The following is a 55777-nucleotide window of genomic DNA, read 5'->3' as shown; positions in this document are numbered from 1 at the left end:
CGGCTCGCGGCCACGCCCCGCCGCAGTGGGCGGGCCTGAAGTTCTTCAACGTCTATGGCCCCAACGAGGACCACAAGGGCGGCATGAAGTCGGTGGTCTGCCAGATCTGGCCGAAGATCCAGGCGGGCGAGGGCGTGCGCCTGTTCAAGTCGCACCACCCCGACTACGAGGACGGCGGCCAGCTGCGCGACTTCGTCTATGTGCGCGACGTGGCCGACGTGATCGCCTGGCTGGCCAAGAGCCCGCACGTGAACGGCGTCTACAACCTGGGTTCGGGCCATGCGCGCTCGTTCAAGGACCTGGCCGAGGCCACCTTCGCCGCTGTCGCCCGCGAGCCGGACATCACCTATTTCGACATGCCCGAGGTGCTGCAGGGCAAGTACCAGTACTTCACGCAGGCCGACATGAGCCGCCTGCGCGCGGCCGGCTACAACGCGCCGATGACCTCGCTGGAGGACGGCGTGGCCGACTATGTGGCGGGTTTCCTGAACACCGACGATCCCTATCGCTGACGCGCGCTTCGGTTGACCAAGGGGCACGCTTGCGGACCCCTGCCGTGCGCGTAACCTGAACCCTGATAAGTCGCCGAGACAGGCGTCGGTCAGGGAGTGGAACATGGTCGGCATCGCCGCCTGGGGCGCCTATGCGCCGCGTCTTCGCCTCAGCCGCAAGGCCGTCGTCGCCGCCAACGCCTGGGTCGCGCCCGGCCTGGCGGGCAAGGCCAGGGGCGAACGGTCCATGGCCAACTGGGACGAGGACGCCCTGACCATGGCCGTCGAGGCCGCCCGCGACGCCCTGGGCCCCGAAGACGAGGGCAGGGCGGCGATCGAGGCGGCGATCTTCGCCTCGACGACCGCGCCCTTCGCCGATCGCCAGAACGCCGGGATCCTGGCCGCGGCCCTGACGCTGGAGACCTCGATCGCCTCGGCCGACGTCACCGGCTCGCAGCGGTGCGGCCTGACCGCGCTGGGCCAGGCGCTGGACGCCGCCGCTTGCGGCAAGCGGGTGCTGGTGGCCGCGGGCGAGCACCGCCGGGCCCGCGCCGCCTCGCCCCAGGAGCTGGATTTCGGCGACGCGGCGGCCGCCTTCGTCGTCTCGCCGGACGGCGGAGCGGCCACCTTCCTGGGCCGAGGCACGGTCACCGACGACTTCGTCGACCACTTCCGCGGTTCGGACGCCCAGTTCGACTATGCCTGGGAGGAGCGGTGGATCCGCGACGAGGGGATCGTCAAGCTCGTGCCGCCCGCCGTGCGCGCGGCCCTGGACGCGGCGGGGCTGGACGCCGCCGCCGTCGACCATTTCTGCTTTCCGTCGGTGTTCGCCGGCATGGGCGCGACCCTGGCCAAGACGCTTGGGATCAGGCCCGAGGCGGTGCGCGACACCCTGGGTCTGCAACTGGGCGAGGCCGGTTGCGCGCACGGCCCGCTGTTGCTGGCCCACGCGCTGGAAGAGGCCCGGCCCGGCGAGGTGGTGCTGGTCGCCCAGTTCGGCCAGGGCGCCGAGGCGCTCGTCTTCCGCGTCGGGGAGGCGAGCGTGCGCCCCGCGCGCGGCGTGACCGGATCGCTGGCCGACCGCCAGGAGGAGACCAACTACCTGAAGTTCCTGGTCTTCAACGACCTCGTCGAGTGGGACCGGGGCATGCGGGCCGAGAAGGACAACAAGACGGCCCTGACCACGCTCTATCGCAACCGCGACCAGATCCTGGGCCTGGTCGGCGGCCGCTGCCGCGAGACCGGCGTCGTGCAGTTCCCGCGCACCCGCATCTCGGTGGCGCCCAACAACCCCGCCGTCGACACCCAGGAGCCCTACCGTTTCGCCGAACGCGCCGCGCAGGTGCTGACCTATTCGGCCGACTACCTGACCTTCTCGATGAGCCCGCCAAACCACTACGGCATGGTCGTCTTCGAGGGCGGCGGCCGGATCATGCTCGACATCACCGACGTCGCGCTCGGCGAGGTCGAGACCGGCCTGCCGGTGAAGATGGTCTTCCGCATCAAGGACCGCGACGAGAAGCGCGGCTTCGTCCGTTACTTCTGGAAGGCCGCGCCCGACCGTGYGGCGGTGGCGGCGGCTTCGGCCCGGGCGGCGGAGTAGGGCGGTGTCAGAGCGCGCGCTTGACGTCTGTGGCGGCGAAGTCCTCGCCCTTGAACAGCAGCGGCAGGTCGCGCGCCCTGGCCAGGGCGTAGGCGAAGCAGTCGCCGAAATTCAGGCCGTGGCGGCCTTGGCGATATCTGTCGTAGGCGTCTTTGGCTATCGCCAGCTGTTCCTCGTCGAAGGCCTCGGTGATCACGTCGAGTTCCGACAGGAACCGCTCTACTACTTCGACGTCACCCCTGCGGTGCAGGCAGACGGCGTGGAGTTCGAGGCGCGTGCTCGCCGAGATCAGCACGCTGTTCGCCACGGAGACAGCCCGCATGAAGTCTTCGGCTTCAGGCTCATCCCAGATGATGGCCAGAACCGCCGAGGTATCGAGGACGATCATTTTGGCAAGCCGTATTCATCATACAGGATGTCGTCGGGGTCGCGCGGGTCGAGTACGGGAAGCTTCGCGCTCCGCTCCTGCAGCATGCGCATGAAAGCCATCTTCTCTTCGGGCGTGCGTGGCTTGGCGGATGTGCGCTCGAGGCGTTCACGCAGGGCTACGACGACGGCTTCGGTCAGGGTTTCCCCCGTCCGTTCCGTCAGTTGTCGGGCCAGTCGGTCGGCCTCGGCGTTGCGGATATAGAGGCTCATGGCCCTGTATATACACCCGATCAATACGCCCGAGAAGGCGAGCTAGGGAGAGACCCCAATGGCCAGCGGCATTCGCGACAAGGTCGCCATTCTCGGCATGGGCTGCAGCAAGTTCGGCGAGCGCTGGGACGCCGGACCCGACGACCTGATGGTCGAGGCCTATGTCGAGGCCATGGCCGACGCCGGGATCGAGGCCAGCCAGCTGGACGCGGCCTGGTTCTCGACCCACATCGACGAGATCGGCACGGGCAAGGGCGGCACGCCGCTGTCGATCGCCCTGCGCCTGCCCAACATCGCCGTCACCAGGGTCGAGAACTTCTGCGCCTCGGGCTCGGAAGCCTTCCGCGGCGCGGTCTACGCCGTCGCCGCGGGCGCGGCGGACATCGCGCTGGCCGTCGGCGTCGAGAAGCTGAAGGACACCGGCTATGGCGGCCTGCCGTTCGGGGCGCCGGGCACGCTGGCGCCGCAGGTCATGCCCAACGGCTCGGCCCCCGGAAACTTCGCCCAGCTGGCCAGCGCCTATCGCGCCAAGCACGGGGTGTCCAAGGAGGACCTCAAGCGCGCCATCGCCCACGTCTCGGTCAAGAGCCACGCCAACGGCGCCAAGAACCCCAAGGCCCACCTGCGCAAGCCCATCACCGAGGAGCAGGCGCTGAAGGCCCCGATCATCGCCGAGCCCCTGGGCCTGTTCGACTGCTGCGGGGTTTCCGACGGCGCGGCCGCGGCCATCGTCACGACGCCCGAGATCGCCCGGGCGCTGGGCAAGCATGACCTCGTCACGGTCAAGGCGCTGCAGCTGTCGGTCTCCAACGGCTACGAGAGCCAGTACAACGGTTGGGACGGCAGCCATTTCCACACCGCCCGCATCGCCGCCGGCAAGGCCTACAAGGAGGCCGGCATCGAGCGCCCGCGCGAGCAGATCTCGATGATGGAGGTGCACGACTGCTTCTCGGTGACCGAGCTGGTGACCATGGAGGACCTGTTCATCTCGGCCGAAGGGCGCGGCTGGCGCGACGTGCTGGACGGCTTCTACGACGCCGACGGCGCGGTGCCGTGCCAGATCGACGGCGGCCTCAAATGCTTCGGCCACCCGATCGGCGCGTCGGGCCTGCGGATGCTCTACGAAATGTACCTGCAGCTGCAGGGCAGGGCGGGCGAGCGGCAGTTGCGCGACCCCGTTCTGGGCATGACCCACAACCTGGGCGGCGCGCCGGCCAGCAATGTCTGCTCGGTCGCCATCATCGGGCGGGAAGGGGCGTAGTGCGACGCCCCGACCTGGTGTAGTCGAGAGGCATGTCGGGACGCTTCAAGGGCTTCAAGCGCTGGATCTTCGCCGGATGCGTCCTGGTGCTGGGGCTCGTCCTGACGGCGGCGTTCTACTGGCGATACGACATCCTGCGCACGACGCTGGATCCGAAGGTTCCGTTCCAGACCTACGACCCGCCGCCGGCCCCCAACTATGCCGACCCGGCCGCCTGGGCGCTGCTGCCGCGGGGCGCGACGGGCATGGACCGCGCCGCCGACGTGTTCTTCGTCCACCCGACCACCTTCGACGGCGGGCGCGACTGGAACGCGCCCTTCGACCAGCCCAAGGCCAATCGCTATCTCAACCGGGTGGTGCTGCCCAACTACGCCGCGCCGTTCTCGCGGGTCGGGCGGATCTTCGCGCCGCACTACCGCCAGGCCAGCCTCTATACCTTCCTGACGCTGCGCGACGACGCCCGCGAGGCCCGCCGCTTCGCCTATGGCGACGTGCGCGACGCCTTCCGCGCCTGGCGCGACCGCTACGACCAGGGCCGGCCGCTGGTGCTGGTCGGGGTGGAGCAGGGCGGCGGCCTGCTGGCCCGCCTGGTGGCCGAGGAGATCGCGCCCAACCCCGCGCTCAAGGCCCGCCTGGCCGGCGTCTATCTGATCGAGACCGCCGTGCCGGCCGACGAGTACGGCCCTGGCGCGTCGGTTCCGGCCTGCGCGCGTCGCGACGAGGCCGGCTGCGTGGTGGCCTGGGCCTCGCTGACCGACGGCGACTTCCAGAAGGCCCAGGAGTGGCTGGGTCGCTCGTTGACCTGGCGGGGTAGCGACCAGCTGGAAAACCTGAACGGCCGCAAGCCGCTGTGCGTCAATCCGCTGCTGGGCGCCAGGACCGAGGAGAGGGCCCCCGCGCGCCTCAACCTGGGTTCGGTCAACGCCACGGGCCTGGAGTGGGGCGCCCGCCCGGCCTTCCTCAAGCGCCAGGTCTGGGCCCAGTGCGAGAACGGCCTGCTGCACACCGGCCGGCCCAAGTCGGCCTCGCTGCGCGACACCGGCTCGTGGACCGATCGCCGCAAGGTCGACGGCTACAACCTGTTCTGGGCCGACATCGAGGCCGACGCGGCCGCCCGGGTGGCCGCGCTCGAAAAGCGCGAGCCGCCGGTGATCAGGGCCTCGCAGCCCTAGGACGTTGCGGAACCTCTTTTTCGAAGGGGCTCAAGGGCCCGCGCTGCGGTGCGGCAGCGGACGATTTTACCACCAAGCCCACGGCCAAGCCGCCGATCTTGCCTCCGGCGCGCTCCGCTCAGCTTGTTTTTCTGCAGCTCCACCACCACGGCGCGACTTGTCGCCGCTGGAAGGCGAGCGCGCTTGAACCGCGTCGCAAAAGGTCCACATAAATAACGACCATCCGCCCAGTCCCGGGCGGACGGACTGTACGACTCAGGCGCATCGTCTGAAGTGACGGCAGTCCGCATGGCAAGGCGCGGGTTCTCGCGCCGGCCGGGAGTGAAAATATGTCTGAGATCCGTACGCTTCCTGTGTTGCCCCTGCGGGATATCGTTGTGTTCCCGCACATGGTGGTTCCGCTGTTCGTGGGCCGCGACAAGTCGGTTCGCGCCCTCGAGGAAGTGATGCGCGGCGACAAGCAGATCCTGCTCGTCACCCAGAAAAACAGCGCCGACGATGATCCGGCTCCGACCGACATCTATGATGTCGGCGTGCTGGCCACCGTGCTGCAGCTGCTGAAACTGCCCGACGGCACCGTCAAGGTGCTGGTCGAGGGCAAGGGCCGCGCCGCGGTCGTGCGCTTCACCGATCAGGAGGCCTATTACGAGGCCCAGGTCGGCGAGGTCAGCGAGGACCAGGGCGCGGGTCCCGAGGCCGAGGCGCTGTCGCGCGCGGTCGTCGAGCAGTTCGAGAACTACGTCAAACTCAACAAGAAGGTGCCGCCCGAGGCCCTGGCCGCGATCCCGCAGATCGCCGAGCCGGGCAAGCTGGCCGACAGCATCGCCGCCCACCTGTCGGTGAAGATCGGCGACAAGCAGCACCTGCTGGAAATCTTCGACGTCACCAAGCGCCTGGAGAAGGTCTTCGCCCTGATGGAAGGCGAGATCTCGGTGCTGCAGGTCGAGAAGAAGATCCGCTCGCGCGTGAAGCGCCAGATGGAGAAGACCCAGCGCGAGTACTATCTGAACGAGCAGATGAAGGCGATCCAGCGCGAGCTGGGCGACCCCGACGACTCGCGCGACGAGCTGATCGAGCTCGAGAAGCGCATCAAGAAGACCAAGCTTTCGAAGGAAGCCCGGGCCAAGGCCGAGGGCGAGCTGAAGAAGCTGCGCAACATGAGCCCGATGTCGGCCGAGAGCACCGTGGTCCGGAACTATCTGGACTGGCTGCTGTCGATCCCGTGGGGCAAGGCCAAGGGCAAGAAGATCGATCTCGCCGAGAGCGAGGACATCCTCGACGCCGACCACTACGGCCTGGAGAAGGTCAAGGAGCGGATCCTGGAGTACCTGGCCGTGCAGGCCCGGACCAATTCGCTGAAGGGCCCGATCCTGTGCCTCGTCGGCCCTCCAGGCGTCGGCAAGACCTCGCTGGGCAAGTCGATCGCCAAGGCCACGGGCCGCGAGTTCGTGCGCATGAGCCTCGGCGGCGTGCGTGACGAAGCCGAGATCCGCGGTCACCGCCGCACCTACATCGGCTCGATGCCCGGCAAGGTCATCCAGTCGATGAAGAAGGCCAAGACCACGAACGCCTTCGTCCTGCTGGACGAGATCGACAAGATGGGCAGCGACTATCGCGGCGATCCCGCCTCGGCCCTGCTCGAAGTGCTCGATCCGTCGCAGAACTCGACCTTCGGCGACCACTACCTGGAGGTCGACTACGACCTGTCGCAGGTGATGTTCGTCACCACGGCCAACAGCCTGAACATGCCCCAGCCGCTGCTGGACCGCATGGAGATCATCCGCATCCCCGGCTACACCGAGGACGAGAAGCTGGAGATCGCCAAGCGCCACGTCCTGCCCAAGCTGGCCAAGGATCACGGCCTGAAGGACAGCGAGTTCATCGTGCCGGACGCGGCCATCCGCGACCTGATCCGCTACTACACCCGGGAAGCCGGCGTGCGGTCGCTGGAGCGGGAACTGGGCAACCTGGCCCGCAAGACGGTGCGTGACCTGGCCCGCGAGAAGCTGACCAGCATCACGATCGACGATGCGCGCCTGGCCAAGTACGCCGGCGTCAAGAAGTACCGCTACGGCGAGACCGACGAAGTCGACCAGGTCGGCATCGTCACCGGTCTGGCCTGGACGGAATTCGGCGGCGACATCCTGACCATCGAAGCCGTGAAGATGCCGGGCAAGGGCCGCATGACGGTCACCGGCAACCTCAAGGAGGTGATGAAGGAGTCGATCTCGGCGGCCAACAGCTACGTCCGTTCGCGCGCCACCTCGTTCGGCATCAAGCCGCCGATCTTCGAGAAGACCGACGTCCACGTGCACGTGCCGGACGGCGCCACGCCGAAGGATGGTCCGTCGGCCGGTATCGCCATGGCCCTGGCCATGGTCTCGGTGCTGACCGGCATCCCGATCCGCAAGGACATCGCCATGACCGGCGAGATCACCCTGCGCGGCCGGGTCACGGCCATCGGCGGCCTGAAGGAAAAGCTGCTGGCGGCCCTGCGTTCGGGCGTGAAGACCGTGCTGATCCCGCAGGAAAACGAGAAGGATCTCGTCGACGTGCCGGAGAGCGTGAAGTCGGGTCTCGAGATCATTCCGGTCTCGACGGTCGACGAAGTGCTCAAGCACGCCCTGGTCGGACCGCTGACTCCGGTGGAGTGGAGCGAATCGGAGGAGCCCCTTTCGGGCCCCGCCAAGGCCGACGACGCCGGGGACGACGCAGTTCTTACGCACTGACAGTAACTTATTGTTGATAAGTAGGGCGGCGCGGGATCTTTCCGCGCCGCCTTCGTTTGACGGGGCTTGCGAAGCCCGCATACTTCCACGCGAGCGAAGCGGCGTAAGCTGTTGCAGCGCCGCCGCTTATTGGCTGGGAGACAAAAATGACCACGAAAGCCGAACTCGTCACGGCGATCGCCGAAAAGGCGGGCATCAACAAGAACCAGGCGAAGGACGCTCTGGAAGCTTTCATCGACACCGTCACCACTTCGCTGAAGTCGGGCTCGGACGTGCGTCTGGTGGGCTTCGGCACCTTCAAGGCTGTGACCCGGGCCGCCGGCACCGCGCGCAACCCGCGCACCGGTGAGACCGTCGAGCGTCCGGCCTCGAAGACCGCCCGCTTCCAGGTCGGCGAAGGCCTGAAGACCACCCTGAACGGCTGATCCCGTTTCGGATTCTAAGGGGCGGGACGTTGGACGACGGCCCGCCCTTTTCTATGCGCGCTTCCCATCTCGCCCGACTGCGGCTAGAAGGCGCGACCCTGCGAAAGGGCGGTTAGCTCAGCGGTAGAGCGTCTCGTTTACACCGAGAGGGTCGGGGGTTCGATCCCCTCACCGCCCACCAGGATCTCCAGCGGCGCATGCTGACACCAGGCTGTCAGCGGGCCTTGGGCAGTCTCCCAGGCGTTCGACGCCACAAGGGAGATCGTCATGTCCGTCAAGGGAAGCTGCCACTGCGGCGCCATCCAGTTCGAGGTCGAGGCCGGACCGACCGAACTGACCGACTGCAACTGCTCGTTCTGCACCAAGCGCGGCAATCTGGTCGCCTACTACCAGCCTTCCAGCTTCAAGCTGCTGACCGCTCGCGACCGGGTCTCGACCTATCAGTGGGGCGCGTACATGGGCTCGCACCATCACTGCAGCATCTGCGGCTGCGGAACCCACGGCGAGTTCCCCGACTTCAGCAGCGGCGAGGCCGACTACGACAATCCGCGTATCAGCATCAACGTGCGGCTGCTGGAGAATTTCGACCTTTCGCCGCTGCCGGTGGTCCACCTCAACGGGCGGGATGACTGGTAGGGGGCGGTCATTCAAGATCTGTCATCCCGGCCGGAGGGCCGCGTCAGCGGTCCGCAGAGCCGGGATCTCCCAGGTTTGAGGCGTCGCCGCCTTGGGGGATCCCGGCGCTCCGCTTCGCTACGGCCGGGATGACAATGAAAGTAGCGCTCTAGACCAGCGCCTCCAGCGCCTGGGCCGCGCTGCGGCCCTCGGCGTTGCGGGCGATCCTGGCGCCCAGCGTTCTGGCCGCCTCGCCATAGGCCGGATCGTCCAGAAGCTGACCCAGCGCCTGGGCGATCTTCTCCGGCGAGGCGTCCGGCGCCAGCGTGATGGCCGCGCCGCGGTGGGCGGCGCGCATGGCGTTGTCGTTCTGGTCGCGGCCCATGGGCAGGCACAGCAGCGGAACGCCGGCCATCAGCGGGCGCAGGGTCGAGCCGTGTCCGGCGTGGGTGACGAAGGCGGCGGCCTGGTCCAGCACCGCGCCGTGGGGCGCGCTGCGCACGACCTGTACATGCGGCGGGGCCGCGAACTCGGCGGGATCCAGCGTCGGCCCGGTCGTGACCAGGGCGCGGACGGGCAGGGCGGAAAGGGCGGCGATCACGTTGCGCAGCGTCTGCTCCTGCGCCTGGTAGAGGCTGGAGAACGACACCACGACCAGCGGCGCATCGCCGTCCGGCAGCGCGGCCGGCTGCGCCCAGGCCGGATCGGCGAGATACGGACCGACATGGGCGAACGGGGCGGGCAGGGGATCGGGGGCGAAGTCGAAGGCGGGGCTGGTGGCCAGCAGGATCGCGTGCGCCGCGTCGAACTGCGCGAAGAGATCGTCCAGGGGCGCAAGACCGTGCTCGGCGCGGGCGGCGTTCAGCGCCGGCAGGCCCGACTGGAAGAGACCGCGCGCCATCTGGGCGACCATGGCGTGCATGGCCCGCTCCTGGTCGTCGGCCGCCGGAGCCATGCCCGCGCCGAACGGCGGGGCGCCGGCCAGGTTGGGCAGCGACCAGATGTTGGCCGACAGCAGGGCGAGCCTGGTCCCGCGCGCCTGGGCCGCGACCATCACGCCCAGCAGGAGTTCCTGGGTGACGATCACGTCGGCGGGGAAGACATCCAGCGCGCCCAGCACATCTCGGGCGTAGGCGGCGGACGGGCCGGTCATCACCCGCTCCAGCAGGCGTTCGATCACGGCCATCGGATTGTCGGCTTCGAAGTCGCGCAGGCGATCGTCGTCGCGGGTCTTGCCGGTCTGGAACGGCGCGGTCGTCCAGGCGCGGAACGGAACGCCCAGGGCCCGGGCGTCCTCGGCGTTGGCTGGATCGCTGATCGCCAGCACCTCGTGGCCGCGGGCGATCATGTCGGCGGCGACCAGCAGCAGCGGCTGCACGTGGCCGCCGCCTTCCCAGGTGGTGAACAGAAAACGCGCCATGTCGGATACCCCCGTTTGGCCCCTCGTACGACGGCCCGGGCGTTCAATCCAGGCGAACCGAAATATGGTTTTTGCGCCGATGCGCGACGCGACGTAGGGTGGCGTCGGGCCGCTGGACAACGGCCCAGCTTCGGAGGAACCTCCCGGCGCTCGAGCACCTTATCGCTTGGCGGCCGCGCAAGACGGCTCCTTCTGCAGTAGCGAGGTACGGCGTGATCGATTTGCTGCCCTCTTCCCCGCCGAGCCCGGACGCCGGCGCGCCGCAGGACCAGATCAGATCAGCTTCCGGCCGGCCGGCCCGTCTCATCGACACGACGATGCTCTATGCGCCCCGCAGCGGCGGGGTGCGCCGCTACCTCAACGCCAAGCGGTCCTGGCTGGCCGAGAATCGGCCCGGCGTGCGACACACGCTGGTGGTGCCGGGGCCGCGCGACGCCCATGACGGCCACGGCCGGGTGTCGATCTACGCCGCGCCGCTGCCGTTCGGCGACGGCTATCGCTGGCCGATCGGCAAGACCAGCTGGATGGAACGCCTGATCCGCCAGCGGCCCGACGTCATCGAGGCCGGCGATCCCTACACGCCGGGCCTGGCGGCGCTGAAGGCCGGGGCCGCCCTGGGCGTGCCGGTCGTCGGATTCTGCCACACAGACCTGGGCGCGCTGGCCGCGCTGCATATCGGCGAATGGGCGGAGAAGCCGGTTCAGAAGCGCTGGGCGGCGATTTATCGCCAGTTCGACCAGGCCGTGGCCCCCAGCCATTTCATCGCCGGCCGGCTGATCGAAGCGGGGGTCCGGGACGCCATCGGCCTGCCGTTGGGCGTGGATGTCGACACCTTCCATCCGATGCGGGGCGATCGCGCGGCCCTGCGCCAGCGCCTGGGCCTGACCGACCGCCACCGAATCCTCGTCTTCGCCGGCCGTCCGGCGCGCGAAAAGAAGCTGGACGTGCTGGTCGACGCGGTCGAGCGGCTGGGCGAGCCCTATGTGCTGCTGCTGATCGGGGCCGGCGCGGGCGCGCGGGCCAGCGATCGCGTGATCTGCATGGATTACCAGCGCGACCCGGAGGCCCTGGCCGCCGTGCTGGCCGGCTGCGACGCCTTCGTCCACGCCAACGACAACGAGCCGTTCGGCCTGATCGTGCTGGAGGCCCTGGCCTGCGGCCTTCCAGTGGTCGGCGTCGCCGCCGGCGGGGTCGCCGAAAGCGTCGACGAGCAGGTCGGGGTGCTGGCCCAGGCTTCGGAAGGCGGCGTGTTCGCCGAGGCGGTCGAGGCGCTGTTCTCCCGCGACATGGCGGCCCTGAGCCGCGCCGCGCGCCTGCGGGCCGAAACCCGCCACGGCTGGACGCCGGTGTTCGAGCGGTTGACCGAGATCTATGGCCGGCTCAGCGGCGCGCGGGCCTTCCTCGGCGAAGCGGCCGCGGCGGCCGCTTCGCACTGATGGAAGAAGACAGGCCTTACGCGGCCTTGCGCAGATCTTCGCGCAGGGACGCCAGGATCTCGTAGCTGCGCAGGCGCGCGGCGTGGTCGTGGATCTGCGAGGCGGCCATCACCTCGTCGGCGCCGGTGGCCTCGATCACCGCCCGCAGCTTGGCCGACACGGTCTGGGGCGAGCCGATCGCCGAATAGCGGAAGGTGTTGTTGACGCCGGCCAGTTCGGCGGGCGAGGCCAGGGCGGTGATGTCGTCGACCGGCGGCGGCAGCAGGCCCGGATTGCCCCGACGCAGCGCCAGGAACTGCTGCTGGGTCGAGGTGTGCAGGCGCTGGGCCTCCTCGTCGGTGTCGGCCGCGCAGACCCCGATGCAGATCATGAAGTAGGGCTTGTCGAGCTGGGCCGACGGGCGGAAGCCGCGGCGATAGACCTCGACGGCCTGCATCAGCTGCTCGGGCGCGAAGTGGGCGGCGAACGCGTAGGGCAGGCCCAGCGCCGCGGCCAGCTGCGCGCCGTAGGTGCTGGAGCCCAGCAGCCACAGCGGCACGTCCTGGCCTTCGCCGGGAATCGCGCGCACGGCCTGGTCTTCCGTGGCCGGCTTGAACCAGTGCTGCAGCTCGACGACGTCCTCGGCGAAGCGGTCGACCGAACCCGCATAGCGGCGCAAGGCGCGGATCGTGGCCTGGTCGGTGCCCGGCGCGCGGCCGAGACCCAGGTCGATTCTGCCCGGATGCAGGGCCGCGAGCGTGCCGAAAGCCTCGGCGATCATCAGCGGCGCATGGTTGGGAAGCATGATGCCGCCCGATCCGACCCGGATTTTTTTGGTTCCGGCGGCGACGTGACCAATAACCACGGTTGTGGCGGCGCTGGCGATACCGGGCATGTTGTGGTGCTCGGCCAGCCAATATCTGTGGAAACCTAGCGACTCGGCATGTCGCGCGAGGTCCAAAGTATTGGCGAGCGCTTTACTGACCGTTGTTCCTTGAGGAACCGGCGACAGATCGAGGACGGAAAAAGGGAGATCGGCGGACTGGGTCATGCCCGCTACATCGGGATGCGACCGGTCGGTAACAACCGTCTGGCGACACAATTTGTCGCAGTCGTTCCAGCGGACGCGCGCGCAAACGGCAGCGCTAGGCGCTTAAACGGGCAATTCGAAAAAGTGGGGCAGGGGAAAGTGGCGCGAATGACGGGGCTCGAACCCGCGACCTCCGGCGTGACAGGCCGGCGCTCTAACCAACTGAGCTACATCCGCGTCGCGTAGGGCCGCAAAACCCTACGAAGCGCTCGCTTTTACCTCGGATCGCTGCCTTCCAGAAGAAGGTGGCGCGAATGACGGGGCTCGAACCCGCGACCTCCGGCGTGACAGGCCGGCGCTCTAACCAACTGAGCTACATCCGCATTTGCTGTCCGCCAAGGCGGAAGTGCGACCCGCCGTGCGGCGAGGGGCGTCTGATATGTCGGGCCGAGACTCGTGTCAACGGCCATGTCGCAGAACCTGTGGATGGCTTGCAGTTGCGATCGTTTCTCAATGTGCCCCAGGCGTTTGAAGCGTGGGAAATGCTGGGCTACAACGCGGCCGATTCAAGCCAAGGGCTGTCATGACCGCCTTCCTTCTCCAGTACCTGCCGATCGTGATCTTCATCGGGATCGCGGCTGTTATCGGCATCGTCTTCATGTTGGCCGCCGCCGTGCTCGCGCCCAAGGCGCCGGACCCGGAAAAGCTGTCTGCTTACGAATGCGGCTTCAACGCCTTCGACGATGCGCGCATGAAGTTCGACGTCCGGTTCTACCTGGTGTCGATCCTCTTCATCATCTTCGACCTCGAAGTGGCGTTCCTCTTCCCGTGGGCCGTCACTCTTATGAAGTTGCCTGCCGACGTCGCCGCCTACGCCTTCTGGTCCATGCTGGCCTTCCTGGGCGTTCTGACCGTCGGCTTTATCTACGAATGGAAGAAGGGCGCCCTCGAATGGGAGTGATCGTTCCCGCCAACAGCTCGCCCGTCGTTCCGGCCGGCGCCGCTGGCCGCTCGACCGTGCAGGGCTATGACCCCAAGCTGCACGACGCCTTCTTCGACGGCGTCTCCCAGCAGCTGGCCGACAAGGGCTTCATCACGGCCGCCGCCGACGACCTCATCACCTGGGCCCGCACCGGCTCGCTGATGTGGATGACGTTCGGCCTGGCCTGCTGCGCCGTCGAGATGATGCACTCGGCCATGCCGCGCTACGACCTGGAGCGCTACGGCTTCGCCCCGCGCGCCAGCCCGCGTCAGTCGGACGTGATGATCGTCGCCGGCACGCTGACCAACAAGATGGCCCCGGCTCTGCGCAAGGTCTACGACCAGATGCCCGAGCCCCGCTACGTCATCTCGATGGGCAGCTGCGCCAACGGCGGCGGCTACTATTACTATAGCTACAGCGTCGTGCGCGGCTGCGACCGCGTCGTGCCGATCGACATCTACGTGCCGGGCTGCCCGCCGACGGCCGAAGCGCTCGTCTACGGCGTGCTGCAGCTCCAGAAGAAGATCCGTCGCACGGGGACCATCGAGCGATGAGCCAAGACCTCGAAGCCCTCGGCCAGGCGATCGTCGCCAATTCGGCCGGCGCGATCTCGTCGTATCACGTGGCGTTCGGCGAGCTGAACGTGCTGGGTTCGGCCAATCGCGTGGTCGAGCTGCTGACCTACCTGCGCGACCACCCCGACTACCGCTTCCACCAGCTGGTGGACCTGACGGCGGTCGACTACCCCGAGCGCGCCGCGCGCTTCGACGTGGTCTACCACCTGCTGTCGATGGTGAAGAACGTCCGCATCCGCGTGAAGGTGCAGACCGACGAAGACACCCCGGTTCCGAGCGCCACGCCCGTGTTCCCGGTCGCCGACTGGTTCGAGCGCGAAGTGTTCGACATGTACGGCGTGTTCTTCGAGGGCCACCCCGACCTGCGCCGCATCCTGACGGACTACGGTTTCCACGGCCACCCGCTGCGGAAAGACTTCCCGATGACCGGCTATGTCGAGGTCCGCTACGACGACGAGCTCAAGCGCGTCGTCTACGAACCCGTGAAGATCACCGAGTACCGCGCATTCGACTTCCTCTCTCCGTGGGAGGGCGCCAAGTACGCCCTGCCGGGTGACGAGAAGGCGGAGAAGGCTTAAGTCATGACTGGCACGAACGCTCCCGCCGCGGCGACCGACTTCTTCCGCGACGAACCGACGGTTCCGGCGATCCCGGAGACCCCGGTCCGCAAGTTCAACATCAACTTCGGCCCCCAGCACCCGGCCGCGCACGGCGTGCTGCGTCTGGTGCTGGAGCTCGACGGTGAAATCGTCGAACGCGTCGATCCGCACATCGGCCTGCTGCACCGCGGCACCGAGAAGCTGATGGAAGCGCGCACCTACCTGCAGAACATCCCGTACTTCGACCGCCTCGACTACGTGGCGCCGATGAACCAGGAACATGCGTTCTGCCTGGCGATCGAGAAGCTGCTGGGCGTGGAAGTGCCCAAGCGCGGCCAGATCGTCCGCGTGCTGTTCTGCGAGATCGGCCGCATCCTGAACCACCTGCTGAACGTGACGACCCAGGCCATGGACGTCGGCGCCCTGACGCCGCCGCTCTGGGGCTTCGAAGAGCGCGAAAAGCTGATGATCTTCTACGAGCGCGCCTGCGGCGCTCGTCTGCACGCCAACTACTTCCGTCCGGGCGGCGTTCACCAGGACCTGACCCCGAGCCTGATCGACGACATCGAGAGCTGGGCGAAAGCCTTCCCGAAGGTGTGCGACGACATCGAGGGCCTGATCACCGACAACCGCATCTTCAAGCAGCGCAACGTCGACATCGGCGTCGTGAGCAAGGAAGACGCCTGGGCCTGGGGCTTCTCGGGCGTGATGGTGCGCGGTTCGGGCATCGCCTGGGACCTGCGCCGCAACCAGCCGTACGAGAACTACAACGAGTTCGAGTTCGACATCCCGCTGGGCAAGAACGGCGACTGCTACGATCGCTACCTCTGCCGCATGCAGGAAATGCGCGAGAGCACCAAGATCATCCTGCAGGCCGTGGCCATGCTGCGCGCCACGCCGGGCCCGGTGCTCAGCGAGGACAACAAGGTCAGCCCGCCCCGTCGCGCCGAGATGAAGCGCTCGATGGAAGCCCTGATCCACCACTTCAAGCTCTACACCGAGGGCTTCAAGACGCCGGAAGGCGAGGTCTACGCGGCCGTCGAAGCCCCCAAGGGCGAGTTCGGCGTCTACGTCGTCAGCAACGGCACCAACAAGCCGTACCGCTGCAAGATCAAGGCTCCGGGCTTCTCGCACCTGGCCGCCATGGACTGGATGAACCGCGGCCACCAGCTGGCCGACGTTTCGGCCATCCTGGGTTCGCTCGACATCGTGTTCGGCGAGGTCGACCGATGAGCCTCGAAACCATCGCCCAGGCCCAGCTCGACGCCTACAACGCCCAGGACCTGGACGCCCACTGCGCCCACTTCTCGGACGACGTGGTCGTGGCCGGCCTGAACGGCGAGGTGGCGCGCACGGGCATCGAGGCCTATCGCGCCTTCTACGCCAAGACCTTCGCCGAGTTCCCCAAGAACAACGCCAAGCTGCTGAACCGCATCGTGGTCGGCTCGAACGTGATCGATCACGAGCACGTCGACCGCGGCAACGGCGACGAACCCTTCCAGGTCGCCGCCATCTACACCTTCAAGGGCGACAAGATCGTCCGCGTGGATTTCGCCCGATGAGCGTCCGTCGTCTCGCCAAGGAACAGCCCGAGAGCTTCGCTTTCTCGAAGGAAAGCCAGGCCAAGGCCGACTGGTGGAAAGCCAAGTACCCCGCCGCCCGCAAGCAGTCGGCGGTGATCCCGATGCTGTGGCTGGCCCAGAAGCAGGAGGGCTGGGTGCAGGAGCCCGCGATCCAGGAGATCGCGCGCCAGCTCGAGATGCCGGTCATCCGCGTTCTGGAAGTGGCCACCTTCTACGTGATGTTCCAGCTGGCCCCGGTGGGTAAGACCGCCTTCGTCCAGCTGTGCGGCACCACGCCCTGCCAGCTGCGCGGCGCGCTCGACCTGCGCTCGGTGCTGGAAAAGAAGATCGGCCCGGCCCACTCGGTCTCGGCCGACGGCAAGTTCAGCTGGGAAGAGGTCGAGTGCCTCGGCGCTTGTTGCAACGCCCCCATGGCGGCGATCAACGACTACTACTACGAAGACCTGACGCCGGAGAGCCTGGCCCAGATCCTCGACGACTTCGCCGCGGGCAAGGCCCCGCAGCCGGGCAGCTACGAAGGCCGCAAGGCCTCGGAGCCGAAGGACAAGATCCAGACCCTGACCGACCCGAAGCTGTACGACGGCTCGGCGGCCAAGAAGATCAAGATCCCGAACCTGCCCGAGAAGCCGAAGAAGACCAAGGCGGAGCCCGCCGCCTGATGACCGACGTGGCCGTCCAACAGAAGAAGCGCTTCACGACGATGATCGCCATCGACGTCGTGTGCTTCCTGCTGGCCGGCGCGGCGATCGTCGGCCACGTGGCCATGGGCGTGGGCTGGCTTCTGCCGGTCTTCGTCCTGGCCATCGTCGCGGGCCTGGGCGCCCAGATCTGGTTCGTGGTCGGGTGGCTGAAGGCCACCAAGCCGCAGGACCCGCAAGCGGGGAGGGCGCCATGAGCGACGACCTCGCCGACAAGCGTCGGGCCTACGTCGCCACGATCCGGAGCCTGTACCGCAAGGAACGGGCCTTCGGGTTCCTGGCCAGTCTGGCCGGGGTGCTGCTGCTGATCTGGGGCCGGGAGGTCCCCGGCGCGCCAGCCTGGGCTACGCCCACAGGTCTTTTGGTGATCGGCGCCGGTTGGCTGCTTTTCGCCTATGTCATCGTCCGGCGGACGCGCTATGTCCGCACCCATCCATTCGATCCGCAAAGCTAGAGTCATGGTCGGTATCCTCGAAGACAAGGATCGCATCTTCACCAACCTTTACGGGCTCCAGGACTGGGGTCTGGAAGGTGCGAAGGCGCGCGGTTGCTGGAACGGCACCAAGGATATTCTGGACGCCGGGCGCGACTGGATCATCGAGAACATGAAGAACTCCGGTCTGCGAGGCCGTGGGGGCGCTGGTTTCTCGACCGGTCTGAAGTGGTCCTTCATGCCCAAGGAAGTGAAGGAAGGTCGTCCGCACTACCTCGTCGTCAACGCCGACGAGTCCGAGCCGGGCACCTGCAAGGACCGGGAGATCATGCGGCATGACCCGCACCTCCTGATCGAGGGCTGCCTGATCGCCTCGCGGGCCATGCTGGCCCACGCCTGCTACATCTACATCCGCGGCGAGTACGTCTTCGAGCGCGAGCGCCTGGAAGCGGCGATCAAGCAGGCCTACGAGGCCAAGCTGGTCGGCAAGGACAACATCCACGGCTGGGACTTCGACATCTACGTCCACCACGGCGCCGGCGCCTACATCTGCGGCGAAGAGACGGCCCTGCTGGAAAGCCTGGAAGGCAAGAAGGGCCAGCCGCGCCTGAAGCCGCCGTTCCCGGCCGGCGCCGGCCTCTACGGCATGCCGACCACGGTCAACAACGTCGAGAGCATCGCGGTCGCCGGCACCATCCTGCGTCGCGGCGCCTCGTGGTTCGCGGGCTTTGGCCGTCCCAACAACGCCGGCACCAAGCTGTTCTGCGTCTCGGGCCACGTGAACCTGCCCTGCAACGTCGAAGAAGCCATGAGCATCCCCTTCCGTCAGCTGATGGAAGACCACTGCGGCGGCATCCGCGGCGGCTGGGGCAACCTCAAGGCCGTGATCCCGGGCGGTTCGTCGGTTCCGATGATCCCGGCCGAGCAGTGCGAAGACCTGCCGATGGACTTCGACGCCCTGCGCAACCTGCGCTCGGGCCTGGGCACCGCCGCCGTCATCGTCATGGACAAGTCCACCGACCTGGTCCGCGCCATCGCCCGCCTGTCGTACTTCTACAAGCACGAGAGCTGCGGCCAGTGCACGCCGTGCCGCGAAGGCACCGGCTGGATGTGGCGCGTCATGGAGCGCATGGCCACCGGCGAAGCCGATCCGAAGGAAATCGACACCCTTCTGGACGTCACGACCCAAGTCGAGGGTCACACCATCTGCGCCCTGGGCGACGCGGCCGCCTGGCCGATCCAGGGCCTGTTCCGCCACTTCCGCCACGAGGTGGAGGAGCGGATCGCTTCCTATCGTAGCGGTCGCCTGCACGTGCAGGGCGCCAAGCTGATCGCGGCGGAGTAACGAGAATGGCAATCGCCAAGGTCAACGGCGTCGAGGTCGAGTTCGAACCCGGCATGACGGTTCTGCAGGTCGCGGAACTGGCTGGGGAAGAGATCCCGCGCTTCTGCTATCACGAGCGTCTGAGCATCGCCGGCAACTGCCGCATGTGCCTGGTCGAGGTTAAGCCCGGTCCGCCGAAGCCGCAGGCTTCGTGCGCGCTGCCGGCCGCCGAGGGCCAGGAGATCTTCACCAACACCCCGATGGTCAAGAAGGCCCGCGAAGGTGTGATGGAGTTCCTGCTCATCAACCATCCGCTGGACTGCCCGATCTGCGACCAGGGCGGCGAGTGCGACCTGCAGGACCAGGCCGTCGGCTACGGCCGCGACGACAGCCGCTACGACGAAAACAAGCGCGCCGTCGAAGAGAAGGCCATGGGCCCGCTCATCAAGACCGTGATGACGCGCTGCATCCAGTGCACCCGCTGCGTCCGCTTCATCACCGAAGTCGCCGGCTCGCCGGAGATCGGCCTGATCTCGCGCGGTGAAGACGTCGAGATCACGACCTACCTGGGCGCCGCGGTGACCTCGGAACTGTCGGCCAACGTCATCGACCTGTGCCCGGTCGGCGCGCTGACCTCCAAGCCGTACGCCTTCGAAGCCCGTCCGTGGGAACTGAAGAAGACCGAAAGCATCGACGTGATGGACGCGCTGGGCTCGTCGATCCGCGTCGACGGCCGCGCCAACGCCGTGCTGCGCGTGCTGCCGCGCATCAACGAGGACGTCAACGAAGAGTGGATCTCGGACAAGACCCGCTACGCCGTCGACGGCCTGCAGCGCCAGCGCTTGGACCGTCCGTACGTCCGCGTCGACGGCAAGCTGAAGCCGGCCACGTGGTCGGAGGCTTTCGCCGCCGTCTCGGCCAAGATCAAGGCGACCGCGGCTGAGCGCATCGGCGTCATCGCCGGCGACCTGCAGGACGCCGAAAGCCTGAAGGCGACCAAGGACCTCTTCACCGCCCTGGGCGTGAAGAACCTGGACGCCCGTCAGGACGGCGCCGCCCTGGGCGCCGGTCCGCGCGAAAGCTGGCTGTTCAACTCGACCATCGCCGGCATCGAAGACGCCGACGTCGTCCTGTTCGTCGGCTCCAACCCGCGCCTCGAGGCTCCGGTTCTCAACGCCCGCTTCCGCAAGCAGTGGCTGGCCGGCAAGACCCGCTTCGGCGTCATCGGCGAGCAGGTCGACCTGACCTTCGGCTACGACTACCTCGGCGCCGGCGCCAAGACGCTGTCGGGCCTGGCCAAGGCCAAGAACGACTTCGTCGCCGCCTTCAAGGCCGCCGAGCGTCCCGCGATCATCATCGGCCAGGGCGCCATCGCCCGCGCCGACGGCGCGGCGATCCTCAAGGCCGCCGCCGGCCTCGCCAAGACCTTCAAGGTCGTGCGCGAAGGCTGGAACGGCTGGAACGTGCTGCACACCGCCGCCGCCCGCGTGGCCGGCCTCGACCTGGGCTTCGTCCCGGCCGAGGGCGGTCTGGCCGCCGGCGACATGCTGAAGCCGGGCGCGCTGGACGTGCTGTTCCTGCTGGGCGCCGACGAGTGCGAAAGCGCCGCTTCGGACGCCTTCAAGATCTATCTCGGCACCCACGGCGACGCCGGCGCCCACAAGGCCGACGTGATCCTGCCGGGCGCGGCCTACACCGAAAAGAACGGCCTGTACGTCAACACCGAGGGCCGGGTGCAGATGGGCAAGCGCGCCGTGTTCCCGAAGGGCGAGGCCAAGGAAGACTGGTCGATCCTGCGGGCGCTGTCGGAAACCCTGGGCCACAAGCTGCCGTACGACAGCCTGGACCAGCTGCGCGCCAAGCTGTTCGCCGATCACCCGACCTTCGGCCAGATCGACTTCGCCCCGGGCTCGGTTCCCACCGTGTTCGACCTCGCCGCCGTCGGCGGGGAAGGGGAGGTCTCCGACGCTCCGTTCGAGAGCCCGGTGAAGGCCTTCCACCTGACCAATCCCATCGCGCGCGCCAGCGTGACCATGGCCGAGTGCGCGGCCAACGTCTCGGCCGCCTCCAAGATCGCCGCGGAGTAAGCCGTGAACGAGATCAATCCGCTTCTCTGGTTCGGCCTCACGCTCGGCGGCATCCTGCTGGTCGTGATCTGGGTTCTGCTGAGCCTGGCCTTCCTGCTGCTGGCCGACCGCAAGATCTGGGCCGGCGTCCAGATGCGCAAGGGCCCCAACGTCGTTGGTCCCTTCGGCCTGCTTCAGTCGTTCGCCGACTTCGGCAAGTTCGTGCTGAAGGAAATCGTCATCCCGGCCGGCGCCGACAAGGCCATCTTCCTGCTGGCCCCGCTGATCAGCCTGGTCCTGGGCTTCATCGGCTGGGCCGTGGTGCCGTTCGCGCCGGGCTGGGTCGTCTCCAACCTGAACGTCGGCATCCTCTACCTGCTGGCGATGAGCTCGCTGGGCGTCTACGGCATCATCATGGGCGGCTGGGCTTCGAACTCGAAGTACCCGTTCCTGGGCGCGCTGCGTTCGGCGGCGCAGATGGTGTCGTACGAAGTGTCGATCGGCCTGATCATCATCACGGTGATCCTGCTGGCCGGCTCGATGAACCTGTCGACGATCGTCGAAGCCCAGTCGGGCTGGATCTGGAACTGGAACGTCTTCGGCGGCGGCCTCAAGAACATCGTCCTGCTGCCGGTCATGGTGATCGCCATGGGCATGTTCTACATCTCGGCCCTGGCCGAGACGAACCGCCCGCCGTTCGACCTTCCGGAAGCTGAATCCGAACTCGTGGCCGGCTACCAGGTCGAGTACTCCTCGACCCCGTACCTGCTGTTCATGGTCGCCGAATATTCGAACATCGTTCTGATGTGCGCCATGATCAACGTGCTGTTCTTCGGCGGCTGGAACCCCGGCTTCCCGACGGACTTCATGGCCACCTGGCCGACGTTCGCGGCCAACCTGCTGCTGGCCTTGGTGTTCTACGCCAAGATCTGCTTCTGGTTCTTCATGTTCGCCATGGCCAAGGCCATCGTGCCCCGCTACCGCTACGACCAACTGATGCGCCTGGGCTGGAAGGTCTTCCTGCCGATGTCGCTGGTGCTGGTCGTCCTGGTCGCCGGCTGGCGCGTCTTCTCGCCGGTGGCGGGATGAGGCGTCCGCTCGCCCTGGCCCTGACGGGGCTGGCCCTGGTCTCGACGGGCGCGTGCGCGACCGCCGAGACGGCCGGTTCCTATTCGCTGGGGCGAGGGATCGTGAACTACGACGAGCTGCGTCGGGCCGGCGACAAGTGCCAGGCCGAAGGCGGAACGTTGCAAGCCAAGATGGACGGGGGAGATCCCGCCCAGCTTTCGAACTACACCTGCGTCATTCCGAAGGTTAAGCGGCCATGATGAGTCGTATCACCCAAGCCGTCAAAGGCGTCGCCCTGCTGGACTTCGCAGGCGCCTTCGGCCTGGCCATGAAGTATCTGGTCGCGCCGAAGAAGACCGTGATCTATCCGAACGAGCGCGGCCCGCAGTCGCCTCGTTTCCGGGGCGAGCACGCCCTGCGCCGCTATCCCAACGGGGAAGAGCGCTGCATCGCGTGCAAGCTGTGCGAGGCCATCTGCCCGGCCCAGGCCATCACCATCGAGGCCGAACCGCGCGAGGACGGCAGCCGCCGCACGACCCGGTACGACATCGACATGGTCAAGTGCATCTACTGCGGCCTGTGCCAGGAGGCCTGCCCGGTGGACGCCATCGTCGAAGGCCCGAACATCGAGTTCGCGGTCGAGACGCGTGAAGAGCTCTACTACGACAAGGAAAAGCTGCTCGACAACGGTGACCGTTGGGAGCGGCTGATCGCGAAGAATCTGGAGTTGGACGCTCCGTACCGGTAAACGGTCGGCGCGAATCCGAGGTTGGCGGCGTGCGCTTCGCACGTCGCTGTTATTTGAACTTATCAGGGGAGCACCTGGGCCAATGGCCTTGCAGGCGATAGCTTTCTACTTGCTGGCGTTCGTGACCATTGCGGCGGGTCTTCTCGTCGTCTCGGCCAAGAACCCCGTGCACTCGGTGCTCTTCCTGATCACCGCCTTCTTCTCGGCCGCAGGCCTCTTCGTCCTCCTGGGCGCGGAGTTCCTCGCGATGCTGCTGATCGTCGTCTATGTGGGCGCGGTCGCGGTGCTGTTCCTCTTCGTCGTCATGATGCTCGACATCGACTTCGAAGCGCTTCGGGACGGCTTCGCCCAGTACCTGCCCATCGGCGGTCTGGTCGGCGGCGTCCTGACGATCGAGATGATCATGGTCGCCGTCAGCGTGGCCACCAACGGCGCGGCCGCCAAGAACGCCGCTCCGCTGGCGTCGCCGGGCGGTGTCAGCAACACCGAGGCCATCGGCCGGGTGCTCTACACCGACTACATCTTCTTCTTCCAGGCGGCGGGCCTGGTGCTGCTGGTCGCGATGATCGGCGCCATCGTCCTGACCCTGCGTCATAAGCCGGGCGTGAAGCGCCAGGACATCGGCAAGCAGGTCGCCCGCACGCCCAAGACCGGAATGGAACTCGTGCAGATCAAGCCGGGCGAGGGGATCAGCGAATGATCGGCCTTCCGCATTACCTCATCGTCGCCGCCATCCTGCTGACGATCGGCGTCTTCGGGATCTTCGTGAACCGCAAGAACATCATCGTCATCCTGATGTCGATCGAGCTGATCCTGCTGGCGGTGAACATCAACCTGGTCGCCTTCTCGGCCTACCTGCACAACGTGGTGGGCCAGATCTTCGCGATGTTCGTGCTGACCGTGGCGGCCGCCGAGGCCGCCGTCGGCCTCGCCATCCTGGTGACCTTCTTCCGGAACCGCGGCGACATCGCGGTCGACGACGCCAGCATGATGAAGGGCTGACCCAGTGCAATCGCTCGTCACCATTCTCGTCTTCGCCCCGCTGCTGGGCGCGATCATCGCCGGCCTGTTCGGCCGGCGGATCGGCAACGTCGCTTCGCAAGCCGTCACCACGGGCCTGCTGATCCTGGCCTGCGCGCTGTCGTGGGTCACCTTCAGCCAGTGGACCTGGGGCCACATGGAAGGCTTCACGGTCTCGCTGCTGCCCTTCATCCACGTGGGCGACTTCATCGCCAACTGGTCGATCCGCATCGACGCCCTGTCGGCGACCATGCTGATCGTGGTCACGACCGTCTCGGCGCTCGTGCACATCTATTCCTGGGGCTACATGGCCGAGGACGACAGCAAGCCGCGCTTCTTCGCGTACCTGTCGCTCTTCACCTTCGCCATGCTGTCGCTGGTCACCGCCGCCGACTTCATGCAGCTGTTCTTCGGCTGGGAAGGCGTGGGTCTGGCCTCGTACCTGCTGATCGGCTTCTGGTTCAAGAAGCCGTCGGCCAGCGCGGCCGCCATCAAGGCCTTCGTCGTCAACCGCGTCGGCGACTTCGGCTTCGCGCTCGGCATCATGACCGTCTACTGGGCGTTCGGCACGATCAACTTCGCCGAGCTGTTCCCGATGATCCAGGCGGGCGCCGCCCGCAGCTGGGAGTTCGCCGGCCACCAATGGCCGCTGGTCGACATCGCCTGCTTCCTGCTGTTCATCGGCGCGATGGGCAAGTCGGCGCAGTTCTTCCTGCACACCTGGCTTCCTGACGCCATGGAAGGCCCGACCCCGGTGTCGGCGCTGATCCACGCGGCCACCATGGTGACCGCCGGCGTCTACATGCTGTGCCTGCTGTCGCCGATGTTCGAATACGCCCCGGTGACCAAGAACATCGTCACGGTCATCGGCGCGGTGACGGCTCTGTTCGCCGCCACGGTCGGCCTGACCCAGAACGACATCAAGCGCGTGATCGCCTACTCGACCTGCTCGCAGCTGGGCTACATGTTCTTCGCGGCCGGCGTCGGCGCCTATCAGGCGGCCATGTTCCACCTGTTCACGCACGCCTTCTTCAAGGCGCTGCTGTTCCTGGGCGCCGGTTCGGTGATCCACGGCATGCACCACGAACAGGACATGCGTCGCTACGGCGCCCTGGCCAAGATGCTGCCGGTGACCTTCATCGCCATGACGATCGGCACGATCGCCATCACGGGCCTCGGCTTCCCGCCGCTGCACCTGGGCTTCGCCGGCTTCTACTCGAAGGACACCATCATCGAAGCCGCGTTCGCCGCGGGCGGCCACAACCAGATCGCCATGTTCGCGTGGGTGATCGGCGTGCTGGTCGCGGGCCTGACCTCGTTCTACTCGTGGCGCCTGGCCTTCTTCACCTTCAACGGCAAGGCTCGCTGGGGTCACGACGATCATGGTCATGACGCTCACGCGGCTCACGGCCACGACGATCACGCGCACGCCGCCCATGGTCATGACGACCACGCCCACGGCGCGCACCACGATCACGGTCACGACGACCATGGCCACGGCCATGATCACAAGCCGCACGAAAGCCCGGTGGTGATGCTGTTCCCGCTGGTCGTGCTGGCCCTGGGCGCGATCTTCGCCGGCTTCTTCTTCGTCGACTTCTTCGTGGGTCACCACGAGGCCGAGTTCTGGCGCGGCGCCATCGCCACGGCCCCTGGCAATCACGTGCTGCATGAAGCGCACGAGGTCGCCAACTGGGTGAAGTGGAGCCCGCTGATCGCCTCGCTGATCGGCCTGGCCATCGCTATCTACGTCTACCTGATCAAGGGTGACGAGCGCCTGGGCCTGAAGCTCGCCGAGCGCAAGGGTCCGCTGTACGTGTTCTTCTACAACAAGTGGTTCTTCGACGAGCTCTACGACGCCACCTTCGTGCGCGCCGCCAAGTTCCTCGGCGACCTGTTCTGGAAGGGCGGGGACCAGAAGATCATCGATCGCCTGGGTCCCGACGGCGTCAGCGCCGTCTCCTACGCCGTCGGCCGCAAGACGGGCAAAGCCCAGACCGGCTACGTGTACCACTACGCTTTCGTCATGCTGCTCGGCGTCGCCGGCCTGCTGACGTTCGCCCTTTACGCATTCCGTTGAGGACGGATCGATGACCGGCCTGCTCAGCCTTACGACCTTCGCTCCGCTCGTCGGCGTGGCCCTGATCCTGGCGGCCCGCGCCGCCAAGGGGACGGGCGCGGCCACCGACGCCCTGGCCAAGTGGATCGCGCTCGCGACCACGCTGGTGACCTTCGCCCTGTCGCTGGTGGTCACCCTCCAGTTCGACGCCAAGAACCCGGGCTTCCAGTTCGTGGAAGACTTCGCCTGGTTCGCCGGCCTGCACTACCGCATGGGCGTCGACGGCATCTCGGTGCTGTTCGTCCTGCTGACCGCCTTCCTGCTGCCGATCTGTATCGTGGCCAGCTGGAAGTCGGTCGAGAAGCGCGTCGTCGAATACCTGATCGCCTTCCTGGTCCTCGAGACCCTGGTGATCGGCGTGTTCTGCGCGCTGGACCTGGTGCTGTTCTACCTCTTCTTCGAAGGGGGCCTGGTGCCGATGTTCCTGATCATCGGCATCTGGGGCGGCAAGCGGCGGATCTACGCGGCCTACAAGTTCTTCCTCTACACGCTGCTCGGCTCGGTGCTGATGCTGGCGGCCATCCTGGCGATGATCTCGATCGCCGGCACCTCGTCGATCCCCGAGCTGATGGCCTTCAAGTTCGCCCCGTGGCTGCAGACCTGGCTGTGGCTGGCCTTCTTCGCCTCGTTCGCGGTGAAGATGCCGATGTGGCCGGTGCACACCTGGCTGCCTGACGCCCACGTGGAAGCCCCGACGGCGGGTTCGGTCATCCTGGCCGGCATCCTGCTGAAGATGGGCGGCTACGGCTTCATGCGCTTCAGCATCCCGATGTTCCCGCACGCTTCGGAGCTGTTCCAGCCCCTGGTGTTCGCGATGTCGGCCATCGCCATCGTCTACACCTCGCTGGTCGCCTTCCGTCAGACCGACATCAAGAAGCTGATCGCCTACTCGTCGGTGGCCCACATGGGCTTCGTGACCATGGGCATCTTCTCGGGCAACGCCGCGGGCGAGCAGGGCGCTCTGTTCCAGATGCTGAGCCACGGCGTGATCTCCGGCGCGCTCTTCCTCTGCGTCGGCGTCGTCTACGACCGCATGCACACCCGCGAGATCGCCTTCTACGGCGGTCTGACGGCCCGCATGCCGCACTACGCCTTCGTGTTCCTGCTGTTCACGATGGGCAATGTCGGCCTGCCGGGCACCTCGGGCTTCGTCGGCGAAATCCTGACGATGACCGGCGTCTACCAGGCCTCGACCTGGACGGCGATCGTGTCGGCCACGGGCGTGATCCTGTCGGCGATGTACGCCCTGACGCTGTACCGCCGCGTCATGTACGGCGAGATCGTCAACCCGGAACTGAAGACGATCACCGACCTCGACGCGCGCGAGATCCTGCTCTTCGTGCCGCTGATCATCATGACCCTGGTGCTCGGCATCTATCCTAATCTTGTGTTCAACCTGACCGCGTCGTCCGTCGACGGGCTCGTCGGCGCCTGGCGCGCCGCCGTGGGCGGGTGAGGGATCCCATGACGTTCTCCGCCAACATCTCCCTCGTTCTGCCGGAACTGGTCCTGGGCGTCTCGGCCCTGGTCCTGCTGGTCTGGGGCGCCTTCTCCAAGAAGACCACGCCGGTCTTCACGGGCGCCTCGGTGCTGGCGCTGCTGGCCGCCGCCGTCCTGGCGGCGATCGGCCCGCACGGCCACGCCTTCAACGGCGTCTACTCGGCCGACGCCGCCGCCAGCTACGCCAAGGTGGCGATCTTCCTGTTCAGCGCCGTGGCCGTCGTGCTGGGCGACCGCTGGCTCGCCGCCCGCGGCGACCAGAAGTTCGAGTTCCCGGTCCTGGTCGTGCTGTCGGCCGTCGGCATGGGCGTCACCGCCTCGGCCGGCGACCTGATCAGCCTCTATATCGGCGTCGAGCTGCAATCGCTGGCCCTGTACGTCCTGGCGGCCTTCCGCCGCGACGACGCCAAGGCCTCGGAAGCGGGCCTGAAGTACTTCGTGCTGGGCGCGCTGTCGTCGGGCATCCTGCTGTACGGCGCCTCGCTGATCTACGGCTTCGCCGGTTCGACCCGCTTCGCCGACATCGCCGCCGCCTCGCACGGCGCTCACGGCCTTGGCCTGCTGTTCGGCCTGATCTTCGTGATCTGCGGCCTGGCGTTCAAGGTTTCGGCCGCGCCGTTCCACATGTGGACCCCGGACGTCTACGAGGGCGCCCCGACCCCGGTCGTGGGTTTCTTCGCCGCCGCGCCGAAGCTGGCCGCCATGATGATGTTCGCCCGGGTGCTGGGCGACGCCTTCCCCGACGCCGTGGCCCAATGGCGCCAGGTGCTGATCATCGCCGCCCTGCTGTCGGTGTTCGTCGGCGCCTTCGCGGGCCTGGCCCAGACCAACCTCAAGCGCCTGTGGGCCTACTCCTCGATCGCCAACGTCGGTTACGCCCTGCTGGGCGTCGCCACCGGCGGCGAAGTGGGCCTGCACTCGATGCTGGTCTTCATGGTGCTCTACATGGTGGACGTCACCGGCTTCTTCGCCTGCCTGCAGGCGCTGAACCGCGACGGCAAGCCGATGGAGAGCATCGAGGACATGGCCGGCCTGGTGAAGGAACGTCCGGGCATCGCCCTGGCCATGACCGCGTTCTCGCTGTCGGCCCTGGGCCTGCCGCCGTTCTCGGGCTTCTGGGCCAAGTTCTACGTCTTCAAGGCCGCCATGGGCTCGGGCGACGTGCCGCTGCAGTGGGCCGCCGTTCTGGGCCTGGTCGGCAGCGTCGTGGCCGCGTTCTACTACCTGCGTCTGATCAAGACGATGTGGTTCGACGCGCCCGTCGGCGGCGTGGACAAGCCGCAACCGACCGCTCGCGCGATCGGCTTCGCCGCGGCCCTGTTCTCGTTCCCGATCGTGCTGGCCGCCCTGGTCTGGCTCGACCCCGCCGCCAAGGCGGCGGCGGCCGCCTTCGGCCACCTCTGACGTGACGGGCGGCCCCCCGTTCGATAACGGGGCGGGCAAGGGGCCGCCCGTCGTCGTTCTCGACGAGATCGACTCGACCAACGCCGAGGTCCGCCGCCGCGCAGAAGCGGGGCGGACCGAGCCCGTCTGGATCGTCGGCCTGCGGCAGACCGCGGGCCGAGGCCGCCGGGGCCGCGCCTGGGAAACCGGCGACGGCAACCTGGCCGCCACGCTTCTGCTCACCCTCGACAAGCCGCCCGCCGAAGCCGCCCAGGTCTCGTTCGTCGCCGCCCTGGCGGTGGCCGACCTGCTGGCCGCTTACGTGCCCGAGCGCCTGGTCAGCCTGAAATGGCCCAATGACCCGATGGTCGGCGGCCTGAAGATCAGCGGCATCCTGATCGAGTCCGGCAATTCGCCGGACGGCGGCCTGTGGCTGGCCGTGGGGATCGGGGTGAACCTGGCCCGCAAGCCCATCGACAGCGAGCGCCCGACCACGGCCCTGCCGACCTGGCGGGCCGAACCGCCGCCGACGCCTGTCGAGGCGATCGGGGTGCTGGCCGCCTCGTTCGACCGCTGGCTGGACGTCTGGATGCGCCTGGGCTTTCCCGCCATCGCCGACGCCTGGACCGCCAAGGCCCACGGAATGGGCGAACCCTGCATCGCCCGGCTCGGCAACGAGACGGTCGAGGGCATAGCCGAGGGCCTGGACGGCGACGGGGCCTTGCGCCTTCGTCTCGCTGACGGCCAACTGCGCCGGATCACCGCCGGCGACGTCTTCTTCGGAGCTTCGTGATGCTGCTGGCCATCGAACAGGGCAACACCAACACCATGTTCGCCATCCACGACGGCCAGTCGTGGATCGCCCAGTGGCGCGCGGCCACCGAGAGCACCCGCACCGCCGACGAGTACGTCGTGTGGCTGTCGCAACTGATGTCGATGCAGGGCTTGAGCTTCCGTTCGCTGGACGCCTGCATCATCTCCAGCGTCGTGCCCCAGTCGCTGTTCAACCTGCGCAACCTGTCGCGCCGCTATCTGAACGTCGAGCCGCTGGTCATCGGCGAGAACGCCAAGCTGGGCGTCGACATCCGCATCGACAAGCCGTCCGAGGCTGGCGCCGACCGCCTCGTCAACGCCGTGGGCGCCAGCATGCTCTACAAGGGCCCGCTGATCGTCATCGACAGCGGCACGGCCACCACCTTCGACGTCGTGGCCGCCGACGGCGCCTTCGAGGGCGGCATCATCGCCCCGGGCATCAACCTCTCCATGCAGGCGCTGCACGAAGCGGCCGCCAAGCTGCCCCGCATCGCCATCCAGCGTCCCGCGCGCAACCGAGTGGTCGGCACCGACACCGTCAGCGCCATGCAGTCGGGCGTGTTCTGGGGCTACATCTCACTCATCGAAGGGCTCGTCTCGCGCATCAAGAAAGAGCGCGACGAGGCCCTGACCGTGGTCGCCACCGGCGGCGTCGCCTCGCTGTTCGAGGGCGCCACCGACAGCATCGACCACTTCGACCCTGATCTGACCATCCGTGGTCTCCTCGAAATTCACCGCCGCAATACCCACCTAGAGACCGAATGAAAAAGCAAACCAACGACGAACTCGTCTTCCTGCCGCTGGGCGGGTCGAACGAGATCGGCATGAACTTCAATCTGTACGGTTACGGGCCCGCGCACGATCGCAAGTGGATCGTCGTCGACCTGGGCGTCACCTTCGGCGACCAGACGACGCCGGGCGTCGAGATCATCCTGCCAGACCCCGAGTACATCGTCCCCTATGCCGACGACATCCTCGGCATCGTCCTGACCCACGCGCACGAAGACCACCTGGGCGCTGTCGCCTGGCTGTGGCCGCAGCTGAAGGCCCCGGTCTACGCCACGCCGTTCACCGCCTTCCTGCTGCGCGAGAAGCTGCGCGACGCCAACCTGCTGGACGAGGTCGAGATCATCGAGGTGCCGCTGAGCGGCAACTTCGACCTGGGCCCGTTCCACCTGGAAATGGTCACGCTGACCCACTCGATCCCCGAGCCGAACGGCCTGGCGATCAAGACGCCGCTGGGCACGGTGCTGCACACCGGCGACTGGAAGATCGATCCCGATCCTCAGCTGGGCGCGGCCACCGACGTCGACGCCCTGCGCCGCCTGGGCGACGAGGGCGTGCTGGCCATGGTCTGCGACAGCACCAACGTCTTCGTCGAGGGCGAGTCCGGCTCGGAAGCCGACGTCCGCGTCGAGCTGAACAAGCTGATCGGCAGCCTGACGGGCAAGATCGCCGTGGCCTGCTTCGCCTCGAACGTGGCGCGGATGGACACCGTGATCCGCGCTGCCCAGGCCGCGGGCCGCAAGGTGTGCCTGGCCGGCCGCTCGATGCACCGCATGGCCGCCGCCGCCCGTTCGGTGGGTCTGCTGGACGGCCTGGACCCGTTCGTCACCGACGACCAGGCCAAGCACATGCCCGAGAACGAGATCCTCTATCTCTGCACCGGCAGCCAGGGCGAGGCGAGGGCGGCTCTGGCCCGCATCGCCGAAGGCAACCACCCGCACGTCAAGCTGTCGTCGGGCGACCACGTGGTGTTCAGCTCGCGCGTGATCCCGGGCAACGAGATCCCGATCCGCAACCTGCAGAACAAGCTGGCCGACCGCGGCGTGCGCCTGCACACCGAGCGCGACACCCCCGGCATCCACGTCAGCGGCCACCCGTGCCGCGACGAGCTGAAGCAGATGTACCAGTGGGCCCGGCCGCAGATCGCCGTGCCGACCCACGGCGAGCGCCGTCACCTGCTCGAGCACGCCGCCTTCGCCAAGGACCTGCAGGTCCCGCACGCCGTCAGCCCGCGCAACGGCGACATGGTGCGCCTGGCACCGGGTCACCCGGAGATCATCGACGAGGTGCCGGCCGGTCGCCTGTACGTCGACGGCGGCGTCGTGACGCCCGAGAACGGCGAGGCCCTGCGCGAGCGTCGCCACGCGGCGTTCAACGGCGTGCTGGCCGTGTCGATCGTGCTGGACGGCCGCAACAAGATCGTCTCGGGCCCGCAGGTTCGCGGCCTGGGCCTGGCCGGCGACGAGGAGTATCCCCTCGACGAAGCCCTCGACGACCTGGCCGAAGAGGCCGAAGAGGCCTTCAAGCGCCTGTCGGGCGACGATCGCGAGATCGACGAGACCATCGAGAACGCCATCTCGCGCGCGGTGAAGAAGGCCGCCTTCCGCATCTGGGAACGCAAGCCGGTCGTCGAGACGACCGTCCTGCGCCTCTGATCGCCGCATGAGCACCGACGACCAGACCCCGAACGGTTCCGAGGCGCCCCCGCGGCGCGAAGGGCTGTTCGGGCGCAGCCCGGCCATCCTGTGGTTCGAGGCCTGGCCGATGGTCGTCGTGCTGGCGCTGATCTGGCTGGCCTTCCTGGTCCAGTCGGCCTTTGAGCTGATGGGGCAGGGGCAGCTGGCCTTCGCCCTGGGCGGACTGTGGAAGCCCGGCGTCTACCAGGGCCTGTGGTGGACGCCGCTGACCCACATGTTCATGCACATGAGCTGGGGTCAGTCCTGGGGCTGGCTGCACATCGTGTTCAACAGCGGCGCCCTGGTGGCGCTGGGGCCGGCGATCGCCCAGCGGTTCGGTCGCGACGCCCTGGGCGGGGTGCTGTTCCTGTTCTTCTACCTCGTCTGCGGCCTTGCCGGGGCGGGCGCCTTCCTGCTGCTGGGACCCGACCAGGTGCTGGCCGTCGGGGCCTCGGGCGCCATCTTCGGCCTGTGGGGCGCGGTCGCCCGGCTGAGCGGACCGGGCGAGGCCAGGCTCGCGCCGATCCTGGCGCCTTCGGTGCTGCGCCAGGTCGGTTCGGCGCTGATCTCCAACCTGGTCGTGCTGGGCGCGGCCTTCGGCTACGGCGCGCTGTCGGGCGGGGGCGGCGGCATCGCCTGGCAGGCCCACCTGGGCGGCTTCGTCGCCGGCTTCTTCCTGATCCAGGTCATGCCCGTGCGCTTCCACTGGCTGAAGGGCCTTCGCGGCGCTTGACTGCCGCGACCGGAGGCGCGGTTAGTTGGGCTCCAACACCGCTCCAGCCCGGGACAGGAACCATGATCGGCAGGCTCAATCACATCGGCGTCGCCACGCCCTCCATCGACGAGTCGGTGAAGATGTACCGCGAGCTGCTCGGGGCCACCTCGGTGACCGACAAGTGGGCTATGCCCGAGCAGGGCGTCTGGGTCTGCTTCGTCAACCTGCCCAACAGCCAGATCGAGCTGATCGAGCCCTATGGCGAGAAATCGCCGATCCACGCCTTCCTGGCCAAGAACCCCAAGGGCGGCCAGCATCACGTCTGTTTCGAGGTCGAGAACATCTATGAGGCGCGCGACGCGCTGGTCGCCAAGGGCGCGACCGTGCTAGGCGAGCCCAGGATCGGCGCCCACGGAACGCTGATCATCTTCGTTCACCCCAAGGACATGGGCGGCATGCTCGTGGAATTGATGGAAAGCCCCAAGGACGCGCATCAATGATGGGCCCGATCACCAGCGTCGCGATCTTCCTGACCATCTGGTGGACGGTGCTGTTCGCCGTGTTGCCTCTGGGCACGCGCAGCTATCATGAGATGGGGATCGAGCCGCCGCCGGGAGCCGATCCCGGCGCGCCGGTGAACCCCAATCTGAAGCGCAAGTTCCTCACCACCACCTGCGTGGCGCTCGTGCTGTTTGCGATTCTGTGGCTGGTGGTGAAGTTCCAGCTGGTCAGCCTGCCGGACCTGCCCGCGACCTACTGAAAACTTTTGCAGCCGGGGGGGCTGGGCGCCCAAGGCTTGTGCGAACGGCGATCTCCTGCCCGTTAAACGCCCATGTCTTGGGCGAAACGCGCGGAGCTTGAACGCCAGCGGCAATCGCATGCCCCAACAGTCGTTCGACGGTCGTACATTGTCATGACGAGGCCGGGTTCGGCCTTGCTCTGTGGCGTCTTCCCCGACGATGAACTTGAACGGCCGCGCGATTGAACCGCGCGGCCTTCTTTTCGTTTAGCCTGGCCCTGGGGGCTTCAGCGAAGGCGTCGAGCGGCCTGGCCGCCCAACTCTTTCGGCAGTCGGACGCCCTCGACACTCAAAACGTCATCTTTTCGCCGCGCGCGTTGCCAAGCTGAACGGCGACCGGCTATCTCAACGCCTCGAATACTCCCGGAGACGTCTCGTCCATGCGCCTGTCGCGCTACTTCCTGCCCGTCCTGAAAGAAGCTCCTTCCGACGCCCAGATCGCCTCGCACCAGCTGATGCTGCGCGCGGGCATGATCCGCCAGGAGGCCGCCGGCATCTACGCCTGGCTGCCACTGGGCCTGCGGGTGCTCAACAAGATCGAGCAGATCGTCCGCGAGGAAATGGATCGCGCCGGCGCCATCGAGCTCCTGATGCCGACCCTGCAACTGGCCGACCTGTGGCGCGAGTCGGGCCGCTACGACGCCTACGGCCCGGAGATGCTGCGCATCACCGACCGCCACGAGCGCGAGCTGCTGTACGGGCCCACCAACGAGGAGATGGTCACCGAGATCTTCCGCGCGTCGGTGCGGAGCTACAAGGACCTGCCCAAGAACCTCTACCACGTGCAGTGGAAGTTCCGCGACGAGCGCCGCCCGCGCTTCGGCGTGATGCGCGGCCGCGAATTCCTGATGAAGGACGCCTACAGCTTCGACCTCGACGCCGAGGGCGCGCGCAAGTCGTACAACCGCATGTTCGTGGCCTATCTGAACCTGTTCTCGCGCATGGGCCTGAAGGCCGTGCCGATGCGCGCCGACACCGGCCCGATCGGCGGCGATCTCTCCCACGAGTTCATCGTGCTGGCCGAGACGGGCGAAAGCGCCGTCTTCTGCCAGAAGGACCTGGTCGAGATGGCCGCGCCTGGCCCGGACGTCGATTGGTACGGCGACCTGCAGCCGCTGGTGAACGAGCGCACCGCGCTCTACGCCGCGACCGAGGAAATGCACGACGAAGCCGCCTTCGACGCCATCCCCGAGGGCGACCGCCTGTCGGCCCGCGGCATCGAGGTCGGTCACATCTTCTCGTTCGGCACGAAGTATTCCGAGCCGATGAAGGCCCTGGTCATGGGTCCCGACGGCAAGGAAACGCCGGTCCAGATGGGCAGCTACGGCGTCGGCGTCTCGCGCCTGCTGGGCGCGATCATCGAGGCCAGCCACGACGACGGCGGCATCATCTGGCCGGAAAGCGTCGCGCCGTTCCACGTCGGCATCGTCAACATGCGCCAGGGCGACGCGGCCTGCGACGCGGCCTGCGACGAGGCCTACAAGGCCCTGCAGGCGGCCGGCGTCGACGTGCTCTATGACGACACCGACGCCCGCGGCGGCGCCAAGTTCGCCACCATGGACCTGATCGGCCTGCCCTGGCAGCTGATCGTCGGCCCCAAGGGCATCGCCGAGGGCGTGGTCGAGCTGAAGAACCGCAAGACCGGCGAGCGCGTCTCCGAGCCGCTCGACGCGGTGATCGCCCGCCTGACCGGCAAGGCCGCCGCCTGATGGCGTTCGGCGCGGGGCCCTTCGGGATCTGGGAACGGACGGTCGCCTGGCGTTACCTGCGCACCAAGCGCAAGAACGGCGGCGTCGCCCTGATCTCGGTGATCTCGTTCAGCGCGGTGATGCTGGCGGTTTTCGCCCTCATCACCGTGATGAGCGTCATGAACGGCTTCCGCGCCGAGCTTCTCGGCCGGCTGCTCGGCTTCAACGGCCACATCTACGCCCAGGGGCCGCTGGTCAACGGCCCCGACCGCGAGGGCGTCATCGCCCGCATCAAGGCCAGCCCCGGCGTGGTCCAGGCCGCGCCCCTGGTCGAGGCCCAGGCCATGGTGATCGGTCCCAACCAGGTGACCGGCGCCATCGTCCGCGGCGTCAATCCGGCCGACCTGCGCGGCATGACCCTGATCTCCAAGAACATCAAGCAGGGCTCGCTCAACGGCTTCGGCGAGGGCGAGTACGGCGGCGACATGGTGCTGATCGGCGATCGCATGGCCCGCAACCTGGGCCTGTCGGTCGGCGACCCGATCACCCTGATCTCGCCCTCGGGCCCGGCCACGGCGTTCGGCACGTCGACGCGCGAGAAGGACTACGTCGTCGGCGGCGTGTTCAGCGTCGGCATGAGCCAGTTCGACGAGAGCTACGTGATGATGCCGCTGGCCCAGGCGCAGCTGTTCTTCGGGCGCGACACGGCCATCGACTATGTCGAGGTCAAGCTGACCGATCCGGACGACGCCAAGCAGGCCAAGGCCGCCATCGAGCAGGCCGTCGGCCCCGGCGCCTTCATCACCGACTGGATGGACAAGAACAGCAGCTACTTCAACGCGCTGCAGGTCGAGCGCAAGGTGATGCGCCTGATCCTGTTCTTCATCGTGGCCATCGCCACGCTGAACATCATCTCCGGCCTGGTCATGCTGGTGAAGAACAAGGGCCGCGACATCGCCATCCTGCGCACCATSGGCGCCAGCCAGTCGTCGATCCTGCGCATCTTCATCATGGCCGGCGCCTCGATCGGCGTGGCCGGCACCCTGACCGGCCTGCTGCTGGGCGTGCTGTTCTGCGCCAACATCACCGCCATCCAGAACTTCGTCGAATGGGCCACCGGTACGGCGGTGTTCAGCGCCGACATCTATTTCCTGGCCCACATCCCGGCCAAGATCGACTGGGTCGAGGTCGGCGGCGTCGTCTCGATCTCCACCCTGATGAGCGTGCTGGCGACCCTGCCGCCGGCGCTGCGGGCCTCGCGCCTCGATCCCGTTGAGGCCCTTCGCTATGAGTAGCCCCGTCCTGTCGCTGCGCGGCGTCGAGCGCACCTACGTCACCGAGGCCGGCAAGCTGACCGTGCTGCGCGGCGCGGATCTCGACGTCTATCCGGGCGAGGTCGTGGGCCTGATCGGCCCGTCGGGCTCGGGCAAGTCGTCGCTGCTGCACGCGGCGGGCCTGCTGGAGCGCCCCGACGCCGGCATCATCGCCGTCGACGGCAAGGACTGCTCCAAGCTGTCCGAGCGCCAGCGCACCAAGGTTCGCCTGTCGACCGTGGGCTTCGTCTACCAGTTCCACCACCTGCTGCCGGAGTTCACGGCCGCCGAGAACGTGGAGCTGCCGCAGATGATCGCCGGCCGCCGCCGCGCCGAGGCTCGTGAACGCGCCGTCGGCCTGCTGGGACAACTGGGCCTGGCGGCGCGGGTCGATCACCAGCCCGGCCAGATGTCGGGCGGCGAACAGCAGCGTGTGGCCATCGCCCGCGCGCTGGCCAATTCGCCCAAGCTGCTGCTGGCCGACGAGCCGACCGGCAACCTCGATCCGGCCACCTCGGCGGCCACCTTCCAGGCGCTGTACGACCTGGCGCGCGGGCAGGGCGTCGCCGCCCTGATCGCCACCCACAACATGGAACTGGCCCGCTACATGGACCGCGTCTTCGCCCTGCGTGACGGCCACCTGGAGCCGCAGACGTTCTAGGCGCTAGAGCAGCGCCTGCCGCATCGCCGCGAAGAACCCCGCCTGGTCGATCTTCTTGATCACCCGGGCGTTGGGCTCGCGGCGCTTGAGGGCCGGGTCGGCGATCTCGATGTCGGGCAGGATCGAGTGCGAGACGCTGAGATAGCCGCGCGTCAGCTCGCCCACGGTTTCCACGTCGATCACGCAGCGCTCGGCTTCCAGCACCAGGGCTTCGTCCAGCATGGCCGCGCAGGTCAGGGCGTCGGGGTGCAGGCTGCCGTCCAGGCCCTCGGTGTCGCGGGCGAAGGCCAGCGAGGCCTCGTTGACCTTGGTGAAGAACCTGGCGCGCGGCGTGCCCAAGGCGTTGAGCTCGCCCAGCTGCGCCGTGGTCAGCAGTCCGTCGCGCAGGGTTTCGGTCCAGGTGACCACGTGCAGGTCGAAGCCGGCGTTGACGACGATCTTGGCCGCCTCGGGATCGACATAGAAATTGTACTCGGCCGCGGGCGTGACGTTGCCGACTCCGTTGTCGGTGCCGCCCATCACCCACAGGGCCTTGGCGGCCTTCGCGATTTCCGGCTCGCGCAGCACGGCCAGGGCGATGTTGGTCAGCGGGGCCTGGGCCAGCAGGGTGATCTCGCCGGGCGCTTCCATCACCCGCCGCACGATCTCGTCGGCCGCATGGCCGGGGCAGGGGCGCTGGGCGGCCTTGGGGAACGCCGCATCGCTCATGCCGTCGGCGCCGAACACGTAGGCGGCGTCCAGCGGGATGCGGCTGAAGGGCTTCTGCGCGCCCATATAGACCGGCACGCCGGCCGCCTCGCAGGCTTCCAGCGTCACCAGGGCGTTCTCGGCGTGCTGTTCGAAGCCGACGTTGCCGTGGCTGATGGTGATGGCCTCGACGCTGACGCCCGGGCGGCGCAGGGCGAGCATCAGGGAGAAGACGTCGTCTCCGGCGGTGTCGGTGTCGATGATCAGGCGCATGGCGCGGCTTCTGCCGCGTTCCGGCCGGGAAGGCCAGAGCCGCCCGGTTGATCCGCGACGATCGGCCCCTTGCGGCAAAAAAGCTCGCAACCTGCCTGTGGACTATTGCGATGGGAACGAAAGGGGAATATAGAACAAAAAGGCAACTGGCCAGCGAGCTGTGGAGGGATGTTATGGTCCGGATCGCGCGTGAGTCTTTGGCGCTTGTATCTGTCGCCGGCTTCGTCTGGATGATGTGTTCGGTCGCCCAGCTGGTGGCCTGAGTCGAATAGCGAGGGTCTTGTGATGTCGGGTGTGGAAGGTCAGGGTTTCGTCCACCTCCGTGTCCGGTCGGCCTATTCGCTGCTGGAAGGGGCCATCAAGGCCGACAAGATTCCGGGCATGGCCGCCGCCGGCGGCATGCCCGCCGCGGGGATCGCCGATCGGGCCAACCTGTTCGGCGCCCTGGAGTTCTCCGTCTATTCCAAGGACAACGGCGTCCAGCCGATCATCGGCTGCGCCCTGCCGGTGAAGGGCATCGGCGCCAAGCCGTCCGAGCGCTGGTCGCGCGAGCCGACGATCACCCTGCTGGTGCAGAACGAGCGGGGCTATCTGAACCTCTCGGAGCTGTCGTCGCTGGCCTATCTGGAAAGCGGCGAACTGGCCGAGCCGGTCGTGCCGTGGGCCAAGGTGGTCGAGTACTCCGAAGGCCTGATCCTGCTGTCGGGCGGAACCGACGGCCCGGTCGACAGCCTGTTCGCGGCCGGCAAGACGTCCGAAGGCGTCGCCGCCCTGGCCGAGATGCAGAAGGTGTTCGGCGATCGCTTCTATGTCGAGCTGCAGCGGCATGGCCTGCCGCAGCAGGCCGCGGCCGAGCCGGGGCTGGTGGACTGGGCCTACGAGCACGACGCGCCGCTGGTCGCCACCAACGACTGCTACTACGCCAAGCCCGAGCTCTACGACGCCCACGATGCGCTGCTGTGCATCGCCGACGGCTCGTTCGTGGGCCAGGACGAGCGTCGCCGGGTGACGCCCGAGCACTGGTTCAAGCCGGCCGACGACATGCGCAAGCTGTTCGCCGACCTGCCTGAAGCCTGCGACAACACGCTCGACATCGCCCGCCGCTGCGCCTTCATGGTCAAGAAGCGCGATCCGATCCTGCCCAGCTTCCCGACCGGCGACGGCCGCAACGAGGCCGAGGAACTGGCGCACCAGGCGCGCGAGGGGCTGCGCAAGCGGCTCGACGGCCTGACCCTGGCCATGGAAGAGCACGTCTACTGGGAGCGGCTCGACTTCGAGCTCGGCATCATCGTCAAGATGGGCTTCCCCGGCTACTTCCTGATCGTTTCCGACTTCATCAAGTGGGGCAAGGATCACGGCATCCCGGTCGGTCCGGGGCGGGGTTCGGGCGCCGGCTCGCTGGTCGCCTGGGTGCTGACCATCACCGACCTCGACCCGCTGCGCTTTGGCCTGCTGTTCGAGCGCTTCCTCAATCCCGAACGGGTCTCCATGCCCGACTTCGACGTCGACTTCTGCCAGGAGCGTCGCGAAGAGGTGATCTCCTACGTGCAGGAGAAGTACGGCCGCGACCGCGTGGCCCAGATCATCACCTTCGGTTCGTTGCAGGCCCGCGCCGTGCTGCGCGACGTCGGCCGGGTGATGCAGCTGCCGCTGGGCCTGGTCGATCGTCTCTGCAAGATGGTGCCCAACAACCCGGCGGCCCCGGTGACCCTGGCCCAGGCCATCGATATCGAGCCGCGGCTCAAGCAGGCCAAGAACGAGGACGCCAACGTCTCCAACTGCCTGGACGTGGCCCTGCAGCTGGAAGGCCTGTTCCGCAACGCCTCGACCCACGCCGCCGGCGTGGTGATCGGCGATCGTCCGCTGACCCAGCTGACGCCGCTCTACAAGGATCCGCGCTCGGACCTGCCCGCCACCCAGTTCAACATGAAGTGGGTCGAGAGCGCCGGCCTGGTGAAGTTCGACTTCCTGGGCCTGAAGACCCTGACCGTGCTTGACCGCGCGGTGAAGCACCTGCGCAAGCGCGGCATGGAGGTGGACCTGGGCCGCCTGCCGTTCGACGACGCCAAGAGCTACGAACTGCTGGCCTCGGGCCAGACGGTCGGCGTGTTCCAGCTGGAAAGCCAGGGCATGCGCGACACCCTGCGCAAGATGCGCTGCGGCTCGATCGAGGAGATCACCGCGCTGATCTCGCTCTATCGCCCGGGTCCGATGGACAACATCGACACCTTCGTCGACTGCAAGTTCGGCCGAAAGCCCGTCGACACCCTGCACCCTTCGCTCGAGAACGTGCTGCGCGAGACCTATGGCGTCATCGTCTACCAGGAGCAAGTGATGCAGATCGCCCAGATCCTGGCCGGCTACAGCCTGGGCGAGGCCGACCTGCTGCGTCGCGCCATGGGCAAGAAGAAGAAAGAGGAGATGGATCTCCAGAAGATCCGCTTCGTCTCCGGCGCCAAGGAAAAGGGCGTGCCGGAAGAGCAGTCGGGCTCGATCTTTGAACTGGTGGCCAAGTTCGCCGGCTACGGCTTCAACAAGAGCCACGCGGCCGCCTACGCCCTGATCGCCTACCAGACGGCCTGGCTGAAGGCCAACACGCCGGTCGAGTTCCTGGCTGCGTCGATGAGCCTGGATATCTCCAACACCGACAAGCTGGCGGTGTTCCACCAGGACGCCCGCCGCTTCAACATCACGGTGCGGGCCCCGGACGTGAACCGCTCGGGCGCCGACTTCGAGGTCGAGAACGGCGAGGTGCTCTACGCGCTGGGCGCGGTGCGCAACGTCGGCCTGGAAGCGATGAAGCATCTGGTGGCCGTGCGCGAGGAAGGCGGGCCGTTCCGCGACATCTTCGACTTCGTCGAGCGCGTCGATCCCAAGCAGGTCAACAAGCGGGCCATCGAAAACCTGGCGCGGGCAGGGGCCTTCGACTCGTTCAACAAGAACCGCGCCCAGGTGTTCGCCAACGCCGACGTGCTGATCGCCCACGGCCAGAGCGTCGCGGCCGATCGCCAGGGCGGCCAGCACGCGCTGTTCGGCGGCGATGCGGCCGCCAGCCGTCCGCGCCTGAAGAAGGTCGAGCCCTGGACCCAGGTCGACCTGCTCGACGAGGAACTGTCGGCCGTCGGCTTCTACCTGACCGGCCACCCGCTGGAGGACATGGTCGGCATGCTGCGCCGCCGGCGCACCGTGATGCTGACCGAGGCCATGGCCCAGGCCGAGGCCGGGGCCGAGGCCCTGCGCATGTGCGGCATCGTCCRCCGCCGCCAGGAGCGCGCCTCGCAGAGCGGCGAGCGTTTCGCCTTCGTCTCGCTGTCGGATCCGTCGGGCGAGTACGAGGTGCTGTTCCCGCCCGAGTCCCTGCGCAAGTGCCGTGACGTGCTGGAGCCGGGCAAGGGCGTGGTCATCAAGGTCCGCTCCAAGGCCCGCGACGGCGAGGTGCGCTTCTTCGGCGACGACGCCGAGCCGATCGAGAAGGCCATCGAGAACGTGGTGGCGGGGCTGCGCGTGCACCTGTCGCCGGCGGCCACCGAGATCGATGCCCTCAAGCGCCGCATCGAGCCAGCCATGACCCAGAAGGGCGGCGAGATCAGCTTCGTCGCAGCCCTGGGCGGCGGACGCGAGATCGAGCTGAAGCTGCCGGGCCGCTACACTCTGGACGCCTCGCTGCGCGGCGCGCTGAAGACTGCGCCGGGCGTGGCGCTGCTGGAAGACATCTAGGCGCGCGCGGCGCCCTGGTCGGGCTCGTTGCGCCGCTGGGCAGGAGCGGAATTGAACTGACCGAGGACGCCTGCGGCCCGAGGCTGGAACGTCGCTGGCGGTTCTGCGCGGCGTCGGCGGTGGATTGCTCTCGTGGGCGTGGCGGCGGCGCTGCTCCGCGCCTGCCTGGCGCCGGCTGCGTCCAGGCGGCCCGAGCAATGCGGGCGGCGTGGGCGGCCTGTGTACGGCGTGACCGGTGCATGCCTGGCGCGCACGCCGTCGGTCGCATGGCGTGGACTGGTGAGAGACGACAAGACCGCCGGATCCACGGCCCGGCGCATCCAAGGGAGGAAGCCATGAGCAAGCATACCGGCGGCTGCCAATGCGGCAGGGTTCGTTTCGAGGTCGAGGGCGATCTGTCTCAGACCATCGCCTGCAACTGTTCGCGCTGCGCCAAGCTGGGATCGGTTCTGGCCTTCGCGCCGATCGAGGCCTTCACGCTGCTGTCGGGCGAGGACGCCCTGACCGAATACCGGTTCAACACCGGCAAGATCCAGCACCTGTTCTGCGCCGACTGCGGCATCGAATCCTTCGCTCGCGGCGAGGCGCCGAACGGCGCGAAGATGGCGGCGATCAACGTCCGCTGCCTCGACGGCGTCGACGTCTTCGCCCTGGAGCCGCAGCAGGTGGACGGCAAGTCGTTCTGACGCATCCCGCGTCGGGGCGGCGCCGGGCGGGCGGCGCCCAGGCGGGCGGCGCCTTGCAGGCGAGGTCTTGCTGGTGGGGCCGGGCTGGCGGGAAAGAGCGGCGCCGAACGCGAGCGCCGCCGGGGAGGCGTAGCCGCCGGCCGCTTTGACCCGGCTTTAGACCGCCTGCCATCCGTCGCTCTCCGCAAGGCCTCGGCCGTGCCGACGTTTGACCGACGATCGTTCCCACGTCCGCCCTGTACCGCGAATACCGCGAAGGCGGGGATCAAGCGAGGGCAGGACCGGACGGGGCCGTGGCGCGGGTCGATCGCTGTCGCGCTTTTCGCCGAAGCTCGGCCACGATCCCCCGCCTTGGCGGGGAGGCTCGTCGAGGCGCGAGCGAGCGGCCGGCCGACCGTCCGTCCTCGGCCGCGATTCTGCCGGCAGGCTTGCGTGACGCCGGATGGGCGGGTCGGCATGCGCCGCCGCGGCGGCGTTTTGGGTCCGATCCGGCCCCGGACAGGGCCCCGCGGGCCTTTTGGCTTGCTTTTCGACGGGCGAGCGACTATCTGCGCGCCATTCCACACGTGGACGTTCGGCAGCGCCGGGGAGACATCCCGTCGTCGCCGTTCCGGTCCCGTCTCCAGAATGGTCTGGAGCGGGGGTGTCCACGGAGGTTCAACCGGAAAAAGGATAAAGGCCCGATGGCTCTTCCCGAATTCTCCATGCGTCAGCTCCTGGAAGCCGGCGCCCACTTCGGCCACCAGACGCACCGCTGGAACCCGAAGATGGACCGCTACATCTTCGGTTCGCGCTCGAACATCCACATCATCGACCTGTCGCAGACCATCCCGCTGCTGCACCAGGCCCTGGTGAAGGTCCGTGAAGTCGCCGCCGCCGGCGGCCGCGTGCTGTTCGTCGGCACCAAGCGCCAGGCTTCGGATCCGGTCGCCACGGCCGCCAAGCGCTGCGCCCAGTACTACGTCAACCACCGTTGGCTCGGCGGCACGCTGACCAACTGGCGCACCGTCTCGGGTTCGATCGCGCGTCTGCGTGAACTCGAAGGCGTCCTGTCGGGCGAAGGCGTCGGCCGTTCCAAGAAGGAACTGCTGCAGCTGACCCGCGAGCGCGACAAGCTGGAACTGTCGCTGGGCGGCATCAAGGACATGGGCGGCATCCCCGACATCATGTTCGTGATCGACACCAACAAGGAAGCGATCGCGATCCTGGAAGCCCGCAAGCTGAACATCCCGGTCGTCGCCATCCTCGACACCAACTGCGATCCGGACGGCATCACCTACCCGATCCCGGGTAACGACGACGCCGCCCGCGCCCTGCAGCTGTACTGCGACCTGATCGCCGACGCCGTCCTGGACGGCCTGGCCGCTGGTCAAGCCGCCTCGGGCGTGGACCTGGGCGCTTCGGCCAACCCGGTCGAGCCGGCCCTGGCCCGCGAACTGGCCCCGGAAGCCGCCGCTGAAGAAGCCGCTGCTCCGGCCGCCGACGAATCGGCCGCCGGCTGATTTTTCTTCGGCCGCCGGCTCTCCTGACGAGGGCCGGCGGCCGTCGCGCTACCGACACGCGACCGGGCTATCAAGCTCGGTCGCTAAACGTTTGAATCTGGAGATTTTCCATGGCTGAGATCACGGCTGCGCTGGTCAAGGAACTGCGCGAGAAGTCCGGCGTCGGCATGATGGACTGCAAGAAGGCCCTGGCCGAGAACAACGGCGACATCGAGGCCTCCATCGACTGGCTGCGCGCCAAGGGCCTGTCCAAGGCCGCCAAGAAGGCCGATCGCGCCGCCGCCGAAGGCCTGGTGGCCATCGCCGTGTCGGAAAACGGCGCGGGTGAAACCGCCACCGCCGTCGAAGTGAACGCCGAAACCGACTTCGTGTCGCGCAACGACCTGTTCCAGGCCGCCGCCCGTCAGATCGCCGGCGCCGCCCTGGGCACCGACGGTTCGATCGACGCCATCACCAGCGCCAAGCTGGCCGGCGGCGAGACCGTTCAGGACCACCTGACCAACCTGATCGCCACGATCGGCGAGAACATGATGGTCCGTCGCGCCGCCAAGCACAGCGTCGAGAACGGCGTCGTCGCCTCGTATGTCCACAACGCCACCGCGCCGGACCTCGGCCGCATCGGCGTGCTGGTCGCCCTCGAGTCGACCGTCGGCGACAAGGCCGCCCTGCGCGAGCTGGGCCGCAAGATCGCCATGCACGTGGCCGCGACCGCCCCGCTGTCGCTGTCGCCGGACGATCTGGACCCGGCCGCCATCGAGCGTGAAAAGGCCGTGTTCACCGAGCAGGCTCTGGAGTCGGGCAAGCCGGCTTCGGTCATCGAGAAGATGATCGAAGGCCGCATCCGCAAGTTCCTGGAAGAAGTCGTGCTGCTGAAGCAAGCCTTCGTCATGAACCCGGACCAGACCGTCGAGCAGCTGGTGGCCGAAGCCGGCAAGACCCTGGGCGCCCCGATCACCGTGAAGGGCTTCACCCGTCTCGCCCTCGGCGAAGGCGTGGAAAAGAAGCAGGACGACTTCGCCGCCGAAGTCGCCTCGATGACCGGTCAGGCCTAAGGCCGATCAAGACAGTGAAGGCGGCGGGCCTCGGGTTCGCCGCTTTCAAGGTCTACAAAGCAAGGGCGCGGCGCGGATCGAACGCGCGCCGCGCCCTTTTTTTGCGCTTGCACGGCGTCGCGCCGTGATGGCGCAAAACCGATCCCACTTTTGTGTAACGCGCTCTATGGTGCGTGCCGACGACTCAGGAAGAGCCCGGTCCATGTCTGATCCCACCCCCGCCAAGCCGTATCGTCGCCTTCTGCTCAAGGTTTCCGGCGAAGTGCTGATGGGCGACACGCCCTACGGGATCGACACCAACACCGTCCAATCGGTCGCGCTGGATATCGCCGAGATCGTCAAGTCGGGCGTCGAGCTGTGCCTGGTGATCGGCGGCGGCAACATCTTCCGCGGCATGGCCGGCGCGGCCAAGGGCATGGAGCGCTCCAGCGCCGACTACATGGGCATGCTGGCCACGGTCATGAACGCTCTGGCCATGCAGGACGCGCTCGAGCGCATCGGCGTGGAGACGCGCGTGCAGTCTGCCATCCCGATGGCCACGGTCTGCGAGCCCTACATCCGCCGCCGCGCCCAGCGCCACCTCGAGAAGGGCCGCGTGGTGATCTTCGCCGCCGGCACCGGCAACCCGTTCTTCACCACCGACACCGCCGCCGCCCTGCGCGCCGCCGAGATGCAGTGCGACGCGCTGTTCAAGGGCACCAGCGTCGACGGCGTGTACACCGCCGATCCCAAGAAGGATCCGACCGCCCAGCGCTATGATCGCCTGAGCTACATGGACGTGCTGGCCAAGGACCTGCGCGTCATGGACGCCTCGGCGGTCGCGTTGATGCGCGACAGCAACATCCCGATCGTGGTGTTCTCGATCAAGGGGCGGGGCAACCTGCTCAGCGTGCTGCGTGGCGAAGGCACGCACACCGTCGTCGCGAACGCCTGATTTCATAAAGCGAAGAGAGCCCTAGCCATGGCCGCCGCCGAAAAGCCCGTCCTTTCCCGCTACAAAGACCGCATGGACAAGGCCGTGCTCGCCCTGAAGGACGAGTTCGGCTCCCTGCGCACCGGCCGCGCCTCGGCCAGCCTGCTCGATCAGGTGATGGTCGAGGCCTACGGTTCGACCACGCCGCTGAACGCCGTGGCCTCGGTCAGCGTGCCCGAGCCCCGCCAGATCAACGTCAGCGTCTGGGACCGCGGCGTCGTGGTCTCGGTCGAGAAGGCCATCCGCGCCTCGGGCCTGGGCCTGAACCCGGTGGTCGAAGGCCAGAACCTGCGCATTCCGATCCCGCCGCTGACCGAAGAGCGCCGCAAGGATCTCTCGAAGATCGCCGGCAAGTACGCCGAACAACAGAAGATCGCCGTTCGCAACGTCCGTCGTGACGCCAACGACGACCTGAAGAAGGCGGAAAAGGACGGCGTCATCAACGAAGACGACCGCAAGAAGATGGAAACCGAGGTTCAGAAGCTGACCGATGAAGCCGTCAAGCGCATCGACGAGGCCTTGAAAACCAAGGAACAAGAGATCATGCAGGTCTGATCGTCCTCTCTGGTCAAACCCGATTAGCGGGCTCCTGGGGGATGAGAAGGGAAGGCTAAGAGCGCATGTCGCCGAAGACCGGCCTGCAGACCAAGACCGCGCGCCCCGGGGGCGAGGCCGGCGCGGGACTGCATGCGGCCATCATCATGGACGGCAACGGCCGGTGGGCCAAGCGACGCGGCATGCCGCGCGCGCTTGGGCACCGGGCCGGCGTCAACGCGCTCAAGCGTACCGTCGAGGGCGCGCCGTCGGCGGGCGTCGGCGTGCTGACGGTGTTCGGCTTCTCGACCGAGAACTGGCGCCGCCCGGCCCAGGAAGTCTCCGAGCTGATGGGCCTGCTCAAGGCCTATGTCGAATCGGACCTCGACCGGCTGAGCCGTGAGGGCGTCCGTGTGCGGATCATCGGCCGCCGCACGGGCCTGTCGCCCGACGTGCTCGAAGTGATCGAGCGGGCCGAGCGCCGCACCGCCCATAACGACCGCTTCCTGCTGCAGGTGGCCTTCAACTATGGCGGCCAGGCCGACATCGCCGACGCCGCGCGGCGCTTCGCCGAGCGGGTCGAGCGGGGCGAGGCGAGGGCGGCCGACCTGGACGAGGCGATGTTCGGCGGTTTCCTGTCGACCTCGGCTGCGCCCGCGCCCGATCTGATCGTGCGCACCAGCGGCGAGCACCGCATCTCGAATTTCCTGCTCTGGGAATGCGCCTACGCCGAGCTGGTGTTCCAGGACGTGCTTTGGCCCGACTACGGGCCCGAGCACCTGGCCGCCGCCGTCGCGGAATATCGTAGCCGTGACCGGCGCTATGGAGGCATTGCGGCCGATGACGTCGCCGTCGCCGGCTAAGCGCTTCAACTGGGGCAATCTGGGAACGCGCGTGGCTTCGGCCACCGTGCTCGTTCCCACGGTCGTGGCCGCTGTGTGGTTCGGCCAGGTGTGGTTCCTGCTGCTGCTGGCCGTCTGCACCGCGCTGCTGGCGCGCGAGTGGGGCATGATGAGCGCCCCCAAGGCCCCGATCGGGGTTGCGGTCGCCGTCGGCGTGGCGGTGCTGATCTCGCTGGTCGCCGCCTTCCGCGGGCACTACATCCTGACCTGGCCGCTGGCCGCCGCCGGCGCGGTCGCCGCCGCCCTGCTGGCCCGCGGCGCCGTCGAGCGCCGGGCCGACGCGGCCTATGGCGTGATCTACATCGCGCCGGCCTGCATCACCCTGCTGTGGCTGCGGCTGAGCCCCGCCGGGCTGTCGTGGACGCTGCTGCTGTTCGCGGTGACCTGGTTCGCCGACATTTTCGCCTACGTCACCGGCAGCATCTTCAAGGGGCCCAAGCTGTGGCCCCGGTTCTCGCCCAACAAGACCTGGTCGGGCTTCTTCGGCGGCCTGCTGGCCGCGGCCCTGGCGGCGGTCGGGGTCGACCAACTGGCCGAGGCCCTGCCGCGCCTGCCCGACATGGACCTGACCTGGCCGGTGGCCGCCGTCATCGGCTTCCTCGGTGGGCTGGCCACCATGACCGGCGACCTCTGGGAATCGATGCTCAAGCGCCGCTTCGGCGTGAAGGACTCTGGCGACCTGATCCCGGGCCATGGCGGGCTGCTCGACCGGGTCGACGGCCTGATGTTCGCCGCCATCGTCGTGGCCGCCGTACGCCTGTTCGACCAGTGGGGATGGCTGCCTTGACCGCACGTAAGGTGGTGGTGCTCGGTTCGACCGGCTCCATCGGCGTTTCCACCCTCGATCTCTTCGAGCAGTCCAAGGTTCCGGTCGAGATCCTGGCCCTGGCGGCCGGCCGCAATGTCGAGCGGCTGGCGCAGCAGGCGCTGCGCTGGCGTCCCAAGCTGGCAGTGATCGAGGACGAGGCCCTGCTGGGCGAGCTTCGCGAGCGCCTGGCCGGTTCGGGCGTCGAGGCCGCCGCCGGCTCGGCTGCGGTCGCGCAGGCCGCCGCCATGGGCGCCGACTGGGTGATGTCGGCGATCGTCGGCGCCGCCGGCCTTGCGCCCACCCTGGCCGCGGCCCGTACGGGCGCGGTCGTGGCCCTGGCCAACAAGGAAAGCCTGGTCTGCGCCGGCCCCGAACTGCTGCGCATCTCGCGCGCGGCGGGCGGGACGGTGATCCCGGTCGATTCCGAGCATTCGGCGATCTTCCAGGTGCTGCAGCCGGCCTGCCTGGACCGTGTCGCGCGCCTGATCCTCACCGCCTCGGGCGGTCCGTTCCGCACCTGGACCCGAGAGCAGATGGCCGCGGCCACGCCCGAGCAGGCGATCGCCCACCCGAACTGGTCGATGGGCGCCAAGATCTCGGTCGATTCCGCCTCGATGATGAACAAGGGGCTCGAGATGATCGAGGCCTCGTACCTGTTCGACACGCCCGAGGAGCGGATCGGCGTCGTCATCCATCCCCAATCGGTGATCCACAGCCTTGTGGAGTACACCGACGGCTCGACCCTGGCGCAGCTGGGCCCGCCCGACATGCGCAGCCCGATCTCCTACGCCTATTCCTGGCCCGAGCGCCTGGCCTGGCCGGCCAAGCCGCTGGACCTGGGCGCCTACGCCCAGCTGACCTTCGAGGATCCGGACCTGTCGCGCTTCCCGCTGCTGGGCGTCGCGCGCGAGGCGCTGCGCCTGGGCGGAGGCGCTCCGACGGCGATGAACGCCGCCAACGAAATCGCCGTCGCGGCTTTCCTTGACCGGCAGATCGGCTTTCTCGATATTGCCGCGTCGGTTGAGGGGACGCTGGAACGCATGAACGGGGTAGGGGACCTCGCCGTAACGGCGGGTGACGTTCTTGATACAGCCGTCATGATCGACGGTTCCGCTCGCCGTATTGCGGCCGAGGTTGTCGCTCACAAGCGGCATTAGGAAAAGTGACCGGGGAGCTCTGATTCCAAGCCGATGATCAGTCTTCTGATCGCGATCGTGTCCATGATCATCGTGTTGTCCGTCGTGGTGACGGTGCACGAGCTGGGACACTATTGGGCCGCGCGGGCCTGCGGGGTGGCGATCGATCGCTTCTCCATCGGCTTTGGCGCGCCCCTGTTTTCCTGGCGCGACAAGCGGGGCGTCGAGTGGCGCATCGCCTCGATCCCGCTGGGCGGCTACGTGCGCTTCGCCGGCGACGAGAACGCCGCCAGCGTGCCTGACCAGAACGACCTGGACGCCATGAAGGCCGAGATCGCCCAGCGCGAGGGTGCCAAGGCGGTCAAGAAGTACTTCCATTTCAAGCCGATCTGGCAGCGGGCGGTGATCGCCGCCGCCGGACCGTTCGCCAATTTCGTGCTGGCGACGCTGATCTTCGCCATCGTCCTGCTGTTCGTCGGCGACCTGAAGTCGCCCGCCACCGTTTCGGCGGTGATCCCGGGCGGCGCTGCGGCCGAGGCGGGCTTCCGCCCCGGCGACACCATCGTCCGCATGGACGGCCGCAACGTGAAGGACTTCCAGCAGGTCCAGCGCTACGTCAACCTGCGCGCCAAGCTGCCGATCGAGTTCGTCGTCGAGCGCGGCGGCCAGACCGTCTCGCTGACCGCCACTCCGCGCCTGGTCGAGCAGAAGGACCGGTTCAGCGGCCGCGTGAAGGTCGGCCGGCTGGATCTCGAAAGCCGCAGCCGTCCCTATCTGCAGAAGTCCACCCTGCTGAGCGCCATTCCTGACGCCGTCGGTCAGGTCTGGGACATGATCAAGACCATCGGCTTCTATCTGGGGCGTCTGCTGACCGGTCAGCTGCCGGCCGACCAGATCAGCGGCATCATCGGCATCGGCCACTCGGCCGGCGCGGTGACCAAGGCCAGCGTCGAGGGCGCGCCTGACGTCGGCACCGTGATGCTGCGGCTGCTGTTCAACCAACTGCTGTTCATCGCCAGCCTGTCGGTCAGCATCGGCTTCATGAACCTGCTGCCGATCCCCGTGCTCGATGGCGGCCACCTGCTGCTCTATGCCTATGAGGCCGTGTGCCGGCGTCCTCTGCGAGCCGACTTCCAGGCCGCCGGTTTCCGGGCTGGCCTTGCCTTGATCCTGTGTTTCATGCTGTTCGCGGCCTGGAACGACCTCAACCGCTTCGACGTGTTCAAATTCATCGGCGGCCTGTTCACGTGAACGATCGCCGCCCGTCCATGATTGGTCCCATGAGCAAAATTCGCGCCCATAGCGCCGCGTTCGCCACCGGCGTTGCGCTTCTCTTCGGCTCCACCGCCCTGATCGCGCCCCAGGTCGCGTTCGCACAGGCCCAGACCTCGGGCGTGGTGCAGCGCATCGTCGTGCAGGGCAACGAGCGGATCGAGGCGGGCACGGTGCTCTCCTACCTGCCGATCCAGCCCGGCGAGACGGTCGATCCGGCCCGCCTCGACCTGGCGCTGAAGACCCTGGCCCGCACCGACCTGTTCGCCGACGTCTCGATCGAGCTGGTCGGCGGCGACCTGGTGGTCAAGGTCGTCGAGAACCCGATCATCAACCAGGTGGTCTTCGAGGGGAACTCGGCCCTCAAGGAAGACAAGCTGAAGGACGAGGTGCAGATCCGTCCGCGCGGCATCTTCACCCGCGCCAAGGTGCAGGCCGACGTTCAGCGCATCATCGAACTCTATCGCCGCTCGGGCCGCATCTCGGCGACCGTGACGCCGAAGGTGGTCGAGCTGCCGCAAAAGCGCGTCGACCTGGTGTTCGAGATCAACGAAGGTCCCAAGAGCGGCGTCCTTGGCGTCAACTTCCTGGGCAACAAGGAGTTCTCGGACAACGAGCTCTCCGACGTCATCGTCACCAAGGAGTCGCACTGGTACAAGTTCCTGACCAGCAACGACAACTACKACCCTGACCGGATCGAGTACGACCGCGAACAACTGCGCAAGTTCTACCGCAACCGCGGTTTCTTCGACTTCCGCGTCGTGGCGACCACGGCCGAACTGGCGACCGACAAGAACGGCTTCGCCGTCACCTACACGATCGACGAAGGCCCCAAGTACAAGTTCGGCAAGGTCACCGTCGAAACCGAGCTGAAGAAGCTGGACGGCAACCTGCTGGCCCAGATCCTGCCGATCAAGACCGGCCAGATCTACGAAGACGAGCGTATCGAACAGGCCACCGACGCCCTGACCTTCGCGGCGGGTGCGGCCGGCTTCGCCTTCGTGGACGTGCGTCCGCGCTACGTGCCCAACCGCGAGACCCAGACGGTCGACGTCGTGTTCTCGGTGCGTGAAGGCCCCCGCGTCTACGTCGACCGCATCGACATCGTCGGCAACACCGCCACGCTCGACTACGTCCTGCGCCGCGAGATGGAAGTCGCCGAGGGCGACGCCTACAACCGCGTCCTCGTCGACCGCTCGCGCAACAACATGCGCCGCCTGGGCTTCTTCAAGGACGTGACCATCGAGGAAGTGCCGAGCAACGCTCCGGACCGCACCAACCTGCGGGTCAAGGTCGAGGAGCAGCCGACGGGCGAACTGTCGTTCAGCGCCGGCTACAGCTCGGTCGACCAGCTCGTGCTGGACGTCGGCGTCACCCAGCGCAACTTCCGCGGCCGCGGCCAGAACCTGCGCGCCCGCGTTTCGGTCGGCTCGCTGCGTCAGCAGGTCGACTTCGCCTTCACCGAGCCGCGTTTCCTGGGCCGTAATTTGGCCGCGGGCGTGAACCTCTATTCGTACCGATATGACCTCAGCGAGTTCGCGGCCTACGACACCAAGTCGCTCGGCGGCGGCTTCACCATGGGCTTCGGCTTGACGCAAAACACCTCGATGAGCCTGCGGTACACCCTGCGCCAGGACGAGGTGGACGTGGCCGACAGCTACTGCGTGCCCGACTCCAGCGGCGTCACGCAGGTCTCCACGGTGCTCTGCGCCCAGCGCGGCGCCTACATGACCTCGCTGATCGGCTACGGCCTGCGGCTCGACAAGCGGAACGATCCGCTGCGTCCGACCCGCGGCTTCTTCGCCGACCTGAACCAGGACCTGGCCGGCTTCGGCGGCGACGTGAACTACCTCAAGACCGAGGTGGACGGCGGCTGGTACTGGGGCTTCAACAAGGACTTCGTGTTCAGCGCCACCGGTTCGGCGGGCTACATCGAAGGCTGGGGCGGCGACAGCGTCCGGATCAACGACCGCTTCTACAAGGGCGGCCAGTCCTTCCGCGGCTTCGAGACGGCCGGTATCGGTCCGCGCGACACGCTGACCGACAACAGCGCGCTGGGCGCCAAGCTGTATGCGATCGGCTCGCTCGAGCTGACCATTCCGACCTTCCTGCCCGAACAATACGGCATCAAGGCCGCGCTGTTCTCCGACTTCGGCACCGCCGGCCAGCTGGATGACATCGACCGCCTGCTGCCCAACGGCGAGTTCAGCGAGACGATCAAGGACAACCTTGGTCTGCGCGCCTCCGCCGGCGTCAGCATCGACTGGAAGTCGCCGATGGGACCGATCCGGTTCGACATCAGCCGCATCCTGGCGAAGGAAGACTACGACCGGACGGAAACCTTCCGTTTCTCCACCTCCACTCGTTTCTAATCTCCACAAGGCTTTAGACGACATGTCCTCCAAGTTCTTCGCCGCCGCCGCTTCGGGCCTGGCCGCGTTCGCCGTGGCCTCGGGCGCCTTCGCTCAAGCCGCCGCCCCGCTCGCCAAGGCTCCGGCCGCTCCGGCCGCCCCGGCGATCACCCACGGCGCGCCGATCGCCAGCCTGTGCGTGTTCTCGGCCGGCGCCGTGCGCGGCACCTCGGCCACCGGCAAGGCGCTCGACGCCCGCCTGAAGGCCCTGCAGACGACGGCCGAGGCGCCGCTGTCGGCCCGTGAAAAGGCCCTGCAGACCAAGATCGACGCGTTCAACGCCGCGGCCAAGACCCCGGCCGCCGACATCAACGCCCGCGAAAAGCAGAAGTCGGACCTGGAACTGGAGCAGAGCGCCCTGCAGCGCGACGCCGCCCACACCCAGATGGAACTGGTCGCCACGGCCGACGCCGCCCAGCAGACCTATTCGGTCGAGCTGCAGCCGGCCGTGATCTCGGCCTACCAGTCCAAGCAATGCGGCGTGCTGCTCGAGCGCAGCGCCGTGGCCATCTTCAACCCGGCCATGGACATCACCCCGCAGATCGTCAGCGCCCTGGACGCCCGCGGCAAGGCCGCTTCGTTCCAGGCCCTGGAGCGCACCAAGCTGACCCCGCAGCAAGCCGCCCAGCTGGCCGCCCAGCTGCAGCGCTAAGCACTGTGAGCGCCCGCTCGGCCTTTCCGGCTGGGCGGGCGCTTTCCGTTACGGCATTGACTCGGGGCGGCTTTGGGCCGCCTACACTTCGTCCGTATCGGGCGATTCCCGGGACGGCCGTCGTCGAGAGGTTTGCATGCCGGACCCCCGCTTTTTCGAGACCCTGGGTCCGGTTTCCGTGTCCGATCTGGCGCTTGCCGGCGGAGCGGAACTGGCTGATCCGGGCCTTGGCGAGCGCCTGATCGCCACCGTCGCGCCGCTGGACGGCGCGGGCCCGAACGCCGTCTCCTTCCTTTCCGATCCGCGCAGGGCCAAGGGCCTGTCGGCCTGCGAGGCCGGCGCGATCTTCATGCGTCCCCAGCATCGCGAGTTCGCGCCGCAAGGCTGCGCCGTGCTGCTGACCCCGCATCCCCAGGCCGCCTGGGCCGCCGCCGCCGCGCTGCTGCATGCGCCGCGCCGTCACGAGGCCGACGCGCCCGCCATCCATCCGTCCGCCGTGCTGGAGGAGGGCGTGTGCCTGTCGCCGGGCGTGGTCGTGGGCCAGGACGCCCGCATCGGCCGCGGCACGGTGATCGGCCCCGGCGCCGTCATCGGCCCTGGCGTGGCCATCGGCCGCGACGGCTTCGTCGGCGCCAACGCCGTGGTCGGCTTCGCCCTGATCGGCGACCGCGTCAGCCTGCACGCCGGCTCGGTGATCGGCGAGGCGGGCTTCGGCGCCGCGCCCGGCGCCAAGGGCGTGGTCGACCTGCCGCAGCTGGGCCGCGTGGTCCTGCAGGACGGGGTGACGCTGGGCGCCAACAGTTGCATCGATCGCGGCGCTTTCGACGACACCACGGTGGGCGAGAACACCAAGATCGACAATCTGGTCCATGTTGCGCACAACGTGCAGCTGGGCCGTAACTGCGTGCTCGCGGCCTATACCGGGCTGTCGGGCACCACGGTCGTCGGCGACGGCGTCGCCTTCGGCGGCAAGGCCGGCGTCGCCGACCACTTGACGATCGGCCCCGGCGCCAGCATCGGGGCGTCCGCCTCGGTGTTCAAGGACGTGCCGGCGGGCGAGACATGGACAGGGTTTCCCGCGCGACCGATCAAACGGTGGCTGCGAGAGACCGCATGGCTGTCGCGCAGCGCGCGCAGTCGGGGGATGAAAGACGAGGCATGAGCCAGACCGAAACCGCGGCCCCGCAGACCGACATCGACATCGCCGAGATCCTCAACCGGATCCCGCACCGCTACCCGTTCCTGCTGGTCGACCGGGCCGAAGCCTACGAGCCGCACAAGTCGATCGTCGGCATCAAGTGCGTGACGGTGAACGAGCCGTTCTTCCAGGGCCACTTCCCGGGCAACCCGGTGATGCCGGGCGTGCTGATCATCGAAGCCCTGGCCCAGACGGGCGCGGTGCTGATGAGCAAGTCGCTGGAAGTCGACACCGCCGGCAAGACGATCTTCTTCATGTCGGTCGACAACGCCCGCTTCCGCAACCCCGTGCGCCCGGGCGACGTCCTGCGCATGGAGGTCGAGGTGCTGCGTGCGCGGTCCAGCATCTTCAAGTTCAAGGGCGTGGCCAAGATCGGCGACAAGGTCGCCGCTGAGGTCGAGTTCGCCGCCATGGTCGTGGAGACCCCGACGAAATGACCAAGATCCATCCGACCGCCATCGTCGACGCCGCCGCCAAGCTGGCTGACGACGTCGAGATCGGGCCGTTCTGCATCGTCGGCCCGGACGTGACCCTGCAGGCCCGCGTGCGCCTGCTGTCGCACGTGGTGGTCGATGGCGTCACCACCATCGGCGAGGACACCGTCGTCCACGCCTTTTCCGCGCTG

At 67.7% G+C, this 55777-nt stretch carries 56 protein-coding genes and 3 tRNA genes (2 of these 59 only partly in view); 52 read left to right on the top strand and 7 right to left on the bottom strand.

Annotation, left to right across the window (positions count from 1 at the left end; all coding sequences use genetic code 11):
• On the top strand, positions 1-512 hold the 3' portion of the coding sequence (gene rfaD / locus AC1DCG_RS06385) for an ADP-glyceromanno-heptose 6-epimerase (RefSeq protein ID WP_477029917.1). Its footprint begins 490 nt before the window's first position; only the last 512 of its 1002 coding nucleotides appear in the window; its start codon lies beyond the left edge, outside the window; it ends in the stop codon at positions 510-512.
• Between the two features lie 103 nt (positions 513-615).
• On the top strand, positions 616-2094 hold the full coding sequence (locus tag AC1DCG_RS06380; protein ID WP_477041421.1) for an OB-fold domain-containing protein: 1479 nt from the start codon (positions 616-618) through the stop codon (positions 2092-2094).
• Between the two features lie 7 nt (positions 2095-2101).
• On the opposite strand, the gene AC1DCG_RS06375 is transcribed toward AC1DCG_RS06380, so the two are convergent.
• Both AC1DCG_RS06375 and AC1DCG_RS06370 read right to left on the bottom strand, forming a co-directional pair.
• Entirely contained in the window at positions 2102-2482 is a 381-nt protein-coding gene (locus AC1DCG_RS06375; protein ID WP_477029915.1) for a type II toxin-antitoxin system VapC family toxin, read from the bottom strand.
• Entirely contained in the window at positions 2479-2733 is a 255-nt protein-coding gene (locus AC1DCG_RS06370; RefSeq protein WP_165255168.1) for a type II toxin-antitoxin system VapB family antitoxin, read from the bottom strand. Before AC1DCG_RS06370 ends, AC1DCG_RS06375 begins: the two co-directional genes overlap by 4 nt.
• A gap of 58 nt (positions 2734-2791) precedes the next feature.
• On the opposite strand from AC1DCG_RS06370, the gene AC1DCG_RS06365 reads away from it, so the two are divergent.
• From AC1DCG_RS06365 to AC1DCG_RS06340, 6 genes are all read left to right on the top strand, one after another.
• Positions 2792-3994, top strand: a complete 1203-nt coding sequence (locus AC1DCG_RS06365; protein ID WP_165255169.1) for an acetyl-CoA acetyltransferase — start codon at positions 2792-2794, stop codon at positions 3992-3994.
• A 32-nt stretch (positions 3995-4026) separates the two neighbouring features.
• The gene (locus tag AC1DCG_RS06360; protein ID WP_165255171.1) at positions 4027-5166 is read left to right on the top strand and encodes a DUF3089 domain-containing protein; all 1140 of its coding nucleotides are present in this window, start codon (positions 4027-4029) and stop codon (positions 5164-5166) included.
• 329 nt (positions 5167-5495) lie between these two features.
• A complete protein-coding gene (gene lon / locus AC1DCG_RS06355; RefSeq protein WP_165255173.1) occupies positions 5496-7895 on the top strand; it encodes an endopeptidase La in 2400 nt (799 codons plus the stop codon).
• A 146-nt stretch (positions 7896-8041) separates the two neighbouring features.
• A complete protein-coding gene (locus AC1DCG_RS06350; RefSeq protein WP_058346343.1) occupies positions 8042-8320 on the top strand; it encodes an HU family DNA-binding protein in 279 nt (92 codons plus the stop codon).
• 106 nt (positions 8321-8426) lie between these two features.
• Positions 8427-8501: transfer RNA gene (locus tag AC1DCG_RS06345), tRNA-Val, on the top strand.
• 86 nt (positions 8502-8587) lie between these two features.
• Complete coding sequence (locus AC1DCG_RS06340; RefSeq protein ID WP_477029914.1) at positions 8588-8956, top strand: GFA family protein; 369 nt, start codon at positions 8588-8590, stop codon at positions 8954-8956.
• 148 nt (positions 8957-9104) lie between these two features.
• On the opposite strand, the gene AC1DCG_RS06335 is transcribed toward AC1DCG_RS06340, so the two are convergent.
• The gene (locus AC1DCG_RS06335; protein ID WP_477029913.1) at positions 9105-10355 is read right to left on the bottom strand and encodes a glycosyltransferase; all 1251 of its coding nucleotides are present in this window, start codon (positions 10353-10355) and stop codon (positions 9105-9107) included.
• Between the two features lie 221 nt (positions 10356-10576).
• Here AC1DCG_RS06335 and AC1DCG_RS06330 point away from each other — a divergent pair, with 221 nt between their 5' ends.
• Positions 10577-11791, top strand: a complete 1215-nt coding sequence (locus AC1DCG_RS06330; RefSeq protein ID WP_477029928.1) for a glycosyltransferase — start codon at positions 10577-10579, stop codon at positions 11789-11791.
• A 16-nt stretch (positions 11792-11807) separates the two neighbouring features.
• On the opposite strand, the gene AC1DCG_RS06325 is transcribed toward AC1DCG_RS06330, so the two are convergent.
• From AC1DCG_RS06325 to AC1DCG_RS06315, 3 genes are all read right to left on the bottom strand, one after another.
• Positions 11808-12821 carry an LLM class flavin-dependent oxidoreductase gene (locus AC1DCG_RS06325; RefSeq protein WP_477029912.1) on the bottom strand — a complete coding sequence of 338 codons (1014 nt, stop codon included), beginning with the start codon at positions 12819-12821 and terminating at the stop codon, positions 11808-11810.
• A 139-nt stretch (positions 12822-12960) separates the two neighbouring features.
• Positions 12961-13037 (bottom strand) — tRNA-Asp (locus AC1DCG_RS06320).
• 69 nt (positions 13038-13106) lie between these two features.
• Positions 13107-13183, bottom strand: a tRNA-Asp gene (locus tag AC1DCG_RS06315).
• A gap of 200 nt (positions 13184-13383) precedes the next feature.
• On the opposite strand from AC1DCG_RS06315, the gene AC1DCG_RS06310 reads away from it, so the two are divergent.
• From AC1DCG_RS06310 to AC1DCG_RS06180, 27 genes are all read left to right on the top strand, one after another.
• On the top strand, positions 13384-13761 hold the full coding sequence (locus tag AC1DCG_RS06310) for an NADH-quinone oxidoreductase subunit A (RefSeq protein ID WP_165255182.1): 378 nt from the start codon (positions 13384-13386) through the stop codon (positions 13759-13761).
• Positions 13731-14336: a NuoB/complex I 20 kDa subunit family protein gene (locus AC1DCG_RS06305; protein WP_101712996.1), complete on the top strand. Its 606-nt coding sequence runs from the start codon at positions 13731-13733 to the stop codon at positions 14334-14336. Before AC1DCG_RS06310 ends, AC1DCG_RS06305 begins: the two co-directional genes overlap by 31 nt.
• On the top strand, positions 14333-14935 hold the full coding sequence (locus tag AC1DCG_RS06300; RefSeq protein ID WP_477029911.1) for an NADH-quinone oxidoreductase subunit C: 603 nt from the start codon (positions 14333-14335) through the stop codon (positions 14933-14935). Before AC1DCG_RS06305 ends, AC1DCG_RS06300 begins: the two co-directional genes overlap by 4 nt.
• A 3-nt stretch (positions 14936-14938) precedes the next feature.
• Positions 14939-16189, top strand: coding sequence for an NADH-quinone oxidoreductase subunit D (locus AC1DCG_RS06295; RefSeq protein ID WP_165255184.1), 1251 nt, complete (start codon positions 14939-14941; stop codon positions 16187-16189).
• Entirely contained in the window at positions 16186-16518 is a 333-nt protein-coding gene (locus tag AC1DCG_RS06290; protein ID WP_165255185.1) for a nuclear transport factor 2 family protein, read from the top strand. Before AC1DCG_RS06295 ends, AC1DCG_RS06290 begins: the two co-directional genes overlap by 4 nt.
• The gene (nuoE, locus tag AC1DCG_RS06285; RefSeq protein ID WP_165255187.1) at positions 16515-17198 is read left to right on the top strand and encodes an NADH-quinone oxidoreductase subunit NuoE; all 684 of its coding nucleotides are present in this window, start codon (positions 16515-16517) and stop codon (positions 17196-17198) included. The genes AC1DCG_RS06290 and nuoE overlap by 4 nt, the downstream gene beginning before the upstream one ends.
• Positions 17198-17434, top strand: coding sequence for a hypothetical protein (locus AC1DCG_RS06280; RefSeq protein ID WP_165255189.1), 237 nt, complete (start codon positions 17198-17200; stop codon positions 17432-17434). Before nuoE ends, AC1DCG_RS06280 begins: the two co-directional genes overlap by 1 nt.
• On the top strand, positions 17431-17691 hold the full coding sequence (locus AC1DCG_RS06275; protein ID WP_101719846.1) for a hypothetical protein: 261 nt from the start codon (positions 17431-17433) through the stop codon (positions 17689-17691). Before AC1DCG_RS06280 ends, AC1DCG_RS06275 begins: the two co-directional genes overlap by 4 nt.
• 4 nt (positions 17692-17695) lie before the next feature.
• Positions 17696-19015 (top strand): NADH-quinone oxidoreductase subunit NuoF, encoded by a 1320-nt coding sequence (gene nuoF, locus AC1DCG_RS06270; protein WP_165255190.1) that lies wholly within the window; start codon positions 17696-17698, stop codon positions 19013-19015.
• Positions 19016-19020: 5 nt separating this feature from the next.
• Entirely contained in the window at positions 19021-21081 is a 2061-nt protein-coding gene (gene nuoG, locus AC1DCG_RS06265) for an NADH-quinone oxidoreductase subunit NuoG (RefSeq protein ID WP_477036505.1), read from the top strand.
• 3 nt (positions 21082-21084) lie between these two features.
• Entirely contained in the window at positions 21085-22149 is a 1065-nt protein-coding gene (gene nuoH / locus AC1DCG_RS06260; RefSeq protein WP_477036504.1) for an NADH-quinone oxidoreductase subunit NuoH, read from the top strand.
• Complete coding sequence (locus tag AC1DCG_RS06255; RefSeq protein ID WP_165255194.1) at positions 22146-22388, top strand: hypothetical protein; 243 nt, start codon at positions 22146-22148, stop codon at positions 22386-22388. Before nuoH ends, AC1DCG_RS06255 begins: the two co-directional genes overlap by 4 nt.
• Positions 22385-22876 carry an NADH-quinone oxidoreductase subunit NuoI gene (nuoI, locus tag AC1DCG_RS06250; protein ID WP_058346359.1) on the top strand — a complete coding sequence of 164 codons (492 nt, stop codon included), beginning with the start codon at positions 22385-22387 and terminating at the stop codon, positions 22874-22876. The genes AC1DCG_RS06255 and nuoI overlap by 4 nt, the downstream gene beginning before the upstream one ends.
• 82 nt (positions 22877-22958) lie before the next feature.
• On the top strand, positions 22959-23576 hold the full coding sequence (locus AC1DCG_RS06245; RefSeq protein WP_101719842.1) for an NADH-quinone oxidoreductase subunit J: 618 nt from the start codon (positions 22959-22961) through the stop codon (positions 23574-23576).
• Positions 23573-23878: an NADH-quinone oxidoreductase subunit NuoK gene (gene nuoK, locus AC1DCG_RS06240; RefSeq protein WP_101719841.1), complete on the top strand. Its 306-nt coding sequence runs from the start codon at positions 23573-23575 to the stop codon at positions 23876-23878. The genes AC1DCG_RS06245 and nuoK overlap by 4 nt, the downstream gene beginning before the upstream one ends.
• A gap of 4 nt (positions 23879-23882) precedes the next feature.
• On the top strand, positions 23883-25976 hold the full coding sequence (nuoL, locus tag AC1DCG_RS06235) for an NADH-quinone oxidoreductase subunit L (RefSeq protein ID WP_477041420.1): 2094 nt from the start codon (positions 23883-23885) through the stop codon (positions 25974-25976).
• Between the two features lie 10 nt (positions 25977-25986).
• Positions 25987-27471, top strand: coding sequence for an NADH-quinone oxidoreductase subunit M (locus AC1DCG_RS06230; protein ID WP_477029906.1), 1485 nt, complete (start codon positions 25987-25989; stop codon positions 27469-27471).
• Between the two features lie 8 nt (positions 27472-27479).
• A complete protein-coding gene (gene nuoN, locus AC1DCG_RS06225; protein WP_477029905.1) occupies positions 27480-28919 on the top strand; it encodes an NADH-quinone oxidoreductase subunit NuoN in 1440 nt (479 codons plus the stop codon).
• 1 nt (position 28920) lies between these two features.
• Positions 28921-29691 carry a biotin--[acetyl-CoA-carboxylase] ligase gene (locus AC1DCG_RS06220; RefSeq protein WP_477036502.1) on the top strand — a complete coding sequence of 257 codons (771 nt, stop codon included), beginning with the start codon at positions 28921-28923 and terminating at the stop codon, positions 29689-29691.
• Entirely contained in the window at positions 29688-30476 is a 789-nt protein-coding gene (locus AC1DCG_RS06215; protein ID WP_165255203.1) for a type III pantothenate kinase, read from the top strand. The genes AC1DCG_RS06220 and AC1DCG_RS06215 overlap by 4 nt, the downstream gene beginning before the upstream one ends.
• Positions 30473-32152 (top strand): ribonuclease J, encoded by a 1680-nt coding sequence (locus AC1DCG_RS06210; protein ID WP_165255205.1) that lies wholly within the window; start codon positions 30473-30475, stop codon positions 32150-32152. The genes AC1DCG_RS06215 and AC1DCG_RS06210 overlap by 4 nt, the downstream gene beginning before the upstream one ends.
• A gap of 7 nt (positions 32153-32159) precedes the next feature.
• A complete protein-coding gene (locus AC1DCG_RS06205; protein WP_477029903.1) occupies positions 32160-32906 on the top strand; it encodes a rhomboid family intramembrane serine protease in 747 nt (248 codons plus the stop codon).
• Positions 32907-32968: 62 nt separating this feature from the next.
• The gene (gene mce / locus AC1DCG_RS06200; protein ID WP_477029902.1) at positions 32969-33388 is read left to right on the top strand and encodes a methylmalonyl-CoA epimerase; all 420 of its coding nucleotides are present in this window, start codon (positions 32969-32971) and stop codon (positions 33386-33388) included.
• Positions 33388-33648 (top strand): DUF1467 family protein, encoded by a 261-nt coding sequence (locus tag AC1DCG_RS06195; protein ID WP_165255210.1) that lies wholly within the window; start codon positions 33388-33390, stop codon positions 33646-33648. Before mce ends, AC1DCG_RS06195 begins: the two co-directional genes overlap by 1 nt.
• Before the next feature lie 419 nt (positions 33649-34067).
• Positions 34068-35396, top strand: coding sequence for a proline--tRNA ligase (gene proS, locus AC1DCG_RS06190; protein ID WP_477041419.1), 1329 nt, complete (start codon positions 34068-34070; stop codon positions 35394-35396).
• A complete protein-coding gene (locus tag AC1DCG_RS06185; RefSeq protein ID WP_477041418.1) occupies positions 35396-36670 on the top strand; it encodes a lipoprotein-releasing ABC transporter permease subunit in 1275 nt (424 codons plus the stop codon). Before proS ends, AC1DCG_RS06185 begins: the two co-directional genes overlap by 1 nt.
• The gene (locus AC1DCG_RS06180; protein WP_109455044.1) at positions 36663-37349 is read left to right on the top strand and encodes an ABC transporter ATP-binding protein; all 687 of its coding nucleotides are present in this window, start codon (positions 36663-36665) and stop codon (positions 37347-37349) included. The genes AC1DCG_RS06185 and AC1DCG_RS06180 overlap by 8 nt, the downstream gene beginning before the upstream one ends.
• Positions 37350-37352: 3 nt before the next feature.
• On the opposite strand, the gene AC1DCG_RS06175 is transcribed toward AC1DCG_RS06180, so the two are convergent.
• The gene (locus tag AC1DCG_RS06175) at positions 37353-38309 is read right to left on the bottom strand and encodes a nucleoside hydrolase (RefSeq protein ID WP_477029899.1); all 957 of its coding nucleotides are present in this window, start codon (positions 38307-38309) and stop codon (positions 37353-37355) included.
• 47 nt (positions 38310-38356) lie between these two features.
• On the opposite strand from AC1DCG_RS06175, the gene sidA reads away from it, so the two are divergent.
• From sidA to lpxA, 16 genes are all read left to right on the top strand, one after another.
• Entirely contained in the window at positions 38357-38572 is a 216-nt protein-coding gene (gene sidA, locus AC1DCG_RS06170) for a cell division inhibitor SidA (protein WP_477036501.1), read from the top strand.
• Positions 38573-38594: 22 nt separating this feature from the next.
• Positions 38595-42026: a DNA polymerase III subunit alpha gene (gene dnaE / locus AC1DCG_RS06165; protein WP_477041417.1), complete on the top strand. Its 3432-nt coding sequence runs from the start codon at positions 38595-38597 to the stop codon at positions 42024-42026.
• Between the two features lie 335 nt (positions 42027-42361).
• On the top strand, positions 42362-42712 hold the full coding sequence (locus AC1DCG_RS06160; RefSeq protein WP_477029897.1) for a GFA family protein: 351 nt from the start codon (positions 42362-42364) through the stop codon (positions 42710-42712).
• Between the two features lie 683 nt (positions 42713-43395).
• Positions 43396-44214 carry a 30S ribosomal protein S2 gene (gene rpsB / locus AC1DCG_RS06155; protein WP_477029896.1) on the top strand — a complete coding sequence of 273 codons (819 nt, stop codon included), beginning with the start codon at positions 43396-43398 and terminating at the stop codon, positions 44212-44214.
• A gap of 110 nt (positions 44215-44324) precedes the next feature.
• Positions 44325-45266 (top strand): translation elongation factor Ts, encoded by a 942-nt coding sequence (gene tsf, locus AC1DCG_RS06150; protein ID WP_477029895.1) that lies wholly within the window; start codon positions 44325-44327, stop codon positions 45264-45266.
• Between the two features lie 202 nt (positions 45267-45468).
• A complete protein-coding gene (pyrH, locus tag AC1DCG_RS06145) occupies positions 45469-46200 on the top strand; it encodes a UMP kinase (RefSeq protein WP_165255219.1) in 732 nt (243 codons plus the stop codon).
• 27 nt (positions 46201-46227) lie between these two features.
• Positions 46228-46794, top strand: coding sequence for a ribosome recycling factor (gene frr / locus AC1DCG_RS06140; protein ID WP_165255220.1), 567 nt, complete (start codon positions 46228-46230; stop codon positions 46792-46794).
• Between the two features lie 65 nt (positions 46795-46859).
• Positions 46860-47636, top strand: a complete 777-nt coding sequence (uppS, locus tag AC1DCG_RS06135; protein ID WP_477029893.1) for a polyprenyl diphosphate synthase — start codon at positions 46860-46862, stop codon at positions 47634-47636.
• Positions 47614-48462 (top strand): phosphatidate cytidylyltransferase, encoded by an 849-nt coding sequence (locus AC1DCG_RS06130; RefSeq protein ID WP_165255223.1) that lies wholly within the window; start codon positions 47614-47616, stop codon positions 48460-48462. Before uppS ends, AC1DCG_RS06130 begins: the two co-directional genes overlap by 23 nt.
• A complete protein-coding gene (gene dxr / locus AC1DCG_RS06125; protein ID WP_477029892.1) occupies positions 48450-49640 on the top strand; it encodes a 1-deoxy-D-xylulose-5-phosphate reductoisomerase in 1191 nt (396 codons plus the stop codon). The genes AC1DCG_RS06130 and dxr overlap by 13 nt, the downstream gene beginning before the upstream one ends.
• 63 nt (positions 49641-49703) lie before the next feature.
• Positions 49704-50870 (top strand): M50 family metallopeptidase, encoded by a 1167-nt coding sequence (locus AC1DCG_RS06120; protein ID WP_477029891.1) that lies wholly within the window; start codon positions 49704-49706, stop codon positions 50868-50870.
• A 17-nt stretch (positions 50871-50887) separates the two neighbouring features.
• Positions 50888-53263: an outer membrane protein assembly factor BamA gene (gene bamA / locus AC1DCG_RS06115; protein WP_477041416.1), complete on the top strand. Its 2376-nt coding sequence runs from the start codon at positions 50888-50890 to the stop codon at positions 53261-53263.
• A gap of 22 nt (positions 53264-53285) precedes the next feature.
• A complete protein-coding gene (locus AC1DCG_RS06110; RefSeq protein ID WP_165255230.1) occupies positions 53286-53954 on the top strand; it encodes an OmpH family outer membrane protein in 669 nt (222 codons plus the stop codon).
• 136 nt (positions 53955-54090) lie between these two features.
• Entirely contained in the window at positions 54091-55116 is a 1026-nt protein-coding gene (lpxD, locus tag AC1DCG_RS06105; protein WP_477029889.1) for a UDP-3-O-(3-hydroxymyristoyl)glucosamine N-acyltransferase, read from the top strand.
• On the top strand, positions 55113-55589 hold the full coding sequence (fabZ, locus tag AC1DCG_RS06100) for a 3-hydroxyacyl-ACP dehydratase FabZ (RefSeq protein ID WP_109101924.1): 477 nt from the start codon (positions 55113-55115) through the stop codon (positions 55587-55589). Before lpxD ends, fabZ begins: the two co-directional genes overlap by 4 nt.
• A protein-coding gene (gene lpxA, locus AC1DCG_RS06095) for an acyl-ACP--UDP-N-acetylglucosamine O-acyltransferase (RefSeq protein ID WP_477029888.1) crosses the window boundary here: on the top strand, positions 55586-55777 show its beginning. Its footprint extends 603 nt past the window's final position; 192 of the gene's 795 nt are visible here — the first part of the coding sequence; the start codon lies at positions 55586-55588; the stop codon falls past the right edge of the window. The genes fabZ and lpxA overlap by 4 nt, the downstream gene beginning before the upstream one ends.

This window comes from Caulobacter sp. 10L414 (genome assembly GCF_056395525.1).
The sequence above is the reverse complement of the archived record's forward strand: the minus strand, read 5'-3'. Positions and strand labels throughout refer to the sequence as shown.

Bases quoted from the DNA above. Each gene is read 5' to 3' on its own strand.
- AC1DCG_RS06375 (WP_477029915.1), bottom strand. From the start codon at position 2,482: ATGATCGTCCTCGATACCTCGGCGGTTCTGGCCATCATCTGGGATGAG.
- AC1DCG_RS06370 (WP_165255168.1), bottom strand. From the start codon at position 2,733: ATGAGCCTCTATATCCGCAACGCCGAGGCCGACCGACTGGCCCGACAA.
- AC1DCG_RS06365 (WP_165255169.1), top strand. From the start codon at position 2,792: ATGGCCAGCGGCATTCGCGACAAGGTCGCCATTCTCGGCATGGGCTGC.
- AC1DCG_RS06360 (WP_165255171.1), top strand. From the start codon at position 4,027: ATGTCGGGACGCTTCAAGGGCTTCAAGCGCTGGATCTTCGCCGGATGC.
- lon (WP_165255173.1), top strand. From the start codon at position 5,496: ATGTCTGAGATCCGTACGCTTCCTGTGTTGCCCCTGCGGGATATCGTT.
- AC1DCG_RS06350 (WP_058346343.1), top strand. From the start codon at position 8,042: ATGACCACGAAAGCCGAACTCGTCACGGCGATCGCCGAAAAGGCGGGC.
- AC1DCG_RS06340 (WP_477029914.1), top strand. From the start codon at position 8,588: ATGTCCGTCAAGGGAAGCTGCCACTGCGGCGCCATCCAGTTCGAGGTC.
- AC1DCG_RS06335 (WP_477029913.1), bottom strand. From the start codon at position 10,355: ATGGCGCGTTTTCTGTTCACCACCTGGGAAGGCGGCGGCCACGTGCAG.
- AC1DCG_RS06325 (WP_477029912.1), bottom strand. From the start codon at position 12,821: ATGACCCAGTCCGCCGATCTCCCTTTTTCCGTCCTCGATCTGTCGCCG.
- AC1DCG_RS06310 (WP_165255182.1), top strand. From the start codon at position 13,384: ATGACCGCCTTCCTTCTCCAGTACCTGCCGATCGTGATCTTCATCGGG.
- AC1DCG_RS06305 (WP_101712996.1), top strand. From the start codon at position 13,731: ATGGAAGAAGGGCGCCCTCGAATGGGAGTGATCGTTCCCGCCAACAGC.
- AC1DCG_RS06300 (WP_477029911.1), top strand. From the start codon at position 14,333: ATGAGCCAAGACCTCGAAGCCCTCGGCCAGGCGATCGTCGCCAATTCG.
- AC1DCG_RS06295 (WP_165255184.1), top strand. From the start codon at position 14,939: ATGACTGGCACGAACGCTCCCGCCGCGGCGACCGACTTCTTCCGCGAC.
- AC1DCG_RS06290 (WP_165255185.1), top strand. From the start codon at position 16,186: ATGAGCCTCGAAACCATCGCCCAGGCCCAGCTCGACGCCTACAACGCC.
- nuoE (WP_165255187.1), top strand. From the start codon at position 16,515: ATGAGCGTCCGTCGTCTCGCCAAGGAACAGCCCGAGAGCTTCGCTTTC.
- AC1DCG_RS06280 (WP_165255189.1), top strand. From the start codon at position 17,198: ATGACCGACGTGGCCGTCCAACAGAAGAAGCGCTTCACGACGATGATC.
- AC1DCG_RS06275 (WP_101719846.1), top strand. From the start codon at position 17,431: ATGAGCGACGACCTCGCCGACAAGCGTCGGGCCTACGTCGCCACGATC.
- nuoF (WP_165255190.1), top strand. From the start codon at position 17,696: ATGGTCGGTATCCTCGAAGACAAGGATCGCATCTTCACCAACCTTTAC.
- nuoG (WP_477036505.1), top strand. From the start codon at position 19,021: ATGGCAATCGCCAAGGTCAACGGCGTCGAGGTCGAGTTCGAACCCGGC.
- AC1DCG_RS06255 (WP_165255194.1), top strand. From the start codon at position 22,146: ATGAGGCGTCCGCTCGCCCTGGCCCTGACGGGGCTGGCCCTGGTCTCG.
- nuoI (WP_058346359.1), top strand. From the start codon at position 22,385: ATGATGAGTCGTATCACCCAAGCCGTCAAAGGCGTCGCCCTGCTGGAC.
- AC1DCG_RS06245 (WP_101719842.1), top strand. From the start codon at position 22,959: ATGGCCTTGCAGGCGATAGCTTTCTACTTGCTGGCGTTCGTGACCATT.
- nuoK (WP_101719841.1), top strand. From the start codon at position 23,573: ATGATCGGCCTTCCGCATTACCTCATCGTCGCCGCCATCCTGCTGACG.
- AC1DCG_RS06230 (WP_477029906.1), top strand. From the start codon at position 25,987: ATGACCGGCCTGCTCAGCCTTACGACCTTCGCTCCGCTCGTCGGCGTG.
- nuoN (WP_477029905.1), top strand. From the start codon at position 27,480: ATGACGTTCTCCGCCAACATCTCCCTCGTTCTGCCGGAACTGGTCCTG.
- AC1DCG_RS06210 (WP_165255205.1), top strand. From the start codon at position 30,473: ATGAAAAAGCAAACCAACGACGAACTCGTCTTCCTGCCGCTGGGCGGG.
- AC1DCG_RS06205 (WP_477029903.1), top strand. From the start codon at position 32,160: ATGAGCACCGACGACCAGACCCCGAACGGTTCCGAGGCGCCCCCGCGG.
- mce (WP_477029902.1), top strand. From the start codon at position 32,969: ATGATCGGCAGGCTCAATCACATCGGCGTCGCCACGCCCTCCATCGAC.
- AC1DCG_RS06195 (WP_165255210.1), top strand. From the start codon at position 33,388: ATGGGCCCGATCACCAGCGTCGCGATCTTCCTGACCATCTGGTGGACG.
- proS (WP_477041419.1), top strand. From the start codon at position 34,068: ATGCGCCTGTCGCGCTACTTCCTGCCCGTCCTGAAAGAAGCTCCTTCC.
- AC1DCG_RS06180 (WP_109455044.1), top strand. From the start codon at position 36,663: ATGAGTAGCCCCGTCCTGTCGCTGCGCGGCGTCGAGCGCACCTACGTC.
- AC1DCG_RS06175 (WP_477029899.1), bottom strand. From the start codon at position 38,309: ATGCGCCTGATCATCGACACCGACACCGCCGGAGACGACGTCTTCTCC.
- AC1DCG_RS06160 (WP_477029897.1), top strand. From the start codon at position 42,362: ATGAGCAAGCATACCGGCGGCTGCCAATGCGGCAGGGTTCGTTTCGAG.
- rpsB (WP_477029896.1), top strand. From the start codon at position 43,396: ATGGCTCTTCCCGAATTCTCCATGCGTCAGCTCCTGGAAGCCGGCGCC.
- tsf (WP_477029895.1), top strand. From the start codon at position 44,325: ATGGCTGAGATCACGGCTGCGCTGGTCAAGGAACTGCGCGAGAAGTCC.
- pyrH (WP_165255219.1), top strand. From the start codon at position 45,469: ATGTCTGATCCCACCCCCGCCAAGCCGTATCGTCGCCTTCTGCTCAAG.
- frr (WP_165255220.1), top strand. From the start codon at position 46,228: ATGGCCGCCGCCGAAAAGCCCGTCCTTTCCCGCTACAAAGACCGCATG.
- uppS (WP_477029893.1), top strand. From the start codon at position 46,860: ATGTCGCCGAAGACCGGCCTGCAGACCAAGACCGCGCGCCCCGGGGGC.
- AC1DCG_RS06130 (WP_165255223.1), top strand. From the start codon at position 47,614: ATGACGTCGCCGTCGCCGGCTAAGCGCTTCAACTGGGGCAATCTGGGA.
- dxr (WP_477029892.1), top strand. From the start codon at position 48,450: ATGGCTGCCTTGACCGCACGTAAGGTGGTGGTGCTCGGTTCGACCGGC.
- AC1DCG_RS06120 (WP_477029891.1), top strand. From the start codon at position 49,704: ATGATCATCGTGTTGTCCGTCGTGGTGACGGTGCACGAGCTGGGACAC.
- AC1DCG_RS06110 (WP_165255230.1), top strand. From the start codon at position 53,286: ATGTCCTCCAAGTTCTTCGCCGCCGCCGCTTCGGGCCTGGCCGCGTTC.
- lpxD (WP_477029889.1), top strand. From the start codon at position 54,091: ATGCCGGACCCCCGCTTTTTCGAGACCCTGGGTCCGGTTTCCGTGTCC.
- fabZ (WP_109101924.1), top strand. From the start codon at position 55,113: ATGAGCCAGACCGAAACCGCGGCCCCGCAGACCGACATCGACATCGCC.